The 57,671-nt window shown below is 57.0% G+C and carries 47 protein-coding genes and 3 tRNA genes (2 of these 50 only partly in view); 40 read left to right on the forward strand and 10 right to left on the reverse strand.

Annotated features, from left to right (window positions below; translation table 11 throughout):
* From pilQ to eno, 8 genes are all read left to right on the forward strand, one after another.
* Positions 1-442: the 3' end of a type IV pilus secretin PilQ gene (gene pilQ / locus JI62_RS13385; RefSeq protein WP_088700636.1), read on the forward strand. It extends 1,613 nt beyond the left edge of the window; 442 of the gene's 2,055 nt are visible here — the last part of the coding sequence; its start codon lies beyond the left edge, outside the window; the stop codon is at positions 440-442.
* A complete protein-coding gene (gene aroK / locus JI62_RS13390) occupies positions 442-1,020 on the forward strand; it encodes a shikimate kinase AroK (protein WP_088700637.1) in 579 nt (192 codons plus the stop codon). The genes pilQ and aroK overlap by 1 nt, the downstream gene beginning before the upstream one ends.
* On the forward strand, positions 1,017-2,123 hold the full coding sequence (gene aroB / locus JI62_RS13395) for a 3-dehydroquinate synthase (RefSeq protein ID WP_088700638.1): 1,107 nt from the start codon (positions 1,017-1,019) through the stop codon (positions 2,121-2,123). The genes aroK and aroB overlap by 4 nt, the downstream gene beginning before the upstream one ends.
* Positions 2,124-2,667: 544 nt before the next feature.
* Entirely contained in the window at positions 2,668-7,110 is a 4,443-nt protein-coding gene (gene gltB, locus JI62_RS13400; RefSeq protein ID WP_088700639.1) for a glutamate synthase large subunit, read from the forward strand.
* Positions 7,111-7,146: 36 nt separating this feature from the next.
* Positions 7,147-8,565, forward strand: coding sequence for an FAD-dependent oxidoreductase (locus JI62_RS13405; protein ID WP_088700640.1), 1,419 nt, complete (start codon positions 7,147-7,149; stop codon positions 8,563-8,565).
* Between the two features lie 262 nt (positions 8,566-8,827).
* A complete protein-coding gene (locus tag JI62_RS13410; protein WP_088700641.1) occupies positions 8,828-10,483 on the forward strand; it encodes a CTP synthase in 1,656 nt (551 codons plus the stop codon).
* 12 nt (positions 10,484-10,495) lie between these two features.
* On the forward strand, positions 10,496-11,359 hold the full coding sequence (gene kdsA / locus JI62_RS13415) for a 3-deoxy-8-phosphooctulonate synthase (RefSeq protein WP_088700642.1): 864 nt from the start codon (positions 10,496-10,498) through the stop codon (positions 11,357-11,359).
* Between the two features lie 80 nt (positions 11,360-11,439).
* Positions 11,440-12,729, forward strand: coding sequence for a phosphopyruvate hydratase (gene eno, locus JI62_RS13420; protein WP_088700643.1), 1,290 nt, complete (start codon positions 11,440-11,442; stop codon positions 12,727-12,729).
* Between the two features lie 523 nt (positions 12,730-13,252).
* Here eno and fdxA read toward each other — a convergent pair.
* Positions 13,253-13,576 carry a ferredoxin FdxA gene (gene fdxA, locus JI62_RS13425; protein ID WP_007111508.1) on the reverse strand — a complete coding sequence of 108 codons (324 nt, stop codon included), beginning with the start codon at positions 13,574-13,576 and terminating at the stop codon, positions 13,253-13,255.
* A 289-nt stretch (positions 13,577-13,865) separates the two neighbouring features.
* Positions 13,866-16,427, reverse strand: a complete 2,562-nt coding sequence (gene mutS, locus JI62_RS13430; protein WP_088700644.1) for a DNA mismatch repair protein MutS — start codon at positions 16,425-16,427, stop codon at positions 13,866-13,868.
* 136 nt (positions 16,428-16,563) lie between these two features.
* Here mutS and JI62_RS13435 point away from each other — a divergent pair, with 136 nt between their 5' ends.
* The 9 genes from JI62_RS13435 (at position 16,564) to JI62_RS13475 (ending at position 23,859) form a co-directional block, all read left to right on the forward strand.
* Positions 16,564-17,097 (forward strand): CinA family protein, encoded by a 534-nt coding sequence (locus JI62_RS13435; RefSeq protein ID WP_088700645.1) that lies wholly within the window; start codon positions 16,564-16,566, stop codon positions 17,095-17,097.
* A gap of 135 nt (positions 17,098-17,232) precedes the next feature.
* On the forward strand, positions 17,233-18,303 hold the full coding sequence (recA, locus tag JI62_RS13440; protein ID WP_088700646.1) for a recombinase RecA: 1,071 nt from the start codon (positions 17,233-17,235) through the stop codon (positions 18,301-18,303).
* Between the two features lie 39 nt (positions 18,304-18,342).
* A complete protein-coding gene (locus JI62_RS13445; RefSeq protein ID WP_088700647.1) occupies positions 18,343-18,807 on the forward strand; it encodes a regulatory protein RecX in 465 nt (154 codons plus the stop codon).
* A gap of 214 nt (positions 18,808-19,021) precedes the next feature.
* Positions 19,022-21,634 (forward strand): alanine--tRNA ligase, encoded by a 2,613-nt coding sequence (gene alaS, locus JI62_RS13450; RefSeq protein ID WP_088700648.1) that lies wholly within the window; start codon positions 19,022-19,024, stop codon positions 21,632-21,634.
* A gap of 90 nt (positions 21,635-21,724) precedes the next feature.
* Positions 21,725-22,975 carry an aspartate kinase gene (locus JI62_RS13455; RefSeq protein ID WP_088700649.1) on the forward strand — a complete coding sequence of 417 codons (1,251 nt, stop codon included), beginning with the start codon at positions 21,725-21,727 and terminating at the stop codon, positions 22,973-22,975.
* A gap of 194 nt (positions 22,976-23,169) precedes the next feature.
* Complete coding sequence (gene csrA, locus JI62_RS13460) at positions 23,170-23,358, forward strand: carbon storage regulator CsrA (RefSeq protein ID WP_088700650.1); 189 nt, start codon at positions 23,170-23,172, stop codon at positions 23,356-23,358.
* 133 nt (positions 23,359-23,491) lie between these two features.
* A tRNA-Ser gene (locus JI62_RS13465) sits at positions 23,492-23,584 on the forward strand.
* 19 nt (positions 23,585-23,603) lie between these two features.
* A tRNA-Arg gene (locus JI62_RS13470) sits at positions 23,604-23,680 on the forward strand.
* 102 nt (positions 23,681-23,782) lie between these two features.
* A tRNA-Arg gene (locus JI62_RS13475) sits at positions 23,783-23,859 on the forward strand.
* A 201-nt stretch (positions 23,860-24,060) separates the two neighbouring features.
* On the opposite strand, the gene JI62_RS13480 is transcribed toward JI62_RS13475, so the two are convergent.
* Positions 24,061-25,056 (reverse strand): tRNA dihydrouridine synthase, encoded by a 996-nt coding sequence (locus JI62_RS13480; protein ID WP_240513239.1) that lies wholly within the window; start codon positions 25,054-25,056, stop codon positions 24,061-24,063.
* 159 nt (positions 25,057-25,215) lie between these two features.
* Between JI62_RS13480 and JI62_RS13485 the strand changes: the two genes are divergently transcribed.
* The 3 genes from JI62_RS13485 to JI62_RS13495 all read left to right on the forward strand — a co-directional run bounded on the left by JI62_RS13485 (position 25,216) and on the right by JI62_RS13495 (position 28,713).
* Complete coding sequence (locus JI62_RS13485; protein WP_088700651.1) at positions 25,216-25,473, forward strand: OadG family protein; 258 nt, start codon at positions 25,216-25,218, stop codon at positions 25,471-25,473.
* Between the two features lie 92 nt (positions 25,474-25,565).
* The gene (gene oadA, locus JI62_RS13490; protein WP_088700652.1) at positions 25,566-27,380 is read left to right on the forward strand and encodes a sodium-extruding oxaloacetate decarboxylase subunit alpha; all 1,815 of its coding nucleotides are present in this window, start codon (positions 25,566-25,568) and stop codon (positions 27,378-27,380) included.
* 10 nt (positions 27,381-27,390) lie between these two features.
* Positions 27,391-28,713, forward strand: a complete 1,323-nt coding sequence (locus JI62_RS13495; RefSeq protein ID WP_088700653.1) for a sodium ion-translocating decarboxylase subunit beta — start codon at positions 27,391-27,393, stop codon at positions 28,711-28,713.
* Positions 28,714-28,823: 110 nt separating this feature from the next.
* Here the strand turns inward: JI62_RS13495 and JI62_RS13500 are convergent, their stop codons facing one another.
* Together JI62_RS13500 and JI62_RS13505 are read right to left on the reverse strand one after the other, a co-directional pair.
* Entirely contained in the window at positions 28,824-29,441 is a 618-nt protein-coding gene (locus JI62_RS13500) for an IMPACT family protein (protein ID WP_088700654.1), read from the reverse strand.
* Positions 29,441-29,845 carry a LexA family protein gene (locus JI62_RS13505; protein WP_240513240.1) on the reverse strand — a complete coding sequence of 135 codons (405 nt, stop codon included), beginning with the start codon at positions 29,843-29,845 and terminating at the stop codon, positions 29,441-29,443. Before JI62_RS13505 ends, JI62_RS13500 begins: the two co-directional genes overlap by 1 nt.
* A gap of 197 nt (positions 29,846-30,042) precedes the next feature.
* Here JI62_RS13505 and ccmA point away from each other — a divergent pair, with 197 nt between their 5' ends.
* From ccmA to smc, 10 genes are all read left to right on the forward strand, one after another.
* Positions 30,043-30,663: a cytochrome c biogenesis heme-transporting ATPase CcmA gene (ccmA, locus tag JI62_RS13510; protein WP_088700655.1), complete on the forward strand. Its 621-nt coding sequence runs from the start codon at positions 30,043-30,045 to the stop codon at positions 30,661-30,663.
* An 89-nt stretch (positions 30,664-30,752) separates the two neighbouring features.
* Entirely contained in the window at positions 30,753-31,421 is a 669-nt protein-coding gene (ccmB, locus tag JI62_RS13515) for a heme exporter protein CcmB (protein ID WP_240513241.1), read from the forward strand.
* 14 nt (positions 31,422-31,435) lie between these two features.
* The gene (locus tag JI62_RS13520; RefSeq protein ID WP_088700656.1) at positions 31,436-32,188 is read left to right on the forward strand and encodes a heme ABC transporter permease; all 753 of its coding nucleotides are present in this window, start codon (positions 31,436-31,438) and stop codon (positions 32,186-32,188) included.
* Positions 32,188-32,379 (forward strand): heme exporter protein CcmD, encoded by a 192-nt coding sequence (gene ccmD, locus JI62_RS13525; protein ID WP_088700657.1) that lies wholly within the window; start codon positions 32,188-32,190, stop codon positions 32,377-32,379. Before JI62_RS13520 ends, ccmD begins: the two co-directional genes overlap by 1 nt.
* Entirely contained in the window at positions 32,376-32,885 is a 510-nt protein-coding gene (gene ccmE, locus JI62_RS13530) for a cytochrome c maturation protein CcmE (protein WP_088700658.1), read from the forward strand. The genes ccmD and ccmE overlap by 4 nt, the downstream gene beginning before the upstream one ends.
* 78 nt (positions 32,886-32,963) lie before the next feature.
* On the forward strand, positions 32,964-34,973 hold the full coding sequence (locus tag JI62_RS13535) for a heme lyase CcmF/NrfE family subunit (protein WP_088700659.1): 2,010 nt from the start codon (positions 32,964-32,966) through the stop codon (positions 34,971-34,973).
* Positions 34,970-35,497, forward strand: a complete 528-nt coding sequence (locus JI62_RS13540; RefSeq protein WP_088700660.1) for a DsbE family thiol:disulfide interchange protein — start codon at positions 34,970-34,972, stop codon at positions 35,495-35,497. Before JI62_RS13535 ends, JI62_RS13540 begins: the two co-directional genes overlap by 4 nt.
* Complete coding sequence (locus JI62_RS13545; RefSeq protein WP_088700661.1) at positions 35,488-35,958, forward strand: cytochrome c-type biogenesis protein; 471 nt, start codon at positions 35,488-35,490, stop codon at positions 35,956-35,958. The genes JI62_RS13540 and JI62_RS13545 overlap by 10 nt, the downstream gene beginning before the upstream one ends.
* Positions 35,955-37,193 carry a c-type cytochrome biogenesis protein CcmI gene (gene ccmI, locus JI62_RS13550; RefSeq protein ID WP_088700662.1) on the forward strand — a complete coding sequence of 413 codons (1,239 nt, stop codon included), beginning with the start codon at positions 35,955-35,957 and terminating at the stop codon, positions 37,191-37,193. The genes JI62_RS13545 and ccmI overlap by 4 nt, the downstream gene beginning before the upstream one ends.
* 24 nt (positions 37,194-37,217) lie before the next feature.
* A complete protein-coding gene (gene smc, locus JI62_RS13555; RefSeq protein ID WP_088700663.1) occupies positions 37,218-40,712 on the forward strand; it encodes a chromosome segregation protein SMC in 3,495 nt (1,164 codons plus the stop codon).
* A gap of 12 nt (positions 40,713-40,724) precedes the next feature.
* Here the strand turns inward: smc and JI62_RS13560 are convergent, their stop codons facing one another.
* Positions 40,725-41,894, reverse strand: coding sequence for a mandelate racemase/muconate lactonizing enzyme family protein (locus tag JI62_RS13560; RefSeq protein WP_088700664.1), 1,170 nt, complete (start codon positions 41,892-41,894; stop codon positions 40,725-40,727).
* A 98-nt stretch (positions 41,895-41,992) separates the two neighbouring features.
* Between JI62_RS13560 and JI62_RS13565 the strand changes: the two genes are divergently transcribed.
* From JI62_RS13565 to JI62_RS13580, 4 genes are all read left to right on the forward strand, one after another.
* Positions 41,993-42,883, forward strand: a complete 891-nt coding sequence (locus JI62_RS13565; protein WP_088700665.1) for a LysR family transcriptional regulator — start codon at positions 41,993-41,995, stop codon at positions 42,881-42,883.
* 440 nt (positions 42,884-43,323) lie between these two features.
* Positions 43,324-45,228 carry a cell division protein ZipA gene (gene zipA, locus JI62_RS13570; protein WP_088700666.1) on the forward strand — a complete coding sequence of 635 codons (1,905 nt, stop codon included), beginning with the start codon at positions 43,324-43,326 and terminating at the stop codon, positions 45,226-45,228.
* A gap of 142 nt (positions 45,229-45,370) precedes the next feature.
* Positions 45,371-47,404, forward strand: a complete 2,034-nt coding sequence (gene ligA, locus JI62_RS13575; RefSeq protein ID WP_088700667.1) for an NAD-dependent DNA ligase LigA — start codon at positions 45,371-45,373, stop codon at positions 47,402-47,404.
* Entirely contained in the window at positions 47,404-47,679 is a 276-nt protein-coding gene (locus JI62_RS13580; RefSeq protein WP_035576829.1) for a YheU family protein, read from the forward strand. The genes ligA and JI62_RS13580 overlap by 1 nt, the downstream gene beginning before the upstream one ends.
* 9 nt (positions 47,680-47,688) lie before the next feature.
* Here JI62_RS13580 and mnmC read toward each other — a convergent pair whose 3' ends face one another.
* Together mnmC and JI62_RS13590 are read right to left on the reverse strand one after the other, a co-directional pair.
* Entirely contained in the window at positions 47,689-49,722 is a 2,034-nt protein-coding gene (gene mnmC / locus JI62_RS13585; protein WP_088700668.1) for a bifunctional tRNA (5-methylaminomethyl-2-thiouridine)(34)-methyltransferase MnmD/FAD-dependent 5-carboxymethylaminomethyl-2-thiouridine(34) oxidoreductase MnmC, read from the reverse strand.
* Between the two features lie 158 nt (positions 49,723-49,880).
* Positions 49,881-50,180: a YciI family protein gene (locus JI62_RS13590; RefSeq protein ID WP_088700669.1), complete on the reverse strand. Its 300-nt coding sequence runs from the start codon at positions 50,178-50,180 to the stop codon at positions 49,881-49,883.
* A 144-nt stretch (positions 50,181-50,324) separates the two neighbouring features.
* Between JI62_RS13590 and JI62_RS13595 the strand changes: the two genes are divergently transcribed.
* The 3 genes from JI62_RS13595 to JI62_RS13605 all read left to right on the forward strand — a co-directional run bounded on the left by JI62_RS13595 (position 50,325) and on the right by JI62_RS13605 (position 52,894).
* Entirely contained in the window at positions 50,325-51,245 is a 921-nt protein-coding gene (locus tag JI62_RS13595) for a PHP domain-containing protein (RefSeq protein WP_088700670.1), read from the forward strand.
* A 57-nt stretch (positions 51,246-51,302) separates the two neighbouring features.
* Positions 51,303-51,926, forward strand: a complete 624-nt coding sequence (locus JI62_RS13600) for an L-threonylcarbamoyladenylate synthase (RefSeq protein WP_035576837.1) — start codon at positions 51,303-51,305, stop codon at positions 51,924-51,926.
* Between the two features lie 191 nt (positions 51,927-52,117).
* Positions 52,118-52,894 carry a 5'-nucleotidase, lipoprotein e(P4) family gene (locus JI62_RS13605; RefSeq protein ID WP_088700671.1) on the forward strand — a complete coding sequence of 259 codons (777 nt, stop codon included), beginning with the start codon at positions 52,118-52,120 and terminating at the stop codon, positions 52,892-52,894.
* 66 nt (positions 52,895-52,960) lie between these two features.
* Here the strand turns inward: JI62_RS13605 and JI62_RS13610 are convergent, their stop codons facing one another.
* Positions 52,961-53,848, reverse strand: a complete 888-nt coding sequence (locus JI62_RS13610; protein WP_088700672.1) for an ion transporter — start codon at positions 53,846-53,848, stop codon at positions 52,961-52,963.
* 51 nt (positions 53,849-53,899) lie between these two features.
* The gene (locus JI62_RS13615) at positions 53,900-54,799 is read right to left on the reverse strand and encodes a CYTH domain-containing protein (RefSeq protein ID WP_088700673.1); all 900 of its coding nucleotides are present in this window, start codon (positions 54,797-54,799) and stop codon (positions 53,900-53,902) included.
* A gap of 137 nt (positions 54,800-54,936) precedes the next feature.
* On the opposite strand from JI62_RS13615, the gene JI62_RS13620 reads away from it, so the two are divergent.
* The 3 genes from JI62_RS13620 to argA all read left to right on the forward strand — a co-directional run.
* Positions 54,937-55,617 carry a TIGR00153 family protein gene (locus tag JI62_RS13620; protein WP_088700674.1) on the forward strand — a complete coding sequence of 227 codons (681 nt, stop codon included), beginning with the start codon at positions 54,937-54,939 and terminating at the stop codon, positions 55,615-55,617.
* Positions 55,618-55,627: 10 nt separating this feature from the next.
* Positions 55,628-56,893, forward strand: a complete 1,266-nt coding sequence (locus JI62_RS13625; RefSeq protein WP_088700675.1) for an inorganic phosphate transporter — start codon at positions 55,628-55,630, stop codon at positions 56,891-56,893.
* A gap of 187 nt (positions 56,894-57,080) precedes the next feature.
* Positions 57,081-57,671 carry the beginning of an amino-acid N-acetyltransferase gene (gene argA, locus JI62_RS13630; RefSeq protein ID WP_088700676.1) on the forward strand. It continues 723 nt past the right edge of the window, so only the first 591 of its 1,314 coding nucleotides appear in the window; it begins with the start codon at positions 57,081-57,083; the stop codon falls past the right edge of the window.

Below are 57,671 nucleotides of genomic sequence, written 5' to 3' on the forward strand. Positions count from 1 at the left end.
TACCGCCAACCAACGTACCGCCAAAATTAGCCAGGGTGAAGAGCGCGCCTTCCAGAGTGTCGATGGCAACGACAACCCGGATACCGAGTTTAAAGAGGCCGTACTTTCGTTGGAAGTCACCCCGCAGATTACTCCGGATAACCGTATTATCATGGATCTGGTGATCAAAAATGATAGTTTCCGTGAATCGGAGTTTGGCGGTGAACCGCCGATAGACACCAATACAATTGAGACCCAGGTGCTGGTGGATAACGGCCAAACGGTGGTGTTAGGCGGAATTTTGACCACCGAAGAGCTGCGCCAAATCGCCAAAACGCCGCTTTTGGGTGATATTCCTTTGCTCGGTAGACTGTTTCGCTATACCGAAGAGAGCAATGAAAAGGTAGAGTTGTTAGTCTTTATTACTCCACGACTCCTAGACGATGGCTTAACGGTTCGCTGATGCAGGATTTACCCAATTTATTTCTCATTGGCCCCATGGGGGCTGGCAAAAGCACTATTGGTCGCCTGTTGGCGGCTGAGCTTGCGCGCCCGTTTTACGACAGTGACCACGCCATCCAAGACCGCTGCGGGGCCGATATCCCGTGGATTTTCGATGTCGAGGGGGAGCAGGGCTTTCGCCTGCGGGAAATTCAGATGATTGATGAGTTAACCCGGCTCTCTCCAGTGGTGGTCGCCACCGGCGGCGGTGCGGTGCTGCGGGAGGAGAATCGCCGCGCACTTCGCGAGCGTGGCACGGTGGTTTATCTGCTGACCACCGTCGACCAGCAGCTCAAACGGACAGCGAAAGATCGCAACCGGCCACTGCTGCAGTGCGCCAATCGCGAGCAGGTGCTCAACGATATGTTTGCCCAGCGCGACCCGCTCTATCGCGCCACCTCGGATATTGCCGTGCGCACCGACCGGCGCAGCCCGCGAGCGGTGGTCAATGAAATTCTGCGCCGGGTGCATCGGCTGGTGGATCCACTGGAGCCCTCATCGTCATCGGCTGGAACGCTTAACCATAAGGTATCGCAATGACCTCGACAGCCAGTACGCAGCGCACCCTTCACGTTGCTTTAGGCGAGCGCAGTTACCCGATTCATATTGGCACCGAGCTGATTGGCCGCGCCGATATGCTAACGCCTTATCTGGCCGGCCAGCAGGTGATGGTGGTGACCAACGAGACTATCGCGCCACTCTACCTGGAAAAGCTCTGCGCCAGCTTGCCGAAGCATCTTGAGGTGCGCACGGTGGTGCTTCCCGATGGCGAGCAGTATAAAACCATCGAGCAGGTCAGCCGTATTTGGGATGCGCTGCTAGAGGCCGGCTTTAACCGCCGCTGCACCCTGATCGCCTTAGGCGGCGGTGTGATTGGCGATATGGTCGGCTACGCCGCCGCTTCTTATCAGCGCGGTGTGGCGTTTATCCAAGTACCCACCACGCTGCTTTCCCAGGTGGATTCGTCGGTGGGGGGCAAGACCGGCGTTAACCATCCACTGGGTAAAAATATGATCGGTGCTTTCTGGCAGCCCAAGGCGGTGCTGGTGGATATTGATTCACTTAAGAGCCTGCCCCGCCGAGAGCTGTCGGCGGGTGTGGCCGAGGTGATTAAGTACGGCTTGATTCGCGACGAAGCGTTTTTAAGCTGGTTGGAAGCCAATATGCCAGCACTGCTTGATGTTGAGCCCGAGGTGGTAGCCGAAGCCATCGCCCGCAGTTGCCAAATCAAAGCCGATATTGTCGCTGAAGATGAAACCGAGCAGGGCGTGCGTGCGCTGTTAAACCTGGGCCACACCTTTGGCCATGCCATTGAGGCCCACCAGGGCTACGGCAACTGGCTGCACGGCGAAGCTGTGGGCGCTGGCATGGCCATGGCGGCCACGCTCTCTAACCGCTTAGGCTGGATCGACGACGCGGCCCTGGCGCGCAGCCTGGCAGTGATTGAGAGCGCCGAGCTGCCGTTGGCGGCACCGGCGAATATGTCCAGCGATGACTTTTTAGCCCGCATGCGGCTGGATAAGAAAAATATCGATACCCGTCTTCGCCTGGTACTGCTTAACGCCTTAGGCGATGCCTGCGTCAGCGATGCCACGCCCACTGATATGCTCCGCACACTGCTGGACGCTTATCCCCGCTGCTGATTGGCCTGGCTAAGTGGCCAATCAGAAGCCTTCAAACACTTCCTCTTAAGGCCTGGGGGTTGCAAACCCGGTCAACTATGCCCGCCCAATGTGCCGCTCTTTAGAAGGAGTGGTTTCATTGGGCGGGTTTTTATTCGCTTGGCTACATCGTGAGCCCATTTGTCGAACGCTGTTTTATATAATCCGTATGCCTTATGCGCTATCGGCATGGGCTTGTAAGCGGTGTTTAGACTAAAGTTTAATGGAAAAAACAAAGCGTTAAAATAGCGTTTTATGCGATTACAAGTGTTTGAAGTATATGTATTTTTTCTTTGAATGAGAATGCAAATGCAGGATTTGAAAAGGGTTTCTGTAACGATGTAAGCGCCAAGAGATTGCGCAAAGCGTGTGCCAATCGCTATGCTGACCGGCCATTTTGTTGCGGCAGCGAACGTGGGAAATACCCCATTCTGGCTAGGTTATAAGCACCATAAAAAAAGCAAAACCTGCCTTTATACCACAAGCACGCTGCTAAAAAAATACGCTGACTAGTAGAGGCACGCCCATGAATAGAGGTCTTCACCAGCCTGGCGAGTTTCGCGATAACTGTGGTTTTGGCCTGATTGCCCATATGGAAGGCCAGGCTAGCCACGACTTGCTGAAAACTGCCATTGAATCCCTGACCTGCATGACCCACCGGGGCGGTATCGCTGCCGACGGCAAAACAGGCGACGGCTGCGGTCTGCTGCTTAAAATGCCTATTCCTTTTATGCAGGCGCTGGCCAAAGAGGCATTTGATGCCGAGCTGGGCGACCGCTTTGCCGTGGGCGTGGTATTTCTACCCAACGATGATGCCCGGGAAACACGTGCCCGCGATACCCTGGTTCGCGAGCTGGAAGCGCGCGGCCTTAACGTGCTGGGCTGGCGCGATGTGCCGACTGATTCCAGTGTGTGTGGCCCCATGGCGTTGGACTGCCTGCCGCGTATTCGTCAGCTATTTGTACAGCCGGGCAACGGCGAACACTTCGACGTTGACCTCTTTATGGCCCGCCGCCGTGCCGAGCAGGCGCTGCGCGATGAAGAGGACTTCTACGTCGCCTCGCTATCGTCTGAAGTGGTCTCCTATAAAGGCCTAGTGATGCCGGAAGACCTGCCGGCGTTCTATCAGGACTTGAACGACCCGCGCCTGGAAACTGCCATCTGCGTGTTCCACCAGCGCTTCTCCACCAATACCGCACCGCGCTGGCCGCTGGCCCAGCCGTTCCGTCTGTTGGCCCACAATGGCGAAATCAACACCATTGAAGCCAACCGTGGCTGGGCGAACTCCCGCAAAGCCAACTTTGTTAACGAGCGTCTGCCGGATATCGCCGAGCTGGATGAAATCGTCAACACCACTGGCTCTGACTCCTCCAGTATGGACAACATGCTGGAAGTGCTGCTGACCGGCGGTATGGAGCTGCACCGCGCGGTACGCATGATGGTGCCGCCCGCCTGGCAGAACGTCGAAACCATGGACGCCGAGCTGCGCGCCTTCTACGAATACAACTCCATGCATATGGAGCCGTGGGACGGCCCTGCGGGCGTGGTGATGACCGACGGCCGTCAAGCGGTGTGTATGCTCGACCGTAACGGCCTGCGCCCGGCGCGCTGGGTAATTACCAAGAATGGCTACATTACCCTGGCCTCTGAAATCGGCACCTACGGCTATAAGCCGGAAGACGTAGTTGCCAAAGGCCGTGTAGGTCCTGGCCAAATGCTCGCCGTGGATACTGAAACCGGCGAAGTGCTGCACACCACCGATATCGATGAACGGTTGAAATCTGCTTATCCCTATAAGCGTTGGTTGAAGCAGGAGGCCAGCTATTTGGAGTCGGCGCTAACCGAACTGGCGCGTTTCCAAACCATGGATGCCGATTCGCTCAACGTTCAGCAGAAGATGTTCCAGGTGAGTTTTGAAGAGCGTGACCAGGTGCTGCGCCCGCTGGCGGAGAGTGGCCAGGAAGCCGTGGGCTCCATGGGTGACGATACCCCCATGGCGGTGCTGTCGAGCCGTCCGCGGCTGCTCACGGATTTCTTCCGTCAGAAGTTTGCCCAGGTCACCAACCCGCCCATCGACCCGCTGCGTGAAGCGATCGTGATGTCGCTGGAAACCTGCTGTGGCGCGGAGCTTAACGTCTTTAAAGCGACGCCCGAGCACGCCCACCGTTTGATCTTGACCACGCCGGTACTGTCCCCGCGCAAGTTTACCGCCCTGGTCAGCCAGGACGACCCGGCCTTTGCCAGCTATACGCTGTCGCTGGGCTATGATCCTGAGCAGCAGAGCCTGCATCAGGCACTGAAGGCGCTGTGTGAAGAAGCCGAAGCTCAGGTGCGCGCCGGTAAAGTCATTCTGGTACTCACCGATGCTGAGCTTGCCAAAGGGTTGATCCCCATTCAGGCCGCCCTGGCCGTGGGTGCCGTGCACTCTCACCTGGGCCGTTTAGCGCTGCGCCCCAATGCCAACATCGTGGTGGAAACCGGCTACGCTCGTGATGCCCACCAAATGGCGGTGCTGTTTGGTGTGGGCGCCACGGCGGTGTATCCGTGGCTCGCCTATCAGGTCATGGCGGATATGCACCGCACCGGCGAACTGACCGGTAACCCGGCGGATGGTCGTGAGAACTACCGTAAAGGGCTACAGAAGGGCCTGTTCAAGATCCTGTCTAAAATGGGTATCTCGACGCTGGCTTCCTACCGTGGCTCAATGCTGTTTGAAGCCGTGGGCTTGGCAGATGAAGTGATGGATCTGTGCTTCGTGGGTATGGCCTCGCGCATTCAGGGCGCCGGTTTTGCCGAGCTGCAGATGCAGCAGGCGCTGTTGGCCAAAGATGCCTGGATTCCCCGTAAAGGCATCTCCCAGGGCGGCATGTTCAAGTATGTCCACGGCCACGAGTATCACGCCTATAACCCCGATGTGGTGATGTCGCTGCAGGCAGCGGTTCAGGAAGGCAGCTACACCAAGTGGAAGAAATTTGCCCAGCTGGTGAACGAGCGGCCTGTGGCCACCATTCGTGACTTGCTCAAGCTCAAGCCTGCTGAGACACCGATTGCGCTGGATGAAGTAGAGCCGGTTGAAGATCTGCTGCCGCGCTTTGATAGCGCCGGTATGTCCTTGGGCGCGCTATCGCCAGAAGCCCACGAAGCGCTGGCCCAGGCCATGAACGAAGCCGGTGGTCGCTCCAACTCCGGTGAGGGCGGTGAAGACCCAGCCCGCTATGGCACCATTCGCAGCTCGAAAATCAAGCAGATCGCCTCGGGCCGCTTTGGCGTTACCCCGGCGTATCTGGTCAATGCGGAAGTGCTGCAGATCAAGGTCGCCCAGGGCGCTAAACCCGGCGAGGGCGGTCAGTTGCCCGGCGGTAAGGTAAACCAGCTGATTGCCCGGCTGCGCTACGCGGTACCCGGTGTGACGCTGATTTCACCGCCGCCCCACCACGATATTTACTCTATCGAAGATTTGGCTCAGCTGATTTTTGACCTTAAGCAGGTCAATCCGGATGCCCAGGTGTCGGTGAAGCTGGTCTCCGAGCCGGGGATCGGCACGATCGCCACCGGCGTGGCCAAGGCTTACGCGGATCTGATTACCGTATCAGGCTACGACGGCGGTACAGCGGCCAGCCCGCTGACCTCGATCAAACACGCCGGTTCCCCCTGGGAACTGGGGCTGCCGGAAGTGCACCAGGCGCTGCGGATCAACGGCCTGCGCGACAAGATTCGCCTGCAGACCGATGGCGGCCTGAAAACCGGGCTGGATGTGGTCAAAGCGGCGATTCTCGGCGCCGAGAGTTTCGGCTTTGGCACCGCCCCCATGGTGGCACTGGGCTGTAAGTACCTGCGTATCTGTCACCTCAATAACTGCGCCACCGGGGTCGCCACTCAGGATGACTTCCTGCGCGGCGAGCACTTCCGCGGCACGGTGGACATGGTCAAGAACTACTTCCGCTTTATCGCTGAAGAAGTGCGTGAGTTGATGGCCATGCTGGGCGTGCGCAAGCTGACTGATTTGATTGGGCGTACCGACCTGCTGGAAGTACTGGAAGGCAATACCGCTTCCCAGCGCAAGCTCGATCTAACGCCGCTGCTGGCCAATGATTTTGTACCCAAAGATGCGCCGCAGTTCTGCAGGGTTAGCCGCAACGTGCCCCACGATCCGGGCGCTAAAAACCAGGAAGTCCTGGCGGCGCTGAAAGATGCTATTGAAAGCCAGTCGGGCGGTGAGTTTGATTTCACCATTACCAACTGTGACCGCAGTGTGGGCGCACTCACCTCTGGTGCTATCGCCAAACGCTACGGTGAAGAGGGGTTGGAAGCGGCACCGGTTACGGCAAACTTTGTCGGTGTGGCGGGGCAGAGCTTCGGGGTGTGGAATGCCCGTGGTTTGAACCTCTTCCTGGAAGGGGACGCCAACGACTACGTCGGCAAGGGCATGAACGGCGGCAGTATCGTCATTGTGCCGCCCAAAGTCAGTCAGTTTGAGAGCCATAAAACCGCCATTATCGGCAACACCTGCCTTTACGGTGCCACCGGTGGGACGCTGTTCGCCGCCGGTACCGCGGGCGAGCGCTTTGCAGTGCGTAACTCGGGCGCTTCCGCGGTGATCGAGGGTGCAGGCGACCACTGCTGCGAATATATGACTGGCGGTCTGGTCTGCGTACTCGGTGAGACAGGCGTGAACTTCGGTGCGGGCATGACCGGTGGGTTTGCCTATGTGTTGGATGAAGAGCGCACCTTCGTGGACAAGTACAACCACGAATTGGTCGAAATTCACCGTGTTAACACTGAAGCGATGGAGGCGTATCGTCGTCACCTGCGTGAAATGATCGAAGCCTATGTGGCCGCGACGGGATCCGCGCGTGGGGCGGCTATTTTGGAAGACTTCAGCGACTATGCGCGCCACTTCTGGCTGGTGAAGCCAAAAGCGGCCAGTCTGGGTAGTTTGCTGGATCAGTCTCGGCGTCAGCCGCAATAACCCGCTTATGCCCCTCACGCTGACAGGAGAGAGATCATGGCTAACCGTTTAAATAACGATTTTCAGTTTGTCGATGTGGGTCGTCAGGATCCACAGAAGAAAGATGCCCGTACTCGTGCTAAAGAGTTTGCGGAAATTTACGAACCGTTCAAGCCCACTGATGCGGCCAGTCAGGCGCATCGCTGCCTGCACTGCGGTAACCCGTACTGCGAGTGGAAGTGCCCGGTGCACAACTACATTCCCAACTGGCTACAGCTGGTGGTGGAAGGCAACATTATTGAAGCCGCTGAGCTGTCGCACAAAACCAACTCGCTGCCCGAAGTGTGTGGTCGCGTGTGCCCCCAGGATCGCCTGTGCGAAGGCGACTGCACGCTAAATGACGGCTTTGGCGCGGTGACGATTGGTTCGGTGGAGAAGTACATCACCGATACCGCGTTCGCCATGGGCTGGCGCCCGGATATGTCCCACGTCACCTGGACAGATAAAAAAGTCGCCATCATTGGTGCAGGCCCGGCGGGCCTGGGCTGTGCCGATATTCTGGCGCGTAACGGCGTTAAGCCGGTGGTGTTTGATAAGTACCCGGAAATTGGCGGCCTGCTGACCTTTGGTATTCCTGAGTTTAAGCTGGAAAAGAGCGTGATGGAGCGCCGCCGGGCGGTCTTTGAGGAGATGGGCGTCGAGTTCCGCCTGAATACCGAGATTGGTACCGATATCGAGTTTGAGACCCTAATGCAGGAGTACGACGCGGTCTTCCTGGGCATGGGGACTTACAAGTACATGGAAGGCGGCTTCCCCGGTGAAGACCTGCCCGGCGTGTACAAGGCCCTCGACTTCCTGATTGCCAACGTCAACCGCTGCCTGGGCTTTGAAAAAGACCCGAACGACTACATCTCCATGGAGGGTAAGCGCGTGGTGGTGCTGGGCGGCGGCGATACGGCGATGGACTGTAACCGTACCTCGATTCGTCAAAACGCCACCAGCGTGACCTGTGCGTACCGTCGTGACGAGGGCAACATGCCGGGGTCGCGCCGTGAAGTCTCCAATGCTCGTGAAGAGGGCGTTGAGTTTCTGTTCAACCGTCAGCCGGTGGCGGTCGTCGGTGAAGAGAAGGTCGAAGGCGTGAAAGTTGTGCGCACACGCTTGGGCGAGCCGGATGAAAACGGCCGTCAGCGGCCTGAAGTAGTGCCCGGCTCTGAAGAGATCATTGCGGCGGATGCCGTGGTGATCGCTTTCGGCTTCCAGGCCAGCCCAGCGCCCTGGTTCGATAGCGCCAATATTCAGGTCGACGAACGCGACCGCGTCACCGCGCCAGAGCACGGCCAGTACGCTTTTCAGACCAGCAACGAAAAAATCTTTGCCGGTGGCGATATGGTGCGCGGTTCTGATTTGGTGGTCACGGCAATTTACGAAGGCCGCCAGGCTGCAGAAGGCATTCTGGACTACCTGGGCGTATAGATCGTGTCTGATGCATAGAGCATCTCCAGGGATAGGTCGTAGCGAGGGTCTTTTGTCATGGATGACAAAAGTAGCGCCCAGGGATGGGTTCACAGCGCCCTCGCGGAGACCTATCGCTGGGGCGGTTGCACAAGTGTGATTGAGGTGAGTAGTTTTGGCTGCTCAGTTCAAATTGAGCCTTAGGTCGTAATCTGCTAGTCTGTCGACCCATCCTGGCGTGGCTTTCTGCCGTGCCTTCTGATCACGTTTCGACAGGTTATCCATGACACGATATATCTTCGTGACCGGCGGCGTTGTGTCCTCTCTTGGCAAGGGCATCGCCTCCGCCTCGCTTGCGGCGATTTTAGAGGCCCGCGGCCTTAAGGTCACCATGCTCAAGCTCGACCCGTACATCAACGTGGATCCGGGCACTATGAGCCCCTTCCAACACGGTGAGGTGTTCGTCACCGAAGATGGCGCCGAAACCGATCTTGATCTCGGCCATTACGAGCGCTTTATCCGTACCAAAATGACTCAGCGCAACAACTTTACGACCGGTCGTGTCTACGAACACGTACTGCGTAAAGAGCGCCGTGGCGACTACCTAGGCGGTACCGTTCAGGTGATCCCGCATATCACTGATGAGATCAAGCAGCGCGTGTACGCGGGCGGTGAAGGCTTTGATGTGGCGCTGGTAGAGATCGGCGGCACGGTCGGTGATATCGAATCGCTGCCCTTCCTGGAGTCGATTCGCCAAATTCGTAGCGAGCAGGGCGCCAACCGCGCGCTGTTTATGCACCTGACCCTGGTGCCCTACATCAAAACGGCGGGTGAGACCAAAACCAAACCGACCCAGCACAGCGTTAAAGAGCTGCGCTCCATCGGTATCCAGCCTGATATTCTGATTTGCCGCAGCGAAGTAGAGCTCGAAGAGAGCGAGCGGCGCAAAATCGCCCTGTTCACCAACGTCGAAGAGCGTGCCGTGGTACCGCTTCAGGATGCCGATACGATTTATCGCATTCCATTGATGCTCCACGAACACGGCCTGGACGAGATCGTTTGCGACAAGCTGCGCCTTGAAGCGCCCGAAGCCGATCTCTCCGAATGGGTGAAGGTGCTGGATGCCAAGCTCAACCCGCTCAAGTCCGTTAGCATCGCCATGGTGGGTAAGTACATGGAGCTGCTGGATGCCTATAAGTCGCTCAACGAAGCGCTGATTCACGCCGGTATCCAGGGCCGTATCAAGGTCAACGTCGACTATATTGACTCTGAAGATATCGAGCGCCACGGCACCGAGCGTCTGGCAGGTAAAGACGCCATTCTGGTGCCCGGGGGCTTTGGCGAGCGCGGCGTAGAAGGCAAAATTATGACCGCTCAATTCGCCCGCGAAAACAACGTGCCCTATTTAGGTATTTGCCTGGGCATGCAGGTAGCGGTGATTGAGTTCGCCCGTAACGTCGCAGGCTGGAAGGATGCCAACTCCACCGAGTTCACCCACGACACCCAGCATCCGGTGGTCGGGTTGATTACAGAGTGGCTGAGCCCGGAAGGCAAAATCGAGCTGCGCGATGCGGCGTCCGATTTAGGCGGCACCATGCGCTTAGGGGGCCAGGTGTGCCACTTGGCATCGGGTTCTAAAGCACGTGAGGCCTATGGCTCCGAAGAGATTGTGGAGCGCCATCGCCACCGCTTTGAGGTTAATAACCAGTTTATCGATGAGCTTGAAAAAGCCGGGCTGGTTATCTCGGGTAAGAGCGTTGATCAGTCGCTGGTGGAAATGGTCGAGTTAGCGGATCACCCCTGGTACGTGGCCTGTCAGTTCCATCCAGAGTTCACGTCGACGCCCCGTGATGGACACCCACTGTTCTCGGGCTTTGTTAACGCCGCCCTGGATCACAAAACAGCGCGTAGTCGTGCCCATGCGAATGCGCAGGAATAAGAGGGCAAAAGCATGGCTTCTCAAGATGGATCGCAAGAGCGCCATATTAACGTTGCCGGCTTAACCGCCGGCAACTCCTTGCCGCTAATGTTGTTGGGCGGTATGAACGTGCTGGAGTCTGCGGAGCTTGCCGACGAAGTCGCCCAAGCCTATGTGACGGTGACCCAGAAGCTGGGGTTGCCCTATGTTTTCAAGGCCAGCTTCGATAAAGCCAACCGTAGCTCCATCCACTCCTACCGTGGCCCAGGTATTGAAAAAGGGCTGCAGATTCTTGCCGATATCAAAGCCCGCCACAACGTGCCGATCATTACCGATGTGCACGAGCCGTGGCAGGCGCAAGCAGCCGCTGAAGTGGCTGATATTATTCAACTGCCGGCTTTCCTGGCTCGCCAAACCGATTTGGTGGTTGCCATGGCTAAAACCGGTGCCGTCATCAATATCAAAAAGCCGCAGTTTTTGGCGCCCCATGAAATGCGCCATATCCTCAACAAGTTCCAGGAAGCGGGTAACGATCAGCTGATGCTCTGCGAGCGTGGCTCAAGCTTTGGTTACAACAATCTGGTTGTGGATATGCTCGGCTTTGGTGATATGAAGCAGACCGGCTATCCGGTATTTTTTGATGTGACCCATGCGCTGCAACGCCCTGGTGGACGGGCCGACAGTGCAGACGGGCGCCGCGCACAGGTGGCGGAGTTAGCGCGTGCAGGTGTGGCTGTCGGCCTTGCCGGGCTGTTTTTAGAGGCCCACCCTGACCCAGACAACGCCAAGTGCGATGGCCCCTGTGCGCTGCCGCTGGATCAGCTAGAGCCGTTCTTAACTCAGCTTGTGCAGCTGGATGCGCTGGTCAAGGGGTTTGGACCGTTAACCATTCGCTAAGCTGTTTTTGCTAATCAGAGCCTCGTTGAGTAGGGCGTTATATTAATAATTTTATCTAACTAACAGGAAAGGACACTGCCATGACCAAAATTGTTGCTATCAGTGCGTTGGAAGTGCTGGATTCACGCGGTAACCCCACCGTGCAGGCGCATGTACGCCTTGCCAGTGGCGCTGTCGGCGAAGCCTGTGCACCCAGTGGTGCCTCAACCGGCTCCCGGGAAGCGTTAGAGCTGCGCGACGGCGATAAGTCGCGCTACCTGGGTAAAGGCGTGCTGAAAGCAGTCGATGCGGTCAATGGCAAAATTCGTGATGCGCTGCTGGGTATGGATGCCCGTGACCAACGTGGCCTGGACGATGCCATGCTGGCGCTGGACGGCACCGAGAACAAAGCGAATTTGGGCGCTAACGCCATTCTAGCCGTCTCGCTGGCTGCCGCTAAAGCCGCTGCTAACGCCAAAGGCGTGCCGCTGTATGCCCATATTGCTGAGCTTTATGGTCAGCCGGGTCAGTACAGCATGCCGGTTCCGATGATGAATATCATCAACGGCGGCGAGCACGCGGATAATAACGTCGATATCCAGGAATTTATGGTGCAGCCAGTGGGCGCGCCTAACTTCCGCGAAGGGCTGCGCATGGGCGCGGAAATTTTCCATGCGCTGAAGAAAGTGCTCGCGGCGAAAGGGCTCTCCACCTCCGTGGGTGACGAGGGCGGCTTTGCGCCTAATCTGGCCTCTAACGCTGATGCGCTGGCGGTGATTAAACAGGCCGTGGCAGATGCAGGTTACGTGCTGGGTAAAGACGTTACCTTGGCGCTGGATTGTGCGTCTTCCGAATTCTATAAAGACGGCCAGTACAACCTTTCTGGTGAAGGCAAAAGCTATGATGCCCAAGGCTTTACCGATTACTTGGCAGGCCTGTGTGCGGACTATCCCATTGTCTCTATCGAAGACGGCATGGATGAATCCGATTGGGCGGGTTGGAAAGCGCTGACCGACAAGCTGGGCGATAAAGTGCAGCTGGTGGGCGATGACCTCTTCGTCACCAACACCAAGATTCTCAAGCGTGGTATTGATGAGCAGATCGGTAACTCTATCCTGATCAAGTTCAACCAGATCGGCTCGCTTTCTGAGACGCTGGATGCCATCAAGATGGCACAGGATGCGGGCTTTACTGCGGTTATTTCTCATCGCTCCGGTGAAACCGAAGATACCACCATTGCCGATTTGGCAGTGGGTACCTGTGCAGGGCAGATCAAAACGGGTTCCCTGTGCCGCTCTGACCGGGTTGCCAAGTACAACCGTTTGCTGGTGATTGAAGCGGAGCTTGGTGAGGTAACCTACCCAGGTTTGAAGGCAATTAAGGGGCAGTAAAAACCAATTTCGAGCGAATTTTGAGATGCGTTTGTAAGAGATGTCTCAAAATTTTGTAAGAGATATCTTACAAATGCCGACGAAATTCGCTCGTTTTGGGTAAGAAATTGCCTATTTTTTCGCTAACTTAACTTTAAGTTCCTGTTTTTATTGATTTTTAAAAAATAAGGCGAGCCGCAAAGGCTCGCCTTTTTGCATTTTGGCTTTGTTGAGAAGCCGCTGTGATATGCCACAATGCATTCAGGACTAGGGGAGGCAAGGACGCTTCAGTCAGGATGCAGCGGGATGTAGGTCAGATGCGCCGGGTGATACAGTGAGGTAAGTCCCGGCAAGGATGTCATCTGAGGAGGTTGATCCAGGGAGTGGTCAGAGGAAGTGCTTGGAGCGGGCGGCCTACGGGCCGCCTTTTTTTGTCTGGGTTTTGGCAACACGATTTTTGACGACCCACTATCGGCGACACAATAAAAAAAACCAGCGAGGTCGCTGGTTTTAAAGAGAAGTGCTAATGAGTGGATAGTCAGCCTTAGCGCTCTAATTTCTCAAGCTTACCTGGCTTGCCATCCCACTCTTCGGCGTCCGGCAACGGATCTTTTCTTTCGGCAATGTTCGGCCACACTTCGGCCATTTCAGCATTAATCTCGATAAAGGCCTCTTGCCCATCCGGCAGCTCATCCTCGGAGAATATCGCCTCAGCGGGGCACTCGGGCTCACACAGCGCGCAGTCGATACACTCGTCCGGATGAATGACCAGGAAGTTTGGGCCCTCGTAGAAACAGTCGACCGGGCAGACTTCCACACAGTCGGTGTATTTGCACTGGATGCAGTTCTCGGTAACGACAAACGTCATCTTGCTATCCCTCTTGCAGGGCCGAGAGTCTCTCAGCCATGGTCAATCGTGAATGGTTATAAATCAGCCGTTTTTTATAAGCTAAAAGTTTGAGCGACATTCTAGAGGTGCGCCTACCTGTCGGCAAGCGCCATATGATTCCAGTTGGTAGCAATGCCAGTACAGGTTTCCGCGAGGGCGCTGTAAACCCATCCTTGGGCGCTACTTTTTCCATCCTTGGAAAAAGACCCTCGCTCCAACCTGCCCTGGCATTAGAAGCTTACTTATGGTCTTCCAAGTATGAGTACTATTAGATCAGGTCTCGCCACTGATACAACAGTGCAAGTGCTTCCCGCGGTGTTAAACCATCCATATCAACATTTTCCAACGCCTCGACCACCGGATGCGGCGCGGCGGCGAACAGATCGTTTTGCTGGGGAGCGGTTCGCGGCGCCTGCGCTGTGTTATCCACATCGCGCTGCTCCAAACTTATTAATTTCTCGCGGGCACGCTTAATCACATGGTTAGGCACACCCGCTAGCTGCGCCACCTGCAAACCGTAGCTCTGGCTGGCCGGGCCCGCTTCGATGCGGTGCATAAACACAATGCTGTCGCCATGTTCGGTGGCCGTGAGGTGGATATTGGCCACGCCTTCCATATGCTCAGGGAGCGCCGTCATTTCAAAGTAGTGGGTCGCGAACAGGGTTAGCGCACGCCCCTTGGCGAGATGCTCCGCACTTGCCCAGGCCAGGGATAAACCGTCAAAGGTGCTGGTGCCGCGGCCAATCTCATCCATCAGGATCAAACTTTGCTGGGTGGCGTTGTGCAGAATATTGGCGGTTTCAGTCATCTCCACCATAAAGGTAGAGCGCCCGCCCGCCAAGTCATCCGATGAGCCAATGCGGGTAAATATTCGATCCAGCGGGCCGATCTCGGCGGCATCGGCGGGCACGAAGCTACCGCAGTGGGCCAGTAGGGCGATGAGCGCCGTCTGACGCATATAGGTCGATTTACCGCCCATATTGGGGCCGGTAATAATCAACATATGCTGGTCAGGATTGAGCGTCACGTCGTTGGGCACAAAGGGAGTTTCGCTCACCTGCTCGACCACCGGGTGGCGCCCCGCGTCGATTTGAATACCGGTGGTTTCAGTGAGTGTCGGGCGCACCCAGTTCAGCGCCTCGGCGCGTTCGGCAAAGGCGCACAGCACGTCCAGTTCCGCTAAGGCTTGAGAAGTGCTTTGCAGCGCGTGAAGGCTGTTATTGAGATCGCCCAGCAGGCGGTCATAGAGCCATTTTTCACGGGTGAGCGCTCGGGACTTGGCCGACAGCGCCTTATCTTCAAACTCTTTAAGCTCGGGAATAATAAACCGCTCAGCGTTTTTTAGCGTTTGACGGCGGATATAGTCGGCAGGCGCCTGCTGAGCCTGGGAGCGCGGCAGCTCGATAAAGTAGCCGTGTACCCGGTTATAGCCCACTTTGAGGTTGGCAAGGCCCGTGCGCTCGCGCTCGCGCAGCTCTAGCTGAATAAGGTAGTCACCAGCGTTCTCGGCCATGCCGCGATGCTCATCAAGTTCAGCATCAAAACCGTCGGCAATCACCCCGCCATCGCGGATCACCACTGGCGGGTTTTCCACCAGCGCGCGGCTGAGCATATCGGCCATTTCCGGGTAGGGACGAATATGCGGGCGCAGGTTGTCCAAAGCGCTGCCGCTCTCTACCTCGCTTAGCTGCTGCTCCAGTTCAGGCAGCGTTACCAGTGCATCGCGAAGCCGTGCCAAATCTCGTGGGCGAGCGCTATACAAGGCTACGCGAGCGAGAATGCGCTCCACGTCGCCCACCGCGCTTAACGTTTCGCGCAGTGGCATATAGGCGGCATCCAAGCTTAACAGCGCCACCCCTGCATGGCGCCCCTGCACGATATCGCGTTGGCGTAGCGGGCGGTTGAGCCAGCGCTTGAGCAGCCGCGAACCCATGGCGGTGGTGCAGGTATCCAGCACACTGGCCAGGGTGTTATCGCTACTACCGCCCAGGTTGATGTCGATTTCCAGATTGCGGCGGCTGGCAGCGTCGATCACCACCGCATCGTCGCGGTTCTCAACGCTGATGGCGGTTACATGGGGCAGGCGCGAGCGCTGAGTGTCCCGGGCGTAATCGATCAGCACCCCGGCGGCAATGAGCGCAGAGGTTAAGTGTGCACAGCCAAAGCCGCGTAAATCCTGCACTTCAAACTGGTCGCAGAGGCTGCGAGTAGCGCTCTCCAAGTCAAATAGCCACTCCCCCTGGCGGCGCAGGCTGCGCTTTTGCGACCAGGTATCGGGTAGCGTCAGGCTTTCGGGCACCAGTAGTTCGGCGGGAGAGAGGCGAGTGAGCTCCGCCAGCATCTCCGCTTCGCTCTCCACTTCCAGTACGTTAAAACGCCCGCTGGAGAGCTCCAACCAAGCAAGGCCCCAGCGCTCTCTCCCTGGTGTAACGGAGACCAAGACGTTGTCACGACGTGCATCAAGCAGCGCTTCATCGTGGAGCGTCCCGGGGGTGACGATACGTACCACCTGGCGCTCGACGGGGCCTTTACTGGTGGCGGGATCGCCAATCTGCTCGCAGATCGCCACCGACTCGCCACCGGCGACCAGACGCGCGAGATAGCCTTCAGCGCTATGGTAAGGTACGCCCGCCATGGGGATCGGTTTGCCGCCCGACTGGCCGCGCTGGGTAAGGGTAATATCCAGCAGCGCGGCGGCGCGCTTGGCGTCGTCGAAAAACAGTTCGTAAAAATCCCCCATGCGGTAGAACAGCAGTACCTCGGGGTGCTCGCGTTTGATCTTTAAATACTGGGTGATCATTGGCGTGTTGGCGGGAATAGCCTGTGACATGGGCATCCTGATTAAGCGTAGCGCAAACCATTACGGCTTACGGCGTGTTCGTTGAGCCAGTTCTTGGTTCAAGTTCTTTGAGCAAGCTAAACGCAGTATTCTACGCTGAACAGACGACACACTTGAAGGAGCGAAGATAGTGCCCAGCGAAACTAGCCTGAAAAATCTTGATTTAACCCTGTTGGCTCAGCGGCTAGGGCGGCTGTGTAAGCAGTTGGGTGTGGAAGTGACCGCTGCTGAGTCATGTACAGGGGGCGGCGTTGCCAGCGCTATTACCTCCACTGCGGGAAGCTCTGCTTACTTTACGACCGGCTATGTGACCTATGCGAATGCGGCTAAAACACGTTTGTTAGGCGTGCCTGAAGCCACGCTGGCCGAGCACGGTGCGGTCAGCGAAGAAGTGGTTAATGCCATGGTTGCAGGGGCCTGCCGTGAAAGTGGTGCAGGATTGGCCGTTGCCGTTAGCGGCGTGGCCGGGCCGGATGGTGGCAGCGATGCGAAGCCCGTTGGGACGGTTTGGCTCGCCTGGGGAGATACCGCTGCCCAGGAGGCTGAGTGTTTTCACTTCCCGGGCGATCGCCAGGCAGTGCGCGAGCAGGCGGTACGTCAGGCCTTGGTAGGGCTGGAGGCGCGCCTGAATGAGCGGGAAAAGGCGAGCAAGACGCACTAGTGGTAAGGAAAAGGCGCTTATCCAGAAAGGCGCTTAACAAAATAGATGAGAGAAAGCGTGATCAAGGATTTGTTTACGGCGCAATCTTTGGCATACTACTGGCTAATTATACAGCTTGTTATGAGGAATCTCTGAATGGCTCAGGATGACAACCGCACTAAAGCGCTAAACGCTGCACTCACCCAAATCGACCGTCAGTTCGGCAAGGGCACCGTTATGCGTCTAGGCGACGCGCCGCGTGTCGTCATGCCGTCGGTTTCCACCGGATCATTGGGTCTGGATATCGCTCTCGGCATCGGCGGCCTGCCGTTTGGCCGCGTGTGCGAAATCTTTGGCCCCGAGTCGTCGGGTAAAACGACCCTGACCCTATCGGTGATTGCTCAGGCACAAAAGCAGGGCAAAGTGTGTGCCTTCGTGGATGCCGAGCACGCTCTTGACCCCAGCTATGCAGAAAAGCTGGGCGTTAACCTCGATGACTTACTGGTTTCCCAGCCGGACACCGGTGAGCAGGCGCTGGAAATTACCGACATGCTGGTACGCTCCGGCGGTGTTGATGTGATTGTTATTGACTCGGTGGCCGCGTTGACCCCGCGCGCTGAAATCGAAGGCGAGATGGGCGACTCCCACGTCGGGCTGCAGGCGCGTTTGATGTCCCAGGCGCTGCGTAAGATCACCGGTAATATCAAAAACGCCAACTGCCTGGTGATCTTCATCAACCAGATCCGCATGAAGATCGGTGTCATGTTCGGTAGCCCTGAAACCACCACGGGTGGTAACGCGCTGAAGTTCTACGCCAGCGTGCGTCTGGATATTCGCCGCACTGGATCGGTAAAAGTGGGTGATGAAGTCACCGGTAACGAAACCCGCGTGAAAGTAGTCAAAAACAAGGTGGCACCGCCATTCCGTCAGGCTGAATTCCAGATTCTTTACGGTAAGGGTATCTACCACGCCGGTGAGGTCATCGACCTGGGCGTGCAGTGCAACCTGGTCGACAAAGCCGGTGCCTGGTACAGCTATAAAGGTAAGAAAATCGGTCAGGGTAAAGCCAATTCAGCGCTCTACCTGGAAGAGCACCCGGAAATTATGCTCGAAATCGAAACGCAGATTCGTGAGCAGCTCTTGGCCAAGCCTGATCCTAAAAAGGAGAAGGAAGATGCGCCGGCCGAAGCAGCAGAATTGGACGCGGGCGATGACGATCTGCTCTAAGATGATGCTAGCGAAGCCGATGTTAGCGAAGAGCATCTGATGGCCTTTAGCTCCCAGCGCGATGCCACGCCCCGTGACATCGCCATTGGCTTACTGGCTCGGCGCGAATACTCCCGCGCCGAGCTTGCCCAGCGGTTGAAGAAAAAATCCTTCGACGATGCCGCTATCGATGAGTGCTTGGACACCTTGGTCGAACAAGGGCTGCAGTCTGACGCTCGCTTTGCGGCCAGTTTCGTACGCACGCGTATTCTGCGCGGCCAAGGCGTTATTCGTATTAAAGGCGAGTTGCGCCAGCGGGGCGTTGACCAGGAAACCCTTACCACCGCTTTTGAAGAGGTGGAGGAGGGCGAGCAGGTCGACTGGTTTGAGCTAGCCCGGGAAACCCTGGCGCGGCGCTTTGATAGCCCTGGTGAGACCCCCAAAGAGCGCGCTAGACGCGAGCGCTTTCTCGCTAGCCGCGGCTTCGATTTTGAGCAAATTCGCTACGCGCTCTCCTGCCTCTAATACGTTTTCTACAGCCCGTAAACCGTCCCCTCTTACATTTCTAATAGCGCTCTAATACGCTTGTTCACTTGGCTGTCCACACAGCTGTTTGCCATTCTGCCACTAAGTGCGGCTTTAGTCGTTTGACAACTGCGCTATAATGGCTGCTTTGCGACCCCTGAGGGTAGCGGTGACAGCGCCCTGGGACATCACGCTTTCTTGTTACGGATACCCTATGAAGAGCGCAGAACTCAGACAGGCCTTTCTTGATTACTTTGCAGAGCAGGGGCACACCATCGTGCCAACAGGGTCACTGGTGCCTGGCAACGATGCCACCCTGCTGTTCACGAATGCAGGCATGGTGCCTTTTAAAGACGTCTTTTTAGGCCGCGACCCGCGCCCCTATGTGCGGGCAACCTCTGCCCAGCGCTGCGTGCGAGCCGGTGGTAAGCATAATGACTTAGACAACGTGGGTTATACCGCGCGCCACCATACCTTTTTTGAAATGCTGGGCAACTTCAGTTTCGGTGATTACTTCAAGCACGACGCCATTCGCTTTGCTTGGCAGTTTCTCACTGAGCGGCTTGGACTGCCTGCAGACAAGCTATGGGTCACCGTCTTTACGGAAGATGACGAGGCCTACAACATTTGGGCCGACGACATTGGCGTGCCTCACGAGCGCATTGCTCGTATCGGTGCAAAAGATAATTTCTGGCAGATGGGTGATACCGGTCCGTGTGGCCCCTGTTCGGAGATCTTTTTTGATCACGGCCCTGAGGTGTGGGGTGGCCCGCCGGGAACGCCGGAAGAGGACGGCGATCGTTTTATCGAAATCTGGAACCTGGTCTTCATGCAGTTTGACCGTGATGCCCAGGGCACGCTTAACCCGTTGCCGAAACCCTCTATCGATACCGGTATGGGCTTGGAGCGTGTCGCCGCTGTCATGCAGGGCGTGCACTCCAACTACGAGATCGACCTGTTCCAGAATCTGTTGAAAGCCGCTGCCAAGGCGACCGGACACCCGGACACCTCGACACCTTCGCTGCGCGTCATTGCCGACCATATCCGCTCCTGCGCCTTTCTGATTGCCGATGGCGTGCTGCCTTCCAACGAAGGGCGTGGCTATGTGCTGCGTCGGATCATTCGCCGGGCGATTCGTCACGGCCATAAGTTGGGTGCGGTAGAACCGTTCTTTCATAAGCTGGTTGAAGCGCTGGATGCGGAGATGGGCGATGCCTATCCAGAACTGCGTGAAGCGAGCGATCAAATCGCCCGCGTGCTGCTAAAAGAAGAGGAGCAGTTTGCACGCACCCTGGATCATGGCATGGGGCTATTGAACGCGGCCTTGGCTGAGTTGGACGGTAAGGTGCTGCCGGGTGAGACCGTCTTCAAGCTTTACGACACCTACGGATTTCCCTTCGACCTTACCGCCGACGTCTGCCGCGAACGTGGTGTCACCCTGGATGAAGAGGGCTTTCAGCAAGCCCTCGAGGCCCAGCGTGAACGTGCAAGGGCAGCCAGCCAGTTTGGTGCCGACTACAGCGCCTCCATCGAGTTGGAGGGTGAGACGGCCTTTACCGGCTATGACCGTTTGGAAGACCAGGCCAAGGTCACCGCGCTGGTCGACAGCGAAGGCAACGCCCTGGCCGCGCTGGAGTCGGGGCAGAAGGGCATCGTGGTGCTGGATCGCACGCCATTTTATGGCGAGTCTGGTGGGCAGGTGGGCGATACCGGCTACCTGTATGTCGACGGTGGCCGTTTCCAGGTTACCGATACCCAAAAGAAGAACGGTCATCACCTGCATCAGGGTATGATGGTCGAAGGCTCGCTGAGCATCGGTGCCAGCGTGCGCGGTGAAGTAGACGCCAGTCTGCGCACCGCTACCCTCCGCAATCACTCGGCCACCCACCTGCTGCATCAAGCGCTGCGCATGGTGCTGGGTGACCATGTGCAGCAGAAAGGCTCGCTGGTCAACGCCGAGCGACTGCGCTTCGACTTTAGCCACTTCGAGCCGATGACCGCCGAACAGCTGGCAGAAGTCGAGCGTCTGGTCAACGAGCAGATATTGGCTAACGCGCCGACCAAGGTCGAGCAGATGAGCCTGGATCAGGCCAAGGCCAAAGGAGCGGCAGCGCTGTTTGAGGCCAAGTACGCCGAGAACGTGCGGGTGCTGACCATTGGTGCCGACGACTTCTCTATCGAGTTGTGTGGTGGTACCCACGTGGCGCGCAGCGGCGATATTGGCTGCTGTCATGTGATGAGCGAGGTAGGTATTGCTTCCGGCGTGCGCCGTATCGAAGCGATCACCGGCGAAAATGCGCTGGCCTACTTCCGCGAGCAGGAAGCCCGCCTTGAGCGCTTGGGCGAGCGTTTGAAGACCAAGCCCGAGCAGGTTGAATCACGGGTGGAATCGCTGGTTGAGCGTAACCGTAGCTTGGAAAAAGAGCTTGAGCAGCTCAAGGCCAAGCTGGCCAGTGCGGCAGGCAGCGATATGCTTAGCCAAGTGCAGGAGATCAACGGCGTTAAGCTGTTGGCGACGCAGTTGGATGGCGTGTCGGGCAAAGATCTACGTGGCATCCTCGATCAGCTTAAAAACAAGCTAAGTTCTGGAGTGATTATCCTCGGCGTTGCCGACCAGGCGGCGGGCAAAGTAAGCCTGATCGCTGGGGTAACCCAAGACCTGACCGGTCGAGTGAAAGCCGGTGAGCTGGTGAACCATGTTGCCTCGCAGGTGGGCGGAAAGGGCGGCGGCCGCCCCGATATGGCTCAAGCGGGAGGTAGTCAACCCGACGCCTTGCCGGATGCGTTGAAGAGCGTACCGGTATGGTTGGAAAGCGTACTTAGCTAAACCTTTGGGCCGGTGGCATTATTGTCACCGGCCTTATTTATTTAAATACAACTTCACCCTCCATTCCCGAACGCATAGGAAAAACGGCATATGGCATTATACGTACAGAAGTTCGGCGGCACTTCGGTGGGCTCTGTCGAGCGTATCAAGGCCGTAGCGGAAAAGGTTAAAGGTTTCCGCGACCAAGGTCATCAGGTAGTGGTCGTGGTCTCCGCCATGAGCGGCGAAACTAACCGCCTTACCGATATGGCGCAGGCGCTGAATGAAGATCCCGCGCCACGTGAGATGGATATGCTGCTGTCCACCGGTGAGCAGGTGACTATTTCTCTGCTTGCCATGGCGCTTCAGCAAATCGGCGTGCCAGCCACTTCGCACACGGGCGCCCAGGTAGGTATTCATACCGATAGTGCCTATACCAAGGCACGTATTCAGCGCATTGAAACCGAAGACCTGAAGGCCGACCTGGACGCTGGGCAGGTCGTGGTCGTCGCCGGTTTCCAAGGGGTTGATGAAGAAGGCAATATTACCACCCTGGGCCGCGGTGGTTCCGACACCACTGGGGTGGCGTTAGCCGCCGCGCTAGGCGCCGATGAGTGCCAAATTTACACCGATGTGGATGGGGTTTACACCACCGACCCCCGTGTTTGCTCCAAAGCCCAGCGGCTAACGAGTATCACCGTCGAAGAGATGCTGGAGTTGGCCAGTCTCGGCTCTAAAGTGCTGCAGATCCGTGCGGTAGAGTTTGCCGGTAAATACAACGTACCCCTGCGGGTGCTGTCTAGCTTTGAAGATGGCCCCGGTACCCTAATTGTTGCAGAAGCAGACCAAGACGAGGACGCTATGGAAGAACCACTGATCTCCGGTATCGCCTTTACCAAGAATGAAGCAAAATTAACCCTGCTTAATACCCCGGACGTGCCAGGTGTTGCATCACGTATCCTGGGTCCAATTGCCGATGCCAATATCGAAGTTGATATGATCGTGCAGAACGTGGCGCCGGCCGGTGACTATACCGACTTTACCTTTACGGTTGCTAAAGGCGATTACAAGGCCACTAAGAAGCTGCTCGAAGAGACGGTGATTCCTGATTTAGGCGGTGGCGAGCTGCGTGGCGATGATAATATTGCTAAGGTTTCTTTAGTGGGTGTCGGTATGCGTTCTCATGCGGGTGTCGCATCGAAAATGTTCCGCGTACTCGCCGACGAAAACGTCAATATCCGTATGGTCTCCACCTCTGAGATTAAAATCTCGGTCGTTATTGATGAGAAGCATATGGAGCTGGCTGTTAACGCATTACACAAAGCTTTTGGTTTAGATAAGGCAGATATCGAATCTGAATAACATTTATGCCTTAAACCTTCTACGCTGAAGGGGTACTTACTGCCGTGTGGTGGTGAGCTTTCTTTCAACGGGAGGTATAAGGTGTCATGGAGCCGGAGTCATTGGTGACAGGCAGCACTATGTCGCATAATGGCAGGGTGTTGCCTCCGGCTGACATATCCCGTTGCATAAAACGTCTGAAAAGGAGATCAGCCATGCTCATCCTAACTCGCCGTGTTGGCGAAACCCTGATGATCGGTGATGAAATCACCGTCACCGTGCTAGGTGTGAAAGGCAATCAAGTACGTATTGGCGTTAATGCGCCGAAAGATGTGGCAGTTCACCGTGAAGAGATTTACCAGCGTATTCAGCGTGAACGAAACAGCGAAGACGAAGTGGAATAAGACTCGCGGGCTCGCATAATGAACCGATGCTTAAAGCGTAAGCTTATACGTAAGATATGGCCGGTGCGAAAAAAATCCGTAGAAGACTAGACACAAGAAGGCTAAATCGGTAATATTCGCGCCGTGCCGTTAAGGAGAGGTGGCCGAGTGGCTGAAGGCGCTCCCCTGCTAAGGGAGTATAGGGTTTATAGCCCTATCGAGGGTTCGAATCCCTCTCTCTCCGCCAATTGCATGTTAGAAGGTATGCGCCCGTAGCTCAGCTGGATAGAGTACCTGACTACGAATCAGGGGGTCGGAGGTTCGAATCCTCCCGGGCGCGCCACCTTTCGGTTAGCTGCTTATCCACCATTGTCAGTGTTTTGATATATTGTCAGTGTCTCGATAAGTGGTCGCTTGGTAAGTTTAAGTGTTAGCAAACTATTACGCGCCCGTAGCTCAGCTGGATAGAGTACCTGACTACGAATCAGGGGGTCGGAGGTTCGAATCCTCCCGGGCGCGCCAGATTCCAAAACCCGCTCTCTTCATTGAGGGCGGGTTTTCTGTTTCCAGTCTGAACTCTGAACGCCTATTTCTGACTTTATCACCTGTTTCCAGCCTGACCGGCTAAGGCTCGCACCCCGGTCTTGCGATCGTGTGTAGCGCCCCGCTTTACGGTAGGGCGCTTTTTTTTGCCTGTTGATTGGGTGGGAGTCGAGCGAGGGATTAGGCTGGTGCGGCGTGCTGTTCGTCGACAATCAGGCTGTCGAGCAGTTGATCCAGCTCGGTGAGCCGCTTCACACGCTGAAAATTTTGTTCAGCTTCACCGCTGCCCTGGCGCATTTGGGCAAGCCACTGCTTTACCAGGGAGACCACGACGCGGTCTGGTAGCTGTTGGCGCTGAAGGGCGGCGTACTCTTTGAGTACATTGGCGCGCATCGCCCAGCTGCTTTCTGGCAGCCGCTCGCCGGTTTGCAGCCAGTGGCGGATGCGTGGTGCCAGCCAAGGGTCGGCCAGCGCGCTACGCCCTAGCATCACATCACTGCAGCCTGAAAGCGTGCGGGCTTTCCAGTAATCTTCCAGCGTCCATATATCGCCGTTGGCAACCACCGGAATGGACACCTGGCGACGTATTTTGCCGATCCATTCCCAGTGTGCCGGTGGGCGGTAGCCCTCGTCTCGAGTACGCGCATGCACCACAAGCTGGGCGGCACCTCCTGCCTCGGTAGCCTGGGCACAGGCAACCGCGAGGCGGCGATTGGCGAAGCCCAGGCGAATCTTGGCGGTCACTGGGATTTCCCCCTCTAAAGCGTCATGAACAGCTTTGACCGCTTGATAGACGCGTTCAGGCTGACGTAGCAGCGAAGCGCCGCCATCGTGCCGGTTAACCAGTTTGGCAGGGCAGCCGAAATTAAGGTCGATGCTTACCGCGCCCAAGCTAAGCGCCTGACGCGCATTGGCCGCCAGGGCGGCTGGGTCAGAGCCCAGCAGCTGTAAATGCACGGGAATGCCACTTGGTGTTGCCACAGGCGGTTGCGTCAGCTCCGGGCAGTGCTTATAAAACACTCTGGGTGGCAGGCGGGTATCAACAACGCGGACAAACTCGGTGACTGTCCAGTCGAACCCCGCGTGGCGGGTCAGCAGGTCGCGGGTCAGAGCGTCGATCACTCCTTCCATCGGGGCTAGGCCGATTCTGCCGTTATGTAGTAAATTAACAACCATGACTTCCACTATCGCGCCATTGCATTTTATGCTGGGTGTGGCAGGTTAGTGCATTCCTCTTACTGCGCCAAGCGCCTTTCACCGTATTGGCGTAATGATGTGCGTAACAATGGTGCTTGAACTGTGCTTCAAGACACCTCGCTTCAAGGAGAGCGCCTTATGCAAGATCTGGAACTGTTGCAGGATGGATTGGCGTTAATGGCGCTCGGAATGGGCGTAGTGTTTGTTTTTCTTACGATTTTGGTCATTAGCGTTACGCTGATGTCGAAGCTTATTGGGCGTTTTCAACCCGTTCCCGCTGCGGTTGATACGGGTAAGAAAGCATCGTCCTCATCGCCCCCCGCAGCGCAAAGTGACGAGGTTATGGCTGTGATCAGTGCTGCAGTGCACCGTTACCGTTCAACCCGGCGTCGCTAACTTTCTCAATTTTTTTCATTTCAGCCCTCTTTTGGCTATTTTTTTGTTATTTTTACTACAAACTTACAACTCTACTACTGTGAGCCAAGACCATGAACGAAATAAAACGCCCTCTAGGCATTACCGATGTCGTGCTGCGCGATGCCCATCAATCGCTGTTTGCCACGAGGATGCGGCTGGATGATATGCTGCCGATCGCCGAAAAGTTGGATCGCGTTGGCTACTGGTCGCTGGAAACCTGGGGTGGAGCCACCTATGACGCCTGTATCCGCTATTTGGGTGAAGACCCCTGGGAGCGTATTCGTGCTCTAAAAGAGGCCATGCCTAACACGCCTCAGGCTATGCTGTTGCGTGGCCAGAACCTGCTGGGCTATCGCCACTACGCGGATGACGTTGTCGATAAGTTTGTCGAGCGGGCGAAAACCAATGGCGTTGACGTCTTCCGCGTTTTCGATGCCATGAACGATCCGCGTAATCTCGAGCGCGCTATCCAGGCAGTGCGTAACGTGGAAGGCCATGCCCAAGGCACCATCTCTTACACCGTGAGCCCGGTACATACCCTGGATAGCTGGGTCGATCTCGCCAAGACTATTGCCGGTTTGGGCGCGGATTCATTGGCTATCAAGGATATGGCGGGGCTATTGACGCCCTACACGGCGTTCGATTTGGTCACACGGCTCAAGAAAGAGCTATCGATTCCGGTACACCTACACTGTCACGCTACTACCGGCCTCTCAACATCGACTATTTTGAAGGCGGTAGAAGCAGGCATCGATAACGTCGATACCTCGATCTCATCCATGTCGATGACCTATGGTCACAGTCCCACCGAATCCGTGGTGGCAATGCTGAAAGATACCGGCCGGGATACCGGTCTGGATCTTGAGCTGCTGGAGGATATCGCCGGCTACTTCCGTGAAGTGCGTAAGAAGTACGCTGCCTTTGAAGGCTCACTACGCGGTATTGATTCGCGCATCCTGATTGCTCAGGTGCCGGGCGGCATGCTGACAAACATGGAAGGCCAGCTCAAAGAGCAGGGCGCGGGCGATAAGCTGGACGACGTGCTCAGCGAGATCCCCCGCGTACGCGAAGACCTTGGCTTTATTCCGCTGGTCACACCCACCTCGCAAATCGTCGGCACCCAGGCGGTGATGAACGTGATGATGGGAGAGCGCTACAAGTCGATTTCCAAGGAAGTCCAGGCGCTGCTCAAAGGTGAGTATGGCGCTGCCCCGGCGCCTTTTAATGCCGAGCTGCAAAAGCGTGTGCTGGAAGGCGGGGAGCCGATTACCTGTCGCCCAGCGGATAACCTGTCGCCGGAAATGGAGAGACTGGCAACCGAACTGAAAGAGAAGGCCAGTGCCGAGGATATCCGCTTGGCGGAAGGTAAGCGCGAAGTAGATGATGTGCTGACCTACGCGCTATTTCCACAGATCGGCTTGAAATTCCTTAAAAACCGCGACAATCCAGACGCTTTTGAGCCTGTTCCCCAAGCAGCTGAAGCTAGCGCAGAGAAGGCGCCCGTCAAGGCGGAAAGCAAAACGCCGGTCGCAAGCCAAGGCCCGGAAACCTACACCGTCAAGCTCAATGGTAAAGCCTTCGTAGTGGAGGTTTCTGAAGGTGGTGAGCTGGGCGAAGTCCAGGAGCAAACGGCCACCAGCACTGGCGCGCCCAAAGAGGAAGTGTCTGCTCCTACAGGTGAAAGCATCGATGCGCCGCTGGCAGGCAATATCTTCAAGGTGAATGTTCGCCCCGGCGACAGCGTCGCAGAAGGTGATGTGGTGATCATCCTGGAAGCGATGAAAATGGAAACCGAGGTGCGTGCCAGCAGCGCAGGCACTGTATCTAAGGTTAACGTCAGCGAGGGCGACAGCGTAGCCGTAGGCGATACGCTGGTCGAGCTCTAAGGGCCCGGTAATGGATAAATTAGTCACCTTATGGGAAGGCTCTGGGCTATATAACCTTGAGCTTGGCCAAGCGGTCATGATTATGGTGGGGCTACTGCTGCTCTACCTGGCCATCAATAAAAAGTTTGAGCCACTGCTGCTGGTGCCGATTGGCTTTGGCGGCATTCTGGCCAACATCCCCGAAGCGGGGCTGGCGATTTCAGCGCTCGACCAAGCGATTGAGGTGGCGAAACCTGCCGTGCTACAGCAAATGGCGGCAGCGCTAGGCGCGACGCTGGATCCACTGGCAAATGCGGAAGCCTGGCGGGAGTCGCTAAAAGCGCTTGCCCACGATGGCGTTGCGCCGGATCAACTGCGTGCCGCGCGTGACATTGCCGTGGGCTCCGGCTACAGCGATGGCATGCTCTACAGCTTCTATAAAGTCGCGATTGGCTCGGGTATTGCCCCGTTGATTATCTTTATGGGCGTGGGTGCCATGACTGACTTCGGCCCGCTACTGGCCAACCCGCGCACGCTGTTTTTAGGCGCGGCCGCTCAGTTTGGTATTTTTGCCACCCTGTTTGGCGCTGTAGCGTTAAGCTCGGTGGGGATCATGGATTTCTCGCTTAACCAGGCCGCCGCCATTGGTATTATTGGCGGCGCTGATGGCCCGACCTCTATCTATGTCTCCAGCGTGCTGGCACCGGAATTGCTGGGGGCTATCGCCGTGGCCGCCTACGCCTATATGGCGTTGGTGCCGCTGATTCAGCCGCCGATTATGCGCCTTTTGACCACCCAGAAAGAGCGTCAAATCAAGATGACGCAGCTGCGGCCGGTCTCAAAACTGGAAAAGATTGTCTTTCCGTTGGTGCTGTTGATTCTGGTGGCGCTGTTTCTGCCCGATGCAGCTCCGCTGCTGGGCATGTTCTGCTTCGGTAATTTGATGCGTGAATGCGGCGTGGTCGAACGTTTGTCAGATACCGCGCAAAACGCCCTGATCAATATCGTTACGATAATCCTCGGCCTGTCGGTGGGCTCCAAGCTGATGGCCGAGAGTTTCCTCTCGTTTGAGACGCTGGGGATATTAGGCCTAGGCATTGTCGCCTTTGGCATCGGCACGGCTGCCGGGGTGCTGATGGCCAAGCTGATGAATCTGGTGAGCAAAATGCCCATCAACCCCTTGATCGGTGCCGCGGGCGTTTCCGCCGTACCTATGGCGGCGCGAGTGGCGAACAAGGTTGGGCTGGAGTCCAATCCGCATAACTTCCTGCTGATGCACGCGATGGGCCCCAATGTGGCAGGTGTCATTGGTTCGGCAGTCGCGGCCGGGGTAATGATTAAATACCTGGGTTAATGTTGAACGAGTGAATAAATAAGCGCGGCGTACTGGCACTTGCAGTATGTCGCGTTTTTTTGATGGGCTATTGCGATGGACTATTGCGATGGACTATTCCGACGGGCTATCTAGTGAGTGAGAATGTCGATAGCGCTCTTCAAGCGGTTTTCTAACGGGGCAAGGTCAAGCGGGCAGTCCCTTGGCCAGCCGATGGTTAGACGCACACCATCAGCATCGTAGTCGGCTTGCTCAATAGGGACATCGCGCTCTTCACACCAGCTGCGGGCAATCGCCTCATTGGCAAATGTGAGGCGCAGGGTGTACAAATCGCGCTCAACGACTTCCCGGGTAGGCAGCGTCTCAAGGGCATGGCTAACCGCCTGAGAGTAAGCGCGGGCTAAACCGCCGGTGCCGAGCTTGGTGCCACCAAAATAACGAATGACCACACAGCCGATCTGGCCTAGTTGGCTGCCCTGGAGCACCTGATACATGGGGCGGCCAGCGGTGCCGCCAGGCTCGCCATCATCGGAAAAGCCAATCAGGTTTTGCTCGCCGGGTGGCCCGGCAATGTAGGCAGTGCAGTGGTGGCTGGCAGTAGGGTGTGCATTTTTCGCCGCAGTCAGCAGGTGGGTGAATGCATCGATATCAGGGGCGTGGCACATCCAGGTGATAAATTGGCTTTTTTCGACGTCAATGTCGGTCGTATGCCATGACCCAATGGGTAGCTCGGGAACCCGATAGCGCATTAATGCTCCGTGAAGGTAGGCTCACTTTTCAAATGAACGCTGGGATGTGGTTCGACACCCATCACCATACCGAGTACCTGAATATCCCGGTTATGCAAAAACAGCGCTGGCTGCAACGTATCCTCTGGCCATAACTCTACGCCAAAGCGGCTGATAGAGAGCTGTCTCAAGGCAATCGTTTGCTGGTTAATTTCGGCAACGGCGGTTTCTGTCTGGGTATCGTGCTGATAGCGACGGATAATAATGACATCGCCATCGAACAAGTTGCAATCGCGCAGTGCATTGCCGCGCACTTTGAGCGCATAGGTGTTGCGTCGGGTAACGCTAGGGGGCATGGCGTAAGGGCGCGGAGCGGGTTGTCTGCGGGCGAACGTAGTCGTAGGTGTTGCCATCGATAGCGTCATTGGTAAATCTCCATTGCATGTTCTTTCATACAGTGGTTTTTATTGTAGACCTGTTTTTGCATACAGTGCTAGCGATAATTGGTCTAACGACATATTGATTGAGGTCACGCTGCGACCCAGCGCCGCATTGTGTGAGTGGCGAGAAAGGGCCTTTACGTGTAGAGTTCGACGCGAAATCAATATGCCAGGAGAGACGCTTGAGCCTGTGTCTACAAGCCCGACAGCTTGCCTGTGAACGCGACGACCGCTGGCTGTTTCAAGGGTTGGATCTGGAGGTTCGCAGCGGCGAGATAGTGCGAATTGAAGGGCCCAATGGCAGTGGTAAAACCAGCCTTTTGAAAATTCTCTCCGGGCAGCTCAGCGACTATCAGGGCGAACTGTTCTGGAATGGCGCTGCGATGAACGGGGCACGTGAACATTTCCTGGCGAATTTGCTCTATTTAGGGCATGCGCCGGGCATTAAGTCAGGGCTTTCCCCGTTAGAAAATTTAGCCTGGTATCAGGCGTTAAGCGGGGAAGGGGGGCATGAAGAGCAGCGCTTGGAAGCCCTTGAACGGGTTGGGTTGGCAGGCTTTGAAGACGTGCCCGCAGGGCAGCTCTCGGCAGGCCAACAGCGCCGTGTTGCCCTGGCGCGCTTAACGTTAACGCCGCGCGCCCTATGGGTACTGGATGAACCTTTTACCGCGATTGATCGCCACGGCGTCGCTGATCTGGAGAAACAGCTGGTTGCCCACGCTCAGGCGGGAGGCTGCGTGCTGGTAACGACACACCACGAGTTAACCGCTTCACCGTTGCTCAGACGGATATCCCTAGGGTAAAGGAGAAAGGGTTGCACAGCTCTTCACAAAGCTCGGAGACCAATCAACAGGTTTTAGCAGTGCCACTGCGTGAGCATAAGGGTGGGTTAATGACCGCCGTGAAGGCCACGCTCATGCGTGACTTAACGCTGATGCTGAGACGCCGTGGCGAAGTGCTCAACCCACTGGTGTTTTTTGCCCTGGTGATCACGCTGTTCCCGATCGCTATTTCGCCCGATCCTGAGCTGTTAGCGGTGATCGCACCGGGTTTGCTGTGGGTCGCAGCGCTGTTAGCCGCGCTGCTTTCATTAGATAGCCTGTTTCGTAGCGATTATGACGATGGCAGTCTGGAGCAACTGCTACTGGCGCCGCAGCCGTTAGTCGCGCTGAGTTTGGCCAAAGTGGCCGTGCACTGGCTACTGACCGGACTACCGTTGGCACTGATGGCGCCAATATTGGGTATTATTCTGGCGCTGCCAGCGGGCAGTTACGCCGTGCTGGCCCTGTCGCTGGCGCTGGGTACGGCAAGCTTGAGCTTGATTGGCGCCATCGGTGCGGCGTTAACCGTCGGCCTGGCGCGGGGCGGAGTGCTGCTATCGCTGCTGGTGCTACCGCTGTATATTCCGGTGCTCATTTTTGGCGCTGGCGCGGTGCAAGCGGCCATTTTAGGTGACGGTGTCTCTGCGCATCTGGCAATCCTGGGCGCGCTGCTCGCCGCCTCACTCATGTTGGCGCCGTGGGCGATTGCCGCATCGCTGCGCATTAGTATCAACGGTTAAGGACAGGACACGCTATGTGGGCCTTTATACATAAGCTGGGATCACCCAAGTGGTTCTACGGCATTAGTGCCAAATTGCAGCCCTGGTTTTGGGCTGCGGCGGCGCTTTTGATCGTCACTGGCTCCCTGTGGGGGCTCGCGTTTGCGCCGGCGGATTACCAGCAGGGTAATAGCTTCCGGATTATTTACGTTCATGTGCCCGCGGCCTTTTTAGCTCAGTCTATTTTTATCGCCATGGCGGTTTCCGGTCTGGTGTTTATGGTCTGGAAAATCAAAGTCGCTGATATGGCGGCGGCGGTAATGGCGCCTCTTGGCGCGGCGATGACCTTTGTGGCGCTATTTTCCGGCGCCGTATGGGGCGTGCCCACCTGGGGCACCTGGTGGATGTGGGATGCCCGGCTAACCTCCATGCTGATTCTGCTGTTTTTGTATCTAGGCGTGATTGCCCTACGTGGGGCGTTTACCAGCCGCGATAGCGCCTCACGGGCAGCTTCGGTGCTGGCCATGGTGGGGGTGATCAATATCCCGATCATTAAATACTCAGTGGACTGGTGGTACACCCTGCACCAACCTGCCTCCTTTACTCTGACCTCGCGCCCGGCAATGCCCACCGAAATGTGGCTGCCGTTAGTCATTATGGTGCTGGGTTTTTACAGTTTTTTTATTGCCTTAACGCTGATGCGTACGCGCAGCGAAATTCTTCGCCGCGAAGCTAACAAGCGCTGGGTACAGGATCTGGTCAACGGCCAGGTCGAGGAGGCTCGCTAATGGCATTTGACTCATTTGCCGAATTTCTCGCCATGGGTGGCCACGCACCTTATGTATGGTCTGCCTGGGGGGTAACTGCGCTGCTGCTGCTCGCCACCGTTTGGCATGCGCGTGCTGAACAGCGTCAACTGCTCAAAGGCTTGAAACGCCGCGCAAGACGCGCCAACAGCGCCAGGGGGAACGCCCAATGACACCGAAACGTAAGCAGAAACTCTTTGTTATTCTTGGCTTGGTCTCGCTGGCTGCGATTGCGGTGGGGCTGACCCTTTACGCGCTGCGCGCTAACATCAATCTGTTTTTTAGCCCGGTGCAGATCGCCCAGGGCGATGCGCCCATGGAGCGGCAGATTCGCGCGGGCGGCATGGTAAAGGAGGGCTCGGTATCCCGGGATCCCGAGAGCCTGGACGTCGAGTTTACCGTGACCGATTACGTCGATGACCTGCAGGTCTACTACAGCGGCATCCTGCCCGACCTGTTTCGCGAAGGCCAAGGCGTGGTGGTGGTCGGAGAGCTTCAGGCCGATGGGCGTCTGTACGCCGATAAGGTGCTTGCCCGCCACGACGAGAACTATATGCCCCCTGAAGTCGCCCAGGCGCTTGAAGAGGCAGGCTATTCGCCAGCCGACTATCAGGCCAAAGCTGCCGAGGTAGGTAAGCGCCTGGATGAAGAGGGCGTTCCCCAGGCAAGCGAATACTAGCACCAGCAGAATTTAGTACACCAAAACAGTAGAACCAGGGTTAGGCTTTTTACCAAATAAGCCCCAAGCGGAGCACACATGCTTATCAAACTGATCCCTGAAATTGGCCACTTTGCCCTCATCATCGCACTGCTAATGGCGGCGGTGCAGGCGGTGATGCCGCTGGCCGGTGCGGCGACTCGACGCCCACTGTGGATGGCCTATGGTCAGCCCATGGCGGTGGGGCAGTTTGTGTTTATTGCCATTGCCTACGTCTGTTTGACCGCCAGCTATATGCTGGACGACTTTAGCGTGGCGAACGTGGCCAACAACTCCAACTCGCTGCTGCCCTGGTACTACAAGTTCAGCGCGGTCTGGGGCAACCATGAAGGGTCGGTGCTGCTGTGGAGCTTTATGCTCGCGGGCTGGGGTTTTGCGGCCAGTCTATTTACCGGCAACCTGCCGCGGGATATGGTCGCGCGGGTAATGGGCGTGATGGGCATGGTTTGCGTCGGCTTTTTGCTGTTTATTCTGATCACCTCGAACCCCTTCGAGCGGCTGCTACCCGATATGCCCCAGGATGGCGCCGACCTTAACCCGCTGTTGCAAGACTTCGGGCTGGTGGTGCATCCGCCGATGCTCTACATGGGCTATGTGGGCTTTTCCGTGGTGTTTGCATTTGCCATTGCTGCGCTGATGGGCGGGCGTTTAGACGCGGCCTGGACGCGCTGGGCACGGCCGTGGACGAATATCGCCTGGGCGTTTCTGACCGTAGGTATCGCGCTGGGCAGCTGGTGGGCCTATTACGAGCTTGGCTGGGGTGGCTGGTGGTTCTGGGATCCGGTCGAAAACGCGTCGCTACTGCCCTGGCTGACGGGCACCGCGCTGGTTCACTCGCTGGCAGTCACCGAAAAACGTGGCTCGTTTAAGAGCTGGACCGTGCTGCTGGCGATCTCGACCTTCTCGCTATCACTGATGGGCACCTTCCTGGTGCGCTCTGGGGTGCTGACCTCGGTGCATGCGTTTGCCAACGACCCGGCCCGCGGTTTCTTTATTCTGATGCTGCTGGCCATTACGGTAACGCTGTCGTTGCTGGTGTTTGCCCTACGCGCACCACGGGTGAGTCATAAAGTAGGCTTTAACTGGCTCTCCCGGGATGCGCTGCTGCTGGTTAATAATATCTTTCTGGTGATTATGACCGTCACCGTGCTACTGGGTACCGTCTATCCGCTGATTCTGGATTCTCTGGGGCTGGGCAAAATCAGCGTGGGCCCGCCCTACTTTAATGCCCTGTTTGTGCCGCTTACCGTGGTGATGTGTATCTTTATGGGGCTCGGCTCGGTAACGCGTTGGAAGAGCATGGCGGCAAGGGATCTGATTCGGAAACTCTGGCTAGCAGGTGTGGCCGCGTTGGTGATCGGCCTATTAATGCCGCTGCTCTACCGCGGCGAGTGGAACCTGTTTGTCTCCCTGGGTATCGTCTCTGCGCTCTGGATTGTGCTGCCGATGGTGCGGGATGTGTTTGATAAAACCCGCCACGCCAGTTCGTTTATCGCCGGTGTGCGTAAACTCTCTCTGGCATACTGGGGCATGGTGTTGGGGCATATCGGCGTTGCCGTGACTATCGTAGGCGTGACGGTCGTCTCCAACTACAACATCGAGCGCAACGTACGCATGTCGCCGGGCACCACGGTGGAAGTCGCCGGCTATCAGTTCACCATGACCGAGCTAACCGAACGGCGCGGGGCCAACTTCCTGGCGGATACCGCCATGCTTCAGGTTCAGCGAGGCGACTCAGGCCGCAGCTTTACCATGCGGCCTGAAAAGCGTCTTTACCTGGCCACCGGTATGCCGATGACTCAAGTGGCCCTGCGCCCAGGGCTGTTCCGCGACCTCTATGTCGCCATGGGTGAAGACCTTGGCGATGGCAGTTGGGCGATGCGGGTACAGTACAAGCCGTTCGTCCGCTGGCTCTGGCTGGGTGGCCTGCTGATGGCGTTCGGCGGCGTGCTGGCAGTGCTCGACAAACGCTATCGTCGCAACGTGGTCACCCGTGAAGCGCCGAAAGTGGTCAGTGAAGGCAGTCCCGCGCGGGAGGCCACGGTATGAAGCGACGGCTACTGCTACTTCTGCTGCCGGTGGGGTTTTTAGGCCTGGCGCTGTTCTTTTATCAAGGCCTCTCGCTGGATCCCTCCCAGCGTGACTCAGCGCTGATGGCGCGGGAGTTTCCGAGCTTTGACGCTACCACACTGCGTGATGAAAATCGCCGCGTTGACCAAACGCTATTAGAAGGCGAAGTGACCCTGGTGAATGTTTGGGGCGAGTGGTGCCCCGCCTGTAAGCAGGAGATGCCACAACTGCTGGAGCTGGCTGACCGTGGCATTCGTATGGTGGGGGTCAACTACCGCGATACCCGGGAGAAAGGCATGCAGTTTCTCAGCGAATTTGGCGATCCGTTTGAGGTGAATATTTTTGACCCAGAAGGCGAGCTAGGTTTTGATCTTGGCGTCTACGGTGCCCCGGAGACGTTCCTGGTCGATGCCGACGGAATCATTCGCTATCACCATAAAGGCTATGTTTCCCCCCAAGACGTGCGCGAACGCATTCTGCCGGAGGTGGAGAAATGGCGCTAATGCGAACCATGGCAGCGTTACTACTGTTGTTCATAGCGTTTGGCGCAGTGGCAGGCGGTATCGAGCTGCGCGAATTCGATGACCCGGTCATGGAGAAACGCTATCACGATTTAACCGCTTCCATGCGCTGTCCGCTGTGTGAAAACCAAGCCATTGACGATTCCGACGCTCCCATTTCGGCAGATATGCGCGACCGGGTTTATCAACTGCTGCAAGACGGCCAGTCGGATATCGAAATTATCAATCATATGGTGCAGCGATTTGGCGAATATATTCTCTATAACCCCCGTTTAGAGAGCCGTACCTATCTGCTTTGGGGCCTGCCCATCGGCTTGGTATTGCTCGGGGCTATTGTGGTCGTACTGATGATTCGTGCCCGCCGTAACGCCTCTGCTAAAGCGTTGAGCCCCGAAGAGCGCCAACGTATAGAAGCGCTGACTAACCGTAAGAGGTCTTCATGACGCTGCTCTGGATTGCGATTGCCGTTTTACTGGTTCCCGCGCTGTGGCTGCTGGTTTCGCCGCTCAGAAACGCGCGTTCCCTGCATGACCAGCAGCGCGATTTTGAAGCCAACGACACCTCCGCCGAGCAGAACGTGGCGATTTTTAAACGCCGCTTGGCGTCACTGGAAGCCGCGCGTGAACGCGGCGATATAGATGCTGCACGCTTTGAGGAAGACCGGCTGGAACTTGAGCGCAGTCTGCTGGAAGACACTGCTTTTCGCGAGCGTCGGCCGCTAAAGGCTGCCAGCGCCGGCCGTATTGTCGTGCCTGTGGTGATGCTCGCTGTGGTCGCTGTTAGCGTCATTTGGTATCAGCAAAAGGGCGCCGAGGGAGACCTGGTGCTGCTGGCCGTGCAGCAAGAAGTGCGCAACGACCCTGATGGGTCGCTCGCCATGTATATCGAACGCATGGAGGAGCAGGCCGAGCGTCAGCCGGATAATCCCAACGTGTGGAGCACACTGTTTCCGCTCTACCGGGAAACCGGACAAATGCCCAAGGCGGTGGACGCCCTGGAGCGCCTGATCGAGATTGAAGGGCGCATTCCACCGCTGCTGGCGCAGTTGGCGCAAATTCGTTTCTTTATGGCTGAGCGCGAGCTGACCGACGAAGTACAAGCGTTGGTCGATGAGACGTTGGAGCAGGATCCCCGCCAGCCCACCGTGCTGGGCTTGCTGGGCATTAATGCCTTTGACAACGGCGATTACGAGCAGGCTATTGACCACTGGCGCCGGGCCATCGCCAATATTGAGGATCCCAACACCGTCTCCTCGCTGCGCGACGGCATTCGTGTGGCTCAGGAGCGCATGGGCATTGAACCCGAAGAGGCCGTTGCCGAGGGCAATGGTATTCGGGTACGCGTTGGGTTAGACAGCGAACTTGCTGGGCGCGTTGACGATAATGACAGCGTGTTTATTACCGCCCGCGATATTGAGGGTGAGTTGCCGCCCCTCGCCGTGGTGCGCGCCCAGGTATCTGAGCTGCCCATGACGGTGACGCTAGATGACAGCGCTGCTATGTCGCCCCAGGCGCAGATCTCCCAGGTGCGAGAAGCGCGCTTAATAGTGCGTGTTTCTCCCTCTGGCCAAGCAACGCCCCAACCGGGGGATCTGTTTGGCGACCTTGATAGCGTCAGCATTGGGCCTATTGATGACGCGGAGGCGGTTGAAGTGGTGATTAACCGTGTCTTTGAATAATCGCAACGGGAACGCCGCTTCGGTATGCGCTTAACGTCGATTCGCTTAGTCGGGTTTAAATCCTTTGTGGATCCGGTCACGGTGCCTTTCGATGGCAATATGACCGCCATCGTGGGCCCCAACGGCTGTGGTAAATCCAATATTATTGACGCCGTTCGCTGGGTCATGGGGGAGTCCTCCGCCAAAACCCTGCGCGGCGAATCCATGGCCGACGTTATCTTTAACGGCTCCACCGGCCGTAAACCGATCAGCCAGGCGTCCATAGAGCTCAAGTTCGATAACCGCGACGGCGGCATGGGCGGCGTTTACGCCCAGTACGCGGAAATTGCCGTTAAGCGTTTGGTCACCCGGGATGGGCAATCCAACTACTTCTTTAACGGCCAAAAATGCCGCCGCCGCGATATCGCCGACCTGTTTATGGGCACCGGCCTGGGGCCGCGCTCCTACGCGATTATCGGCCAGGGCATGATCTCGCGACTGATCGAAGCCCGCCCCGACGACCTGCGCTCGACGCTTGAAGAGGCCGCGGGTATCTCCAAGTACAAGGAGCGCCGCCGGGAAACCGAAAACCGCATGCGACGCACTCAGGAGAACCTGGAGCGTCTTGACGATATTCGCGAAGAGCTGGATAAACAGCTAGAGCGTCTCAAGCGTCAGGCCGAAGCCGCCAAACGCTATCAAGATCTCAAAGAACAGGAGTATCGGCTCAAGGGCGAGCTGGCGCTGCTGCGCGGGCGCGCCCTGCGTGCCGAGCAATCGCAGCAAGAGAGCCGCGTCCGCGAATTGGAAATAGCCGTTGAAAAAGATGTTTTCGGCGTGCGCCAGTGCGAAACCCGCCTGGAGCAGGCCCGAGAGCAGCACGACGAGCTTTCTGAGGTGCTCGACCGCCACCAGCAGCAGTTCTTTGAAACCACTACGCGCATCGCCCGTTTAGAGCAGGATCAGGCCCACCGGCGCAGCCGTGAAACCCAGCTGGCCAGCGACATCGCCACGGCTCGGCGCGAATTGGACGAGCAGCGCCGCGTTAGCGAAGGCGATCAGCAACGCTTAGCCGCCATTGACGAACGCTTTGACGATCTGCTCCCCGAGCATGAAGCGCTGGAGGAGCAGCTCGAAAGCCTGGAGCAGGCGCTGGCCGACGCTTCCCCCGCGCTGGAAGCCGCCGAGCAGCAGTGGGCCGATGCCGAAACCCGCTGGCGGGATGCCAGCCGCGATGCGGATCGCAGCCAGGATCAGCTGCGCGACCTTGAGCAACGTATTCAGCGTTTGCAGGCGGAAAATCAGCGCCGCCGTCAGCAGCGCAGCGAGGTAGCCGATCTCACCGCGCTGCGCGAAGAGCACGCCGTATGCCAGGCCCAGTTGACGGCGGCCGAGGAGCAGGCGGAAGGTTTTCAAACCCAGCGCGATCAATGGCAGCAGCGCTACGGTGATGCTAAAGCAGCCTATCAGCAGGCCACTCAGGCGCGGGATAGTCAGCGCGCTGAACTCAGTCAGCGCCAGGGTGAGTTGGCCTCACTTCAAGCACTCATCGACGCTGCCTTGGTGGATCACGATCCTGCTATTGGCACGACCTTGGAAGCGCATGGCCTGGCGGATGCCCCGCAGCTGGGTGAAGTGCTGCAAGTCGAACCCGGTTGGGAAACGCTGGTCTCCTGGCTGCTCGCGCCCTGGCTCAATGCCCGCCTGGTGGATCGCCACCAACTGGCCGCTTTACCTGAAGCCCTAGCCACGGAGTGGCGGCTGATTGATCAAACACCGCCCGCCGCCTCAACTTCTGGCCAGCGTTTGGACAGTTTGGTCAAAGGCGCTGGTGCGTTGGGCGAATGGTTAGCAAGCATTCACTATACGCAAACGGCAGAAGAAGCGGAGGCGCAGGTAGCGCACCTTGCTCCCGGTGAAAGCGTGGTAAGCCAGGATGGCGTTTGGCTGGGCCGCGGCTGGCTGAACCAGCAGGCCAACGGTGAAGGCATTGATGGGCTGCTATTAACCCGCCGCCGCTTCGCCGAACTGACTGCCCAACGCGAAAGTGAAGAGGAAGCGCTGGCGCTCGCTGAAGCGCAGTGTGAAACCGCCAGTGAGAGCATTGAAACGCTGGAGCAGGCCCGTGAGCAGCAGGCCGAACAGGAGCGCGCCCACGCCGCCACCTTGCAACAGCTGGCGGTAAAAGAGCGCAGCCTGGCCCAGCGGCTGGAGCATCTTGAAAGTCGCGCCACTGAACTCGATGAAGAGCTCGCCCAGCTGCAAGAGGATGAAGCGGAGTTAGCGCTTACCATCGACGAGCAGCGCGCCCGCTGGCATGTGGCGATGGAGCAGTTAGAGAGCGCGACGCAAGCGCGGGAAACCAGCGCCGAGCAGCGCAACCGGCAGCGTGAGGCACGTGATCAGCTAACCCAACAGCTCGCTCCGCTCAAAGCTCAGCAACAGGCGTTGGCGCTGGAGCGCGAACGCTTAAGCGCCGAGCGCGATAGCCTGCGTTCCCAGCAGGCGCGTTCGAGTGACTCTGAAGAGCGGCTCTCGCTGCGGATTGCCGAGCTGGAAGAGTCGCGGGAAATGCTGCTTGAGCCCGACGAACTGGCGGGAGAAGAGCTCGAGGAGCTGCTGCACCAGCGCGAGCAGCAGGAGGGGCGCTTAAATGCCACGAAACAGCAGGCTCAGGGGCTGGCAGAGCAGCTGCGCAACGATGAACTAGCCCGCCAGCAGCACGAGCGCAACCTGGAACAGAGCCGCGAGCAGCTACAGCAGCGGCGAATGGATGCCCAGGCGCTGGCACTCAAAGCCGCGACTCAGGACGAACAGCTGGCTGAATTAGGACATAACGTCGAAACCCTCACCGAGCAACTGCCTCAGGAAGCCACTGAGACACGTTGGCAGGAGCGTCTGGAAAGCACCACCGACAAGATTCGCCGCCTGGGGGCGATCAACCTTGCTGCTATTGAAGAGTACGACCAGCAGGCCGAACGGCGTAACTATCTGGAAGCGCAGCATGCTGAGCTGACCGAAGCGCTGGAAACCCTTGAACGGGCAATTAAGCGCATCGATCAGGAGACCCGCGTACGTTTCCGGGAAACCTTTGATCAGGTGAACACTGGGCTACAAACCCTTTTCCCGCGGGTATTTGGTGGCGGTGCCGCCTGGTTAACGCTAACCGGCGATGACCTGTTGGAAACCGGCGTGGCGATTATGGCCCGCCCGCCGGGTAAGAAAAACAGCACCATTCATCTGCTCTCGGGCGGCGAGAAGGCGCTCACCGCGCTGTCGCTGGTATTCGCGATCTTTCAGCTTAATCCCGCGCCGTTCTGTATGCTGGATGAGGTGGATGCCCCCTTGGACGACGCCAACGTGGGCCGCTATGCCCGGTTAGTGAAAGAGATGTCTGAAAACGTTCAGTTTATCTACATCACCCACAATAAAATCGCCATGGAAGCCGCCGAGCGCCTGATGGGGGTCACCATGCAAGAGCCCGGCGTCTCGCGGTTAGTCTCGGTAGGTATTGAAGAGGCGGCAGCGTTGGTTGATTAAGCCCCTTCGTCTTTAACCTTCACCAAGCTCGCGCATTACCGCATAAAGCGTCGACTTCGCTTCAAAGCCCACGCCGGGAATATCGGGCAGCCCCACATAGCCATTCTCCACTCGAATACCATCCGCAAAGCCGCCAAAGGGCTGGAAAACGTCCGGGTAGGATTCGTTGCCGCCTAGCTGTAAACCCGCGGCAATATTCAGCGACATCTGGTGGCCGCCGTGGGGAACCACGCGGCGCGATGACCAGTCAAGCTCATCCATCACTTCTAGGGTACGCATATACTCCACTAAGCCGTAGGAGAGTGCGCAATCAAACTGCACATAGTCGCGGTCGGCACGCATACCACCGTGGCGGAGCAAGTTGCGCGCATCCTGATGTGAGAACAGGTTCTCACCGGTGGCCATAGGCAGCTCGTAGTGGTTGGCAAGCTCTGCTTGAAGGGCATAGTCGAGTGGGTCGCCAGCCTCCTCGTACCAGAACAGCTTGTAGGGCTTTAGCGCTTCGGCGTAGGCGATAGCGGTGGCTTGGTCAAAACGACCATTGGCGTCCACGGCTAAGCGACTACCATCACCAACGACCTTGATGACCGCTTCGATTCGGCGTAGATCCTCTTCTAACGATGCAGCACCGATTTTCATTTTGACCACACTATAGCCACGATCCAAGTAACTGCGCATTTCATCCTGTAGTTTGCTGTGATCCTTGCCAGGGTAGTAATAGCCGCCTGCCGCATAGACCCACACTTTGTCGTCTGTCTGGCCATTACGGTAACGATCAGCCAGCAGCCGATAGAGTGGCTTACCTTCAATTTTGGCTACCGCATCCCAAACGGCCATGTCGATTGTGCCTACCGCTACGGAGCGCTCACCGTGGCCACCGGGCTTTTCATTGGTCATTAAGGTTTTCCAGATCGCAAAGGGATCAAGATTGTTATTCGCTTGATCAATAAGGCTTTCAGGGTCGGCTTCGCTAATACGGTCAAAAAAACGCTCGCGCATCAGCGCACCCTGTCCATAGCGGCCGTTAGAATTAAACCCGTAGCCAATCACAGGCTTACCGTCACGGATCACATCCGTGACCACGGCAACAAGTGAGCAGGTCATTTTGGAAAAATCGATATAGGCATTGGCAATGGGCGAAGCGATAGAAACGGTTTTCTCGCGAATTTCAACGATGCGCATGGTGTGCTCCTGAGTGGTGAACAGCTCCACATTAAGCGTGACAATACAGCGCGACCAATGCTATTACTGCGCTACCCCATGCTGAAACGGCATTGCTCATGGAACTTGTTTGGCTCGAAGATTTTATCGCCCTGGCAGAACACGGCAGTTTCGTACGGGCAGCAGAAGCGCGACATATCACACAGCCAGCGTTCAGCCGCCGCATTCGCTCGTTAGAGCAGTGGATGGGGGTCAGCCTATTTATACGGACACCCCAGGGCACCACGCTTACCGAAGCTGGTAGTCATATTCAAGCCAGAGCGTTTGAAGCGACAAATCGCCTGTATCGACTGCGCGAAGAAGCACAAGAGGTGGCCGGTAAAGCGGCAAAGACCCTTCAGTTCGCCGCCACTCATTCGCTCTCTTTTACCTTTTTTCCGCGCTGGATTCGCCAAGCCGAGAATGGCGCGCCGATTGAAACGATCCAACTTCACTCAGACAGCATGCAGGGCTGCGAGCAACTTTTGGTGCGTGGCGAGGTGCCATTTTTGCTCTGTCATCGCCATCCTGAGGTGCCTTCGCCATTGACCCAGGAGCACTTTGTGAGTCAAAACGTGGGCGACGACATCCTGATAGCGCTAGTCGCCCGCTCGTTACTGGAGAGCAACCCTGCCAACCAATTGCCTTATTTGGCCTATACGGAAGCGTCGGGCCTTGGGCGCATTGTGGCTCACCGTTTATACGACAATGGCGAGGTGTTAGCGCTTAAAGCACAGTTTAGTAGCCACCTGGCCGCCGTATTGATGTCGATGGCATTAGAGGGGAAAGGAGTAGCTTGGTTGCCAAAAAGCCTTGCAGAGCAAGAAATTAGCGATGGCCGATTGGTGCGGGCGTTTGATGAAAGCTGGGATATCCCGTTGCAAATCCATCTCGTGAGGCCAGTAGCCCCATTAAGCGTTGCGGCCGAAAACTTCTGGGCGCGAGTAACAGATCAGCGTGAACGCGATTAACATTGAGAGATTGATGCTAGGCTAAAAGCGTAAAAAAATATCCCCAAGCCTCCAACTTAACTATATTACCCTTAGTAATAGAGCGCTTGGGATGGTTAAACGGCTTATAGAGAAAATATGCACTGGTAGGTGAGTTGGTTGTCAAAACGGCTTTTCTTGCTTCCAGGATTCCTTTATAAAGCTATTTATAGATGTTAGATCAAATGATCGTGGCACTTTTGTTTGAAGTTAAGGTCGAAATTTCTCGCCTTAAGGCGTCTCAAAATTTTCCAAGCCGTGAAAATCGCGTTAAATGCAGCAAAAATTGGCCATTTTCACTATAATCGCGCTATGCTTGGTGGCAAGCACTTATTAAATAGCAGTTACAGTTATCAAATTCAGGCATGCCTTTTTAGACCCTGTGCCTTAGCAAACGGCAAGACGACCATGGAACGTTCGACATGGAACTAAGAGAGTGGCTAATCATATTAGGGCTGGCGTTGGTATCGCTCATCGTTATTGACGGTGCGCGAAGGCTTCAACGTCAGCGACGTGTACCCCGTCTGGATCAGGCGGAGAAAGATCTTTCCGGCAGTTCGCTAGATGATCCCGAAGAGGCTGCTAAAGCCGCGGAGATCAATTGGGAACTTCCTAATGGCGGTGCTCGAGTTGTTAAACCCGCAGACTATAGTGGCTTAGGTAATAAACCAAAGTTAGAACGTCAAGAGCACCCTGGGCCCTCTAGGGTGCTTTCTGAGTTTAGACGTTCGGCCTCTGCTAAAGCGGCAAAACGCAAAGCAGATAAGGCAGAGAAACGGGATAGAGCCGGATCAGTTGCAAAACCAGCGCCAAGTGTTGCCGTTAATAGTGCTGCTGCTAAGACAGCCGCTAAACCGGAGGTTAAGGCAGAGCAGCCAGTGGCTTCTACCTCGGCTACTTCTACCGCTGTGCCGACTGAACATGAGCGTCGCGAACCCAGTATCTCCATGACGGACTCTTTGCAAAATGAGTCTTTGCAAACTGAAACGTTGCAACCCAAGGCGGCTATATCTTCGCAGCCGGATCCATCTTCGCAACCAGATCCATCTTCACAATCGGAATCCTACACCGAGCAGCCTGCTTATTCTGCTGCTGCCACGCCAAGTCCGTCAGTGGCAGAAATGAATGCTGAAGAGCCTCACTCTGTCGCTGCGGAGAAGCCACCGTTTACCGCTAACGAAACCGCTGTCAGTGAAACGGCCGCCAGTGAAGCCAATAGTGAAATGGCGCTGCCACGCTCCGAGCAAGAGCCTGTACTGCGGGTAGAGCCTGAAGACGCGGTATTTGCCAAACATGCCAATCAGCACTCATCACCTAAACGGCGTCAACTGCGCTCTGATACAGTGGGCGAATACGACGAGTTGGACGATGATGAAGTTGATGAGTATCGCCTGGTCGACTTTGAAGGTATGGGGCGCTCGCTAAAACGTCGTTTGATTGCGCGGCGTAAAGAGAAACAGCGTAAGAAAGCTGAGAAAGCGGTGCGTGATCAAGCCTTGGCCAAGCAGAAGGCCGAACGCAAAGCGCTGGAAGCAGAGCAGAAGCGTGAAGCCAAAGAGGCCGCTGAAGCAGAGCGCGCCCGCCTCGCTCAAGAGCAGGCCCTAGCTCGTGAAGAACGAAATCGTGAAGCAGCGGCGGCCAGTGCGGCCGCTGCAGATAGGCTCGCTGCCCAGCAGCGTGCTGTCGATGAAGAAGCGCTTCGCTATGAAGGCAGTGAGTATGCCGCCCACGAAGAGGGTTTTGAAGAGAGCTTTGGCGTTGATGACCGCCACGCTGAAAGCGAGCTTGGAGTGAATGAGAGTGTCCGCATACATCCAACGCTGGAAAAAGCCCTGCGCCACGATGTAAGCGGTGAACACGCCAAGGAAACGCTTTCCAATGCTGAAGAAGTCGTTGTCATTAGCGTTCTCTCTAGAGACCCCGAAGGTTTCGACGGTACCAAACTGCTGGAACTGATGATGGTTTGCGGGTTGCGCTACAGTAGTGCAATGGGTGTTTTCCACCGCTTTGAAACCGAGAGTGATGATAGCGAACTGCAGTTCTCGATGGTCAACGTGGTGAAACCAGGCACTTTCCCCATCGAAGAGATGGGTGAGTTTATGACCCCTGGTATCACGCTGCTGATGCCGCTACCCGGCGCTATTGATAGCTCAGCCGCCTTTGAGGCGATGGTAGAAACCGCCATGGTCGTGGTTCGCCATATGGGCGGAGAGCTTAAAGACGAAAACCGTAGTGTGATGACCGCACAAACAATCGAATTCGCCCGCCAGCGAGTGCGAGAGTTTGAGCGTCGCCATAGGCTACATCGTCAGATGCAAGCGCGCTAAACGTCGACCATTAACTGACGACGCATCAGTTGCTGCGTAACACCCGCCTTCTTGCCAGAAGGCGGGTGTTTCTGTTCAATACGCAGCACATTTTGTATTTTCAAATTTTTGCACTTTTGCTGCGAGTCTGGAACCCATTCAAATGAGTCAGTCTGATTCTCAACCGCTGGAAGAGATTACCCAACTGCGGGCCGCCCTGGACGAGGCCAACTACCGTTACTACGTGCTCGATGAACCGACGCTCACGGATGCCGACTACGATCGCAAATTTCAGCGCTTACAGCAGTTGGAGGCTGAGCACCCCGAGTTGGTCACTCCCGATTCGCCCACTCAGCGTGTTGGGGCCGCCCCTGCGGATGGCTTTCCTTCGGTGGCCCATGCAATCCCCATGCTGTCGCTGGATAACGCCTTTAGCCGTGATGATATCCACGCCTTTGCCGAGCGCGTTGCTGAGCGCCTAGAGTGCAAGGCAGATGACCTTGAGTTTACCTGCGAACCAAAATTGGACGGCGCAGCCGTCTCGCTGGTCTATGAGCAAGGCATGCTGGTAAGTGGAGCCACCCGGGGCGATGGCCGCACCGGTGAAGGTATTACCTCTAACCTGCGCACGCTGCGTTCGGTGCCGCTCAAGCTGATAGGTAAAAACGTGCCCGCGCTGTTAGAAGTACGCGGTGAGGTCATAATGCGCCATGCGGGCTTTGAGGCGCTGAACGAGCGCGCCCGGGAAGAGGGCAGCAAGGTCTTTGCCAATCCGCGCAACGCGGCGGCAGGCAGCCTGCGCCAGTTGGATCCGCGCATCACTGCAAAACGCCCGCTAGAGTTTCACGCCTATCAGGCTGCACGCCTGGAGCCGGATTTAGGTGATACTGCGCACAGCGAATTAATGCAGCGTTTGTCCACGTTAGGCTTTCGCGCCAGTTCAGAGTTGAAGGTGGTCAAAGGCCCGCAGGCGGTTGCCGATTACTGTGAACAGTTGGGCGAAAAGCGCGACGACTTAGGTTTTGATATCGACGGCGTGGTGATCAAGGTGAACGATCTGCGCCACCAGCGTGAACTAGGCTTTGTTGCCCGCGCGCCGCGCTGGGCGGTGGCGTTTAAGTTCCCGGCTCAAGAAGAGGTCACCACGCTTAACGATGTGGAGTTCCAGGTCGGCCGTACCGGAGCGATTACGCCCGTGGCCCGCCTGGAACCGGTCTCCGTAGCCGGTGTGACGGTGTCTAACGCGACACTGCACAACGCTGATGAGATCAAACGCTTGGATGTCATGATCGGCGATACGGTGTCGATACGCCGGGCCGGTGATGTGATTCCCCAAGTGGTGAGCGTGAATACCGAGCTACGGCCAGCGGATGCCAGGGCGATCGTTTTTCCCGAGCACTGCCCGGTGTGCGGTTCGGATATCGAGCGTATTGAAGGCGAAGCGGTCGCTCGCTGTTCGGGTGGGCTTTACTGCGCGGCGCAGCGTAAAGAAGCGCTCAAGCATTTCGCCAGTCGCAAAGCGCTGGATATTGACGGTTTGGGCGAAAAGCTGATCGTGCAGTTAGTTGATTTGGATTGGGTGGAGTCCCCGGCGGCGCTGTTTCACCTGACAGTAGAGCAGCTTAAAAGCCTGCCGCGTATGGGCGAGAAGTCAGCTACCAACTTGGTCAACGCGCTAGAAACCGCTAAGTCGACCACCTTGGCGCGGTTTATTTATGCATTAGGTATTCGTGAAGTAGGCGAGGCGACGGCGGCCAATCTCGCCAACCACTTTGGCACCCTGGACGCCATTCAAGCCGCTGATTTGGAAGCGCTGGAAGCGGTCAATGATGTCGGCCCGATTGTGGCCGCCCATGTGCATACTTTCTTCCGCCAACCGCACAACCAGGAAACCATTGCCGCGCTGATTGAAGCAGGCATTACCTGGCAGGAGGCGGAAGTCACCCAAGGCCCCACGCCGCTGGAAGGCCAGACCTGGGTGCTTACCGGTTCTCTGGAGAGTATGACCCGGGATGAGGGCAAGGCGCGTTTGCAGGCGCTGGGTGCCAAGGTGGCGGGCAGTGTGTCGAAGAAGACTACCTGCCTGGTCGCAGGCGAAGCGGCGGGCAGTAAACTTACCAAAGCCGAACAGATGGGGGTGGAAGTTGTGGACGAAGCCACCTTTATCGAACGTTTGGCAGAGTGGGAGCAGCGTTAATGAGCCGTTTTATTGAAGTACCTGCCCGAATGCTGCCACCGGACACCCTCAATGCCCTGCTGGAGGCGTTTGTGACCCGCCAGGGCTACGATACCACTGACACCACGGGCGAGGGCATGCACGGCTGGGTAGTTGAGCTGAAAAAGCAGCTTGAGCGCAATGAGCTGATTATCGCCCACGACCTTGAGCTAGAAATGACCGAAGTGATGACCCTGGCTCAGTGGCGTTCGTTTGGCCGCGATATCGCCGACGACGAGGAAGAGGGCGATATTTAAGCCTTTCCTCTATTTGTTTTCACCCCGAATAATCGCGCTGATTATCCGCCGCCCTGGGTGTAAATGGTCGACCAACGGTGCCTCCAGCGGCATTGGCTCATCGCAGATTCGTGAGGCGATTACCTCGGCACAGAGCGGCGCGCTGGCGAGCCCACGCGAGCCGTGGGCGGTGGATATCCACAGGCCGGGATAGTGCCTGCCAGGTGTCTCCGCCACGCGGGTGGCATCCTTGCTCAGCAGCGAATAGTCTTCCCGCCACGCTTCTGCCACCGGCACCGGCCCTGCGTAAGGGGTTTTGTCGGGGCTTGCTGCACGCACAGCGGCGCGACCCTTAAGGTGTTCCGGCGTTAGCTCAATGCCTGCCTGTTCCAATTCTTCTACCAGCGCCGGCAGCGTTTGGCGCAGCTCATCGATATTGCGCTGGTGGTCTTCAGCCGTGACATCAGTCGTCGCTTTATTGGGGACGAAGCTAGCGCCGAAGGTCAGCACGCCATCTAGAGCAGGCGCTACATAGCCGCCAGCACATACGACGCGTTTAGGGCCCGCCATCTCATCGGGTAGCGTTAGCTCGCTAATCTGGCCACGCACCGACTGCAGCGGCAGCTCAGCAGTTTGTGAAAAACGATTGGCCAAATGGGCGCTGGCAATCACCACCTGATCCGCCATCAACATGCTGCCATCGGCCAAGTTGAGCTGCCATCCGGTCTCTCGCTGGGTAAGGGAGCTAACCTCACCTTGCTGCAAGCTAATGCCTGGTTGGCTAAGCAAGTGCTCACACAGCGCCTTGGGCCTTACCCAGCCTGCCTGTGGATAATAAAGCCCGTGAGGTGCGCTAACGGTGATTGCCGCCGTCTCGGTTAATGTCGGGTTATCCATGCCCGTGACGACTTCAGGTGGCAGCGGGTGTTGCTCGATAAAGCGCTGCTGGCGGCGCGCCTCTTTATCGCTGCTTGCTAGCTGCACCACGCCGCAGGGCTGCCATAAGGTTTGGTTAGCGTGTTGTTGCGCCAACCAGCGCTGGCTATACAGCAGTCCAGCGAGATACACCCGGCTTTGGTGATTGGTCTCAGCGGCGAGCTTTACATACAGCGCGCCCTGGCGATTACCCGAACCGCCTGCACCGGGCGCCTCGCGCTCGACCACCGTTACCTTAATGCCCCGCCGTGCCAACGCTGCCGCTACGCTGCTTCCCGCCAACCCGGCGCCGACAATTGCGACATGCATGGCAGCGTGCTTCTCAGCATGCTTTGAGAAAGCCGCAGGCGGTAGGGTAAACCAGGGCGTGGCCTGGCGTCGGTGATCCGCAGGCGGGGTTTCGATACTGCCCGCTAGCATTTCCCGCTTGCGGCCATAGCCCGGCACTTTCTTCCAGTTAAAGCCCGCCGCTTTCAGGCCCCGCTTAACGATGCCTGCGCAGGTAAAGGTGGCGAAAGTTGCACCGGGGCGAGAACGCGCGGCCATGGCGTTAAACAATTCAGGCTGCCACATATCGGGGTTTTTAGACGGTGCAAAGCCGTCTAAAAACCAAGCGTCGACCCGGCCATCCAACTGCTCCAGGCGCTCAGTGGTATCGCCAAAATGCAGATCAAGGGTGACGCGATCGGTTAAGTGCAGGCGGTGAATACCGCTCACAGCGGCGGGCCACTGGGCGCAGAGTGTCTGTGCATAAGTCGCCAGCGAGGGCCAGCTCGCTAATGCTTGTTCAAGGGCGCCTAGCTCAAGGGGAAACTTCTCTGTGGATAACAGATGCAGCCGTGCACTGGGTGGCGCATGTTGCTCAAAACAGGCCCAGGCGCAGAGCATATTGAGCCCGGTGCCAAAGCCTGTTTCGCCAATCACAAAGGGCCGCGCGGCTTCCCAGGCGGCAAAACGCTCGGGAAGGTGGTTGGCGCCTAGAAAAACATGCTCGGTCTCTGCGCGCCCGTCACCACGGGTGAAATAGATGTCATCAAACGCTGTTGCGTGGGGGGCGCCCTCGTTCCAGGTAAGGGTTGGCATCGTTAATGCCGCAAGCGGTGGCAAAGCGTTTGAACGTTGGGTCACGCAGGTATCCGTATTGATGAACAGGTGGTTAAAAAATGATCAATTTGTCAGCGCTGGCGTTATCTCTGGCTTAGCGCAAAGCGTCCGCCGGGTTTGCACAGAGTTTTCCACAGGCTCTGTGAAAAAGCCGGCGAACCCTCCACACTCGCTTATTGGCGTCAAGGCATAACTTTCTTGAACGGCTTAACAATTACCTTGGCATACACCCCTGCAATCATGTATGGGTCGGCGTCGGCCCAGGCCTGGGCATCTTCCAGGCTGTCGAATTCCGCCACTACCAAGCTGCCGGAAAAGCCTGCATCACCAGGATTTTCAGCGTCGATGGCAGGGTGGGGGCCTGCCAGTACCACGCGGCCTTCATCACGCAGCGCTTCCAGGCGCGCCAAGTGGTCGGGCCGAGCCGCCAAGCGACGCTCTAAGCTATTGGGTACATCTTCACTCATAATGGCATACAGCATTTAGGTATAACTCCTTGATAAGACGAGGATGGAAAGTAACCGTTAATTGACCGCACTGGCATAAGCGCGCACCATATCTTACCCATTGCAAAGGGGTTATTCACAGCTGAAAAGCGCATTCTGACAAACTGGCCACACGGCGTCATGCTTATGCCTCGACTTCCCACTACCTTTGATGCCGATCAGCGCTACCCAGTTGATTTGCACATGCACTCAACCGCTTCCGATGGCGCCTTAACGCCCACCGAGCTGGTAACCCTGTGTGCTGAACGCGGGCTGACGCACATGTCGCTCACCGATCACGATACCATGGACGGCATTGAAGAAGCGGGCCACGCGGCGGGGCAAGCAGGGCTGTGTCTTATCCCCGGCTGTGAGTTATCCACACGCTGGCAGGGCGTCAATATCCATGTGGTGGCGCTGATGCCCGGTGGCTTGCAGGGAGCGCTGGTGGAAGGCCTGATTCAGCAGCGTGAAGCGCGGATTCAGCGTGCAGCAGTGATCGCCGAAAGGCTGGAAAAAGTCGGTTTATCCAACGCGCTGGAAAAAGCGCGACTGCACGCAGGCAGTGATCGCCCGCTAGGCCGCCCGGACTTTGCCCGCGCGCTGGTGGCGGAAGGCGTGGTGCCCGACTGGGCCAGCGCCTTCAAGCGCTATCTGGGCAGCGGCAAAAAGGGCGATGTTAAAGCTCACTGGCCGGAAATTAGCGAAGCGGTGGGCTGGATTGTCGATTCCGGAGGCGTCGCGGTCATTGCCCATCCACTGCGCCACGGTTTAACCCGGCGTAAGCGTGGCCTGTTGATGGATACCTTCCAGGCGGCGGGCGGCCAAGCGGTCGAACTGGTCAGCGGCCAGCAGAACCCGGACAGCACCCGCGACCTGGCGCGTCAGCTAGTGGAGCGCGACCTTTATGCCTCCATGGGCAGCGATTTTCACTTCCCTGGCAGTCATGCGGCCCCCGGTAGCATGAGCCTAGTGCCGCGCACGGCGGCGCCACCCATATGGCAGCATCCCCGGTTGGTTCACCTGCGCGATGCTCCGCCAGGCAGGCTGGAAGCGGGATGATTCGCTTAGCGCTTAAGCTATGCTGTAATGAATAATGCCTACGGATAGGAGTAAGTAATGAGTCAATATTTTCAGATTCACCCGGAAAACCCCCAGAAGCGCCTCATCGACCAGGCGATTGCGATCATTCGTAAAGGCGGTGTGGTCGCGTACCCCACCGATTCGGGCTATGCCCTTGGCTGCCACCTGGGTGAGAAAAAAGCCATCGAGAAGATTAAGTGGATACGTTCGCTGGACGATAAACACAACTTCACCCTGGTGTGCTCAGATCTTTCGGAAATTGGCACCTACGCCAAGGTGGATAACGATGTGTTCCGGTTGCTGAAAGCCCACACCCCAGGGCCTTACACCTATATTCTGGATGCTACCTCAGAAGTGCCGCGCCTGCTGCTGCACCCCAAGCGTCGCTCCATTGGCGTACGCGTGCCGGATCACCGCATTACCCACGCATTATTGGCCGCACTGGGTGAGCCATTGATGAGCGTCACGTTGATTCCGGTGGGCGATGACCTGCCCATGAACGACCCGGAAGAGATCCGCGAGCGTTTTGGCGCCCACCTGGATGCCATTATCGACGGCGGCGCCTGCCATTTAGACCCCACCAGCGTCATCGACCTACGCGAACTGCCGCCGAAAATCATCCGTGAAGGGCGCGGCGATATCTCTCCTTTCGTCGTTTAAAAGCACACTTCAAGACAAATCCCCGGTTCGTAATATTAGTGAACGGGGGATTTTTTTCTGTTTTTAGTTATTTGATTGTTCAATGAAAATAAAATATGATCCTTACGGTTCTTTTCGATAATAAATCGTAATCCTTTAAGGCGAGGAATCGCCTCGTCTTTTTGAGATTGCCTATCCCTGGAGATCATTCAATGACGATGCCATTCCCTTCTCGCCTCTGCACCCTTGCAGCCCTAGCCAGCCTTGCCGCTTTACCACTGACCAGCCACGCGGATAGCGATGACGCAGAAATGTGTGCCCAGGAAGCCTATGCAATGGGCCTGCGCTATCAACAGCAGTCTGCTGAAGCCGCTGCTCTGCAGCGTCAGGGTTTTGCCCTCGCCACCTACCGGCTTGAAGATCAGATTGAGGCGCATGGCGGCAGTGATGGCTTAGCGATCATTACCGACCTGGATGAAACGGTACTGGATAACAGCGCGCTGTTGGTTCGCGATATGCAGGCGTGCCACGACTACACCACCTGGGATACATGGAAGCATTGGGAGCGTGAAGGCGAGCCGCGTTTAATGCCGGGGGCCAAAGACTTCCTGGATTACGCGGACGAGCAGGGCGTGGCCATTTTTTATGTCTCTGATCGCTACCAGGAGAACGAGGCCGACACTATCGCCACCTTGGAAGCGCTAGAGCTGCCCCAGGTCTCTGAACAGAGTGTGATGTTGCTGGGGCCTGCCAAGGCGGAGCGCCGCGCGGAAGTGGTGGATAACCACACCCTGGTGATGCAGCTGGGTGATTCCCTTCATGATTTCGCGGGTGACTTCGCGGGCGCCGACCTTGATCAGCAGCATGCACTTGTTGAGGAGAATGCCGAGCGTTTTGGCAACGACTGGATCGTGTTCCCCAACGCTACCTATGGCGCCTGGAGCGAGGCTGAGTTAGACGCCTGGGAAGCCCCACACGAAGTGGAGTGATCGGTTAAATAACTACTCTGTACCGCACTGAATAAACGTTGCGCGCCCCTGGTTTGGCTATCTGGTTTAGCTATCCTGGGGCGCGTTTTTGTCGTCGTCTTTTTTCCGCGGGTCTTCGCTGTCTTCGTCTAACCAAGTGCCGCAGCGCAGGCAGTAGCGGGCGCGTTTTTCATGACGTTCGTGACCGCAGCCGGGGCAGGCTTCTTCTGAGTAACGCTCTTCACGGATCGAGCGAATCACCTGAGCGGAGAATACCCCCGTAGGCACGGCAATGATTGAGTAGCCGAGCAGCATCAGAATCACGGTAATGGATTTGCCCAGCGAGGTAGCAGGCACAATGTCGCCGTAGCCGACGGTGGTCATGCTGACGATAGCCCAGTACATGGACATGGGAATACTGGTAAAGCCCGCCTCGGGAGACTCTATGGTGTACATCAAGGCTGCGAAAAGCGTGATGACCATCAAGATGGCGCTAAAGAATAGCAGAATCTGACGCAGACTCCGTTTGAGTGCATCCAGCAGCAGTCGCGCTTCGCCGACAAACTCCATCAGGCGCAGAATACGAAAAATACGCAGTACCCGCAGCAGACGAACAATCACCAGTCCGTGGGCACCGGGTACCAAAAGCACTAGCCATGTGGGCAGCACGGCAATCAGATCGACGATCCCGTAAAAGCTTCTTAAATAGAGCGTCGGCTTTTCCAGGCAGTAGATACGTAGCGCCAGTTCAATGGTGAAAAGCAGCGTAAACATCCATTCAAGGTAGAAAAACACTTCACCATAGCGTTCGTCATAACTCTCGATACTGTCCAACATTATGACCGTGACACTCATCAGAATGGCCACGATCAAGGCGATATCAAAGGCTTTTGCCCCCGGCGTGTCAGACTCAAAGATGATATGAAATAGGCGGGTGCGTAGGCCTTCTGCACCGGGTGTTAGGTGAAAATTCATCGCATCATCCTGAAGTGAGCCTCAATGCTGTGCTAAAAAGGGTGTTAAACGCTAGCGTAGCGCGGTTTGGTACGCCAAGCGATGGGCGAGTGCCAATGCCGCTTTACCGTAGGCAGCCTTGGGCTGGCCGTACGCATCGAGCGCCCCAGGAAGCGCCTGAGCATAAGCGCGTGCGGTGGCATCCAGTTCGGGATGCTCGGCGAGGGTGGCCAGCGCCTGCTGAGCATCGTTTAGAAAGCTGGCTTGTTGGTTGTCGTGGTAGGCGTCCAGCGCCAGCGTGGCACGGTGGAGCCACTCCGCCGGCGAGTGCGCTTCGGGGAGAGGCCAGTGTCGGGTGCTAAGGGCATTGCCACGGGATGCCTTGCTGCTGTCCGAAGGTCGCAGCGGCACTCGCTCAGCCAGCGTTAAGGCCAACGCCCACAGTGCTTCCGGCTCGCCGCCTTTTAATTCCAGCTCTGCTTCGCGAATGGGCGTGCGGTAGCCACCGCTAATAATCTCGCCCTCATCCAACACCAGCTCGATATGGCTCTCCTGGCCGTGCGCGCTCTCTTTTAGCTGCCAACTGTGCCGTGTGAAATCGGTGCTGAGCTGGGGTACGAGGGCATCTAACACACCGCTAAGCTCACCTTGAAAAGGAGGTAGCTCGGCAAGCGAGGAGAGATCCAACTGGGGGCCAGCCACCTGCCACTCCCACTCTTCGCGTTGCGAGAGCCCGCCGCCACCCTGTCCGGCGGTTTTTACCGTTTGCAGCACTTGGCCATCTACCTGGCGCAGGCGCAGCGCAATGCGTGCCTTGGCCAAATCGCCCTGGGGGGTATCAAAGTAGGTGTTGGTCAGCGCTTGCTTACGTACGGGATGAGAAGCGAGATGAGGGTGTTGAGCCAACGCCGCAGGCCCTGCGGGGGCAAGGGCCAGCTTAAGTTCCACTTCCATGGGGTTTGGGCTTTTCATGATGCTCGCCACCTCGTTATCGTGACATTTAGATGAATATTTGATTACATTTGTGAACTTTTCATGACGGCGGCGGGCGCACTCTTTATACTGGCGCCGCCATTTCCCGGCTCCCCGAAAATAGGCTAAAAGGCATTATGGTTACCTCCAATCCTTTTTCTTCGATGTTTGGCCGCTCGCCATTCCAGCCGCTATTGGCCCATATCGTCAAGGCGAATGAGTGCGCCGATCAGCTATTGCCGTTTTTTGAAGCGACCCTGGCTGATGACTGGGACAAAGCGGCTGAGCTGCGCGAAAACGTCACCCGTTTAGAGCATGACGCCGATACGCTGAAAACAGAGCTGCGGTTGAATCTACCCAACACCCTGTTTTTGCCAGTGTCGCGCTCTGACCTGCTCGACCTGATCAGCGTACAGGACAAAATCGCCAATAAGGTGCGTGACATTACCGGCATTATGCTGGGGCGTAAAATGCGCGTGCCGGATGAACTTGCCGAGCCGATGCGCAATTACATCCGCACCAGCGTTGCCTGTGTGGCCCAAGCGCGCCAAGCGCTGGAGGAGCTCAAGGATCTGCTTGAGTCCGGCTTTGGCAAAAACGTTTCTGACGTGATGCAGAAAATGATCCGTGAGCTGCACACCCTCGAACACCAAGCCGATGACCAACAGATCACCATTCGCCGTCAGCTGTTTTCGCTTGAAAGCCAGCTACCACCAGTGGATGTGATCTTTCTTTACAAGATCATTGAATGGGTTGGCGAACTATCCGACCGCGCCGAGCGCGTGGGTAGCCGTCTGCAGATCCTGACTGCCCGCTAAGGGGACTTTCATGCTGATTATTGCCCAGCACGGTGAAATCTTTATCATCCTGGCCTGTTTGTTTGGCTTTTTCATGGCCTGGGGCGTTGGCGCCAACGACGTCGCCAATGCCATGGGAACCTCGGTAGGGTCGAAAGCGATCACTATCAAGCAGGCCATCCTGATTGCGGTCATTTTTGAATTCCTGGGTGCCTGGCTAGCCGGTGGCGAAGTTACCAATACGATTCGTAAAGGTATCATCGACCCCGAGCTGCTACAGGGTGACCCGCAATTGCTGGTCTACGGCATGCTGGCAGCACTGCTGGCGGCGGGAACATGGTTGCTAGTGGCTTCCATGAAAGGCTGGCCGGTTTCCACGACGCACTCAATTGTCGGTGCGATCGTAGGCTTTGCGGTGGCAGGGCTAGGCCCTGCCACCGTGGACTGGGGCGCGGTAGGCAAGATTGCCGCCAGTTGGGTGGTCTCCCCCTTGTTAGCAGGCACCATCGGTTTCGTGCTGTTTAAATCGGTACACCACCTGATTTTCGAGGACGCCAACCCATTCTCGGCCGCCAAACGCTACGTACCCGGCTATGTGTTTCTGGTAGGTTTCATCGTTTCGATGGTCACGCTGACCAAAGGGTTATCCCATGTTGGGCTGGATCTAACCTTCAATCAAAGCCTACTGCTATCGATCCTGCTGGGCCTGGTGATCATGTTTGTTGGCCTGATCATGCAGCGGCGTATCAAGTTCGAGCACAATACCAATGACCACTTCGGCTATGCCAACGTAGAGCGCGTGTTCGGCGTGCTGATGATCTTCACCGCTTGCGCCATGGCCTTTGCCCACGGCTCCAACGATGTGGCGAATGCGGTTGGCCCGCTGGCGGCAGTCATCAGCGTGGTGCAAACCGGTGGTGAAATTGGCGGCTCTGCACTGGTGCCTTGGTGGGTGCTGGTACTTGGCGGCGGCGGCATCGTGGTGGGTCTGGTCACCTACGGTCATAAGGTCATCGCTACCGTGGGCACCGGGATTACGGAGCTGACCCCCAGCCGTGGCTTTGCCGCTACCCTGGCGGCCGCTACTACGGTGGTGCTGGCCTCGGGCACTGGCCTGCCGATTTCGACGACCCACACACTGGTAGGGGCCATTTTAGGCGTCGGCCTTGCGCGCGGTATGACAGCTCTCAACCTGCGGGTTATCGGCACTATTGCAGCGTCGTGGCTGATTACGCTGCCCGCAGGGGCAGGTCTCGCGATTCTGTTCTTCTTTATGTTCAAGGGCATGTTTGGCTAAAAACAGGCTCAAATGCGCTTAGCAGTAGCAAAGCCATACCATCACAGCGGCATCTTCATGTTTATCTGCATTAGATCGAGCAGATTTGCATTAGAAGGTGCCGCTGTTTTTTGTGCTCTGGTAAAGTAACCCGGTTGGATGTCATAAACGCTTGGTTTTTCTTTCACCTGCTGCCGGAGAGCGGCCCTTGGATACGCGCTTCCCCTTTGTTGATTGGTTCCGTAACGCTTCCCCCTACATCAATGCCCACCGGGGGCGAACCTTTGTCATCTTAATTGAAGGCGAAGCCATGGCGTCTGGCCGAGGGGAGCAGCTGATTCAGGATTTGGCGCTGCTGCATACCCTGGGTGTTCGCCTGGTTGTCGTGTTCGGTATTCGCCCCCAGGTGCATGAAGCGCTAACGGTCGCAGGCGTAGAGCCCACGCGTATCGATGGCCGCTGGGTCGCCGACCGTGCGGTAATGGCCCATGTGGAGCAGGTCGCCGCCCATCAGCGGCTATGGTTGGAAGCGCGGCTTTCGCTGGGCTTGCCCAGCACGCCGCTGCACGGCGTAGAGCTCAGCGTCATCTCCGGCAATCTTGTCACCGCCAAACCCCTTGGCGTGCGCGAAGGGGTGGATTTCGACCACAGCGGTGAAGTGCGCCGGGTGCGCGCCAGCGCCATTGAAGGCCTGCTGGAAAAAGGCTCGCTGGTGCTACTGCCGCCGCTGGGATTCTCCAGCACCGGCGAGGTGTTCGATCTGGATGCCTCTGAAGTCGCCCAGCACGCCGCCGTGGCA

Origin of the sequence: Halomonas campaniensis (genome assembly GCF_002211105.1) — a bacterium.
GTDB lineage: Bacteria > Pseudomonadota > Gammaproteobacteria > Pseudomonadales > Halomonadaceae > Vreelandella > Vreelandella campaniensis_A.

What these genes read in the sequence shown, in the direction of transcription:
- aroK (WP_088700637.1), top strand. Translation starts at nt 442, where the DNA reads ATGCAGGATTTACCCAATTTATTTCTCATTGGCCCCATGGGGGCTGGC.
- JI62_RS13480 (WP_240513239.1), bottom strand. Translation starts at nt 25,056, where the DNA reads ATGGTTGTTAATTTACTACATAACGGCAGAATCGGCCTAGCCCCGATG.
- gltB (WP_088700639.1), top strand. Translation starts at nt 2,668, where the DNA reads ATGAATAGAGGTCTTCACCAGCCTGGCGAGTTTCGCGATAACTGTGGT.
- fdxA (WP_007111508.1), bottom strand. Translation starts at nt 13,576, where the DNA reads ATGACGTTTGTCGTTACCGAGAACTGCATCCAGTGCAAATACACCGAC.
- JI62_RS13445 (WP_088700647.1), top strand. Translation starts at nt 18,343, where the DNA reads ATGGCCTTTAGCTCCCAGCGCGATGCCACGCCCCGTGACATCGCCATT.
- recA (WP_088700646.1), top strand. Translation starts at nt 17,233, where the DNA reads ATGGCTCAGGATGACAACCGCACTAAAGCGCTAAACGCTGCACTCACC.
- JI62_RS13595 (WP_088700670.1), top strand. Translation starts at nt 50,325, where the DNA reads ATGCTTATGCCTCGACTTCCCACTACCTTTGATGCCGATCAGCGCTAC.
- JI62_RS13405 (WP_088700640.1), top strand. Translation starts at nt 7,147, where the DNA reads ATGGCTAACCGTTTAAATAACGATTTTCAGTTTGTCGATGTGGGTCGT.
- ligA (WP_088700667.1), top strand. Translation starts at nt 45,371, where the DNA reads ATGAGTCAGTCTGATTCTCAACCGCTGGAAGAGATTACCCAACTGCGG.
- JI62_RS13620 (WP_088700674.1), top strand. Translation starts at nt 54,937, where the DNA reads ATGGTTACCTCCAATCCTTTTTCTTCGATGTTTGGCCGCTCGCCATTC.
- JI62_RS13600 (WP_035576837.1), top strand. Translation starts at nt 51,303, where the DNA reads ATGAGTCAATATTTTCAGATTCACCCGGAAAACCCCCAGAAGCGCCTC.
- JI62_RS13565 (WP_088700665.1), top strand. Translation starts at nt 41,993, where the DNA reads ATGGAACTTGTTTGGCTCGAAGATTTTATCGCCCTGGCAGAACACGGC.
- smc (WP_088700663.1), top strand. Translation starts at nt 37,218, where the DNA reads ATGCGCTTAACGTCGATTCGCTTAGTCGGGTTTAAATCCTTTGTGGAT.
- JI62_RS13485 (WP_088700651.1), top strand. Translation starts at nt 25,216, where the DNA reads ATGCAAGATCTGGAACTGTTGCAGGATGGATTGGCGTTAATGGCGCTC.
- zipA (WP_088700666.1), top strand. Translation starts at nt 43,324, where the DNA reads ATGGAACTAAGAGAGTGGCTAATCATATTAGGGCTGGCGTTGGTATCG.
- JI62_RS13535 (WP_088700659.1), top strand. Translation starts at nt 32,964, where the DNA reads ATGCTTATCAAACTGATCCCTGAAATTGGCCACTTTGCCCTCATCATC.
- aroB (WP_088700638.1), top strand. Translation starts at nt 1,017, where the DNA reads ATGACCTCGACAGCCAGTACGCAGCGCACCCTTCACGTTGCTTTAGGC.
- JI62_RS13610 (WP_088700672.1), bottom strand. Translation starts at nt 53,848, where the DNA reads ATGAATTTTCACCTAACACCCGGTGCAGAAGGCCTACGCACCCGCCTA.
- JI62_RS13560 (WP_088700664.1), bottom strand. Translation starts at nt 41,894, where the DNA reads ATGCGCATCGTTGAAATTCGCGAGAAAACCGTTTCTATCGCTTCGCCC.
- JI62_RS13500 (WP_088700654.1), bottom strand. Translation starts at nt 29,441, where the DNA reads ATGCGCTATCGGGTTCCCGAGCTACCCATTGGGTCATGGCATACGACC.
- JI62_RS13540 (WP_088700660.1), top strand. Translation starts at nt 34,970, where the DNA reads ATGAAGCGACGGCTACTGCTACTTCTGCTGCCGGTGGGGTTTTTAGGC.
- JI62_RS13410 (WP_088700641.1), top strand. Translation starts at nt 8,828, where the DNA reads ATGACACGATATATCTTCGTGACCGGCGGCGTTGTGTCCTCTCTTGGC.
- JI62_RS13520 (WP_088700656.1), top strand. Translation starts at nt 31,436, where the DNA reads ATGTGGGCCTTTATACATAAGCTGGGATCACCCAAGTGGTTCTACGGC.
- eno (WP_088700643.1), top strand. Translation starts at nt 11,440, where the DNA reads ATGACCAAAATTGTTGCTATCAGTGCGTTGGAAGTGCTGGATTCACGC.
- ccmD (WP_088700657.1), top strand. Translation starts at nt 32,188, where the DNA reads ATGGCATTTGACTCATTTGCCGAATTTCTCGCCATGGGTGGCCACGCA.
- JI62_RS13455 (WP_088700649.1), top strand. Translation starts at nt 21,725, where the DNA reads ATGGCATTATACGTACAGAAGTTCGGCGGCACTTCGGTGGGCTCTGTC.
- JI62_RS13615 (WP_088700673.1), bottom strand. Translation starts at nt 54,799, where the DNA reads ATGAAAAGCCCAAACCCCATGGAAGTGGAACTTAAGCTGGCCCTTGCC.
- JI62_RS13580 (WP_035576829.1), top strand. Translation starts at nt 47,404, where the DNA reads ATGAGCCGTTTTATTGAAGTACCTGCCCGAATGCTGCCACCGGACACC.
- ccmE (WP_088700658.1), top strand. Translation starts at nt 32,376, where the DNA reads ATGACACCGAAACGTAAGCAGAAACTCTTTGTTATTCTTGGCTTGGTC.
- JI62_RS13505 (WP_240513240.1), bottom strand. Translation starts at nt 29,845, where the DNA reads ATGACGCTATCGATGGCAACACCTACGACTACGTTCGCCCGCAGACAA.
- JI62_RS13605 (WP_088700671.1), top strand. Translation starts at nt 52,118, where the DNA reads ATGACGATGCCATTCCCTTCTCGCCTCTGCACCCTTGCAGCCCTAGCC.
- alaS (WP_088700648.1), top strand. Translation starts at nt 19,022, where the DNA reads ATGAAGAGCGCAGAACTCAGACAGGCCTTTCTTGATTACTTTGCAGAG.
- JI62_RS13625 (WP_088700675.1), top strand. Translation starts at nt 55,628, where the DNA reads ATGCTGATTATTGCCCAGCACGGTGAAATCTTTATCATCCTGGCCTGT.
- csrA (WP_088700650.1), top strand. Translation starts at nt 23,170, where the DNA reads ATGCTCATCCTAACTCGCCGTGTTGGCGAAACCCTGATGATCGGTGAT.
- JI62_RS13590 (WP_088700669.1), bottom strand. Translation starts at nt 50,180, where the DNA reads ATGCTGTATGCCATTATGAGTGAAGATGTACCCAATAGCTTAGAGCGT.
- JI62_RS13495 (WP_088700653.1), top strand. Translation starts at nt 27,391, where the DNA reads ATGGATAAATTAGTCACCTTATGGGAAGGCTCTGGGCTATATAACCTT.
- JI62_RS13545 (WP_088700661.1), top strand. Translation starts at nt 35,488, where the DNA reads ATGGCGCTAATGCGAACCATGGCAGCGTTACTACTGTTGTTCATAGCG.
- kdsA (WP_088700642.1), top strand. Translation starts at nt 10,496, where the DNA reads ATGGCTTCTCAAGATGGATCGCAAGAGCGCCATATTAACGTTGCCGGC.
- ccmI (WP_088700662.1), top strand. Translation starts at nt 35,955, where the DNA reads ATGACGCTGCTCTGGATTGCGATTGCCGTTTTACTGGTTCCCGCGCTG.
- oadA (WP_088700652.1), top strand. Translation starts at nt 25,566, where the DNA reads ATGAACGAAATAAAACGCCCTCTAGGCATTACCGATGTCGTGCTGCGC.
- ccmB (WP_240513241.1), top strand. Translation starts at nt 30,753, where the DNA reads ATGACCGCCGTGAAGGCCACGCTCATGCGTGACTTAACGCTGATGCTG.
- mutS (WP_088700644.1), bottom strand. Translation starts at nt 16,427, where the DNA reads ATGTCACAGGCTATTCCCGCCAACACGCCAATGATCACCCAGTATTTA.